This window comes from Streptomyces corchorusii (assembly GCF_001514055.1).
Taxonomy (GTDB): Bacteria; Actinomycetota; Actinomycetes; order Streptomycetales; family Streptomycetaceae; genus Streptomyces; species Streptomyces olivaceoviridis.
In genome coordinates this window covers 365798-421470 of sequence record NZ_KQ948359.1, presented here as the reverse complement: position 1 = coordinate 421470, position 55673 = coordinate 365798, and the positions used below count along the sequence as shown (strand labels likewise).

At 73.4% G+C, this 55673-nt stretch carries 53 protein-coding genes and 1 pseudogene (2 of these 54 running past the window's edge); 28 read left to right on the top strand and 26 right to left on the bottom strand.

All coding sequences use genetic code 11. The features are described from left to right. On the top strand, positions 1 to 795 hold the 3' portion of the coding sequence (locus tag AQJ11_RS25340; RefSeq protein WP_014671136.1) for a geranylgeranyl reductase family protein. 447 nt of this gene lie to the left of the window's left edge; 795 of the gene's 1242 nt are visible here — the last part of the coding sequence; its start codon lies off the left edge, out of view; it ends in the stop codon at positions 793 to 795. On the opposite strand, the gene AQJ11_RS25335 is transcribed toward AQJ11_RS25340, so the two are convergent. Continuing rightward, positions 785 to 1234, bottom strand: a complete 450-nt coding sequence (locus AQJ11_RS25335; RefSeq protein WP_059264485.1) for a nitroreductase family deazaflavin-dependent oxidoreductase — start codon at positions 1232 to 1234, stop codon at positions 785 to 787. The two genes, AQJ11_RS25340 and AQJ11_RS25335, sit on opposite strands and share 11 nt — an antisense overlap. 145 nt (positions 1235 to 1379) lie before the next feature. Between AQJ11_RS25335 and AQJ11_RS25330 the strand changes: the two genes are divergently transcribed. The 4 genes from AQJ11_RS25330 to AQJ11_RS25315 all read left to right on the top strand — a co-directional run bounded on the left by AQJ11_RS25330 (position 1380) and on the right by AQJ11_RS25315 (position 5145). Then, on the top strand, positions 1380 to 2072 hold the full coding sequence (locus AQJ11_RS25330; protein ID WP_014671134.1) for a TetR/AcrR family transcriptional regulator: 693 nt from the start codon (positions 1380 to 1382) through the stop codon (positions 2070 to 2072). A gap of 115 nt (positions 2073 to 2187) precedes the next feature. Next, positions 2188 to 2601 (top strand): hypothetical protein, encoded by a 414-nt coding sequence (locus tag AQJ11_RS25325; protein ID WP_059264484.1) that lies wholly within the window; start codon positions 2188 to 2190, stop codon positions 2599 to 2601. A 661-nt stretch (positions 2602 to 3262) separates the two neighbouring features. After that, positions 3263 to 4483 (top strand): sensor histidine kinase, encoded by a 1221-nt coding sequence (locus AQJ11_RS25320; protein WP_059264483.1) that lies wholly within the window; start codon positions 3263 to 3265, stop codon positions 4481 to 4483. Beyond that, positions 4480 to 5145, top strand: coding sequence for a response regulator transcription factor (locus AQJ11_RS25315; protein ID WP_059264482.1), 666 nt, complete (start codon positions 4480 to 4482; stop codon positions 5143 to 5145). Before AQJ11_RS25320 ends, AQJ11_RS25315 begins: the two co-directional genes overlap by 4 nt. Here AQJ11_RS25315 and AQJ11_RS25310 read toward each other — a convergent pair. Next, a complete protein-coding gene (locus AQJ11_RS25310; RefSeq protein WP_059264481.1) occupies positions 5106 to 5390 on the bottom strand; it encodes a DUF6332 family protein in 285 nt (94 codons plus the stop codon). The genes AQJ11_RS25315 and AQJ11_RS25310 overlap by 40 nt on opposite strands. Positions 5391 to 5479: 89 nt before the next feature. Continuing rightward, on the bottom strand, positions 5480 to 6970 hold the full coding sequence (locus tag AQJ11_RS25305) for an MFS transporter (protein WP_059264480.1): 1491 nt from the start codon (positions 6968 to 6970) through the stop codon (positions 5480 to 5482). A gap of 86 nt (positions 6971 to 7056) precedes the next feature. Between AQJ11_RS25305 and AQJ11_RS25300 the strand changes: the two genes are divergently transcribed. Then, positions 7057 to 7458 (top strand): MarR family winged helix-turn-helix transcriptional regulator, encoded by a 402-nt coding sequence (locus tag AQJ11_RS25300; protein ID WP_059264479.1) that lies wholly within the window; start codon positions 7057 to 7059, stop codon positions 7456 to 7458. A gap of 55 nt (positions 7459 to 7513) precedes the next feature. On the opposite strand, the gene AQJ11_RS25295 is transcribed toward AQJ11_RS25300, so the two are convergent. Next, positions 7514 to 8254 carry a maleylpyruvate isomerase family mycothiol-dependent enzyme gene (locus AQJ11_RS25295; protein WP_014671127.1) on the bottom strand — a complete coding sequence of 247 codons (741 nt, stop codon included), beginning with the start codon at positions 8252 to 8254 and terminating at the stop codon, positions 7514 to 7516. Between the two features lie 436 nt (positions 8255 to 8690). Beyond that, entirely contained in the window at positions 8691 to 10019 is a 1329-nt protein-coding gene (locus tag AQJ11_RS25290; RefSeq protein ID WP_059264525.1) for a C1 family peptidase, read from the bottom strand. A 263-nt stretch (positions 10020 to 10282) separates the two neighbouring features. Between AQJ11_RS25290 and AQJ11_RS25285 the strand changes: the two genes are divergently transcribed. Further along, on the top strand, positions 10283 to 10678 hold the full coding sequence (locus tag AQJ11_RS25285) for a luciferase domain-containing protein (RefSeq protein ID WP_158506433.1): 396 nt from the start codon (positions 10283 to 10285) through the stop codon (positions 10676 to 10678). 42 nt (positions 10679 to 10720) lie between these two features. Here AQJ11_RS25285 and AQJ11_RS25280 read toward each other — a convergent pair whose 3' ends face one another. Beyond that, on the bottom strand, positions 10721 to 11500 hold the full coding sequence (locus tag AQJ11_RS25280) for a DeoR/GlpR family DNA-binding transcription regulator (RefSeq protein WP_059264478.1): 780 nt from the start codon (positions 11498 to 11500) through the stop codon (positions 10721 to 10723). A gap of 125 nt (positions 11501 to 11625) precedes the next feature. Here AQJ11_RS25280 and AQJ11_RS25275 point away from each other — a divergent pair, with 125 nt between their 5' ends. Together AQJ11_RS25275 and AQJ11_RS25270 are read left to right on the top strand one after the other, a co-directional pair. Beyond that, positions 11626 to 12507 (top strand): SIS domain-containing protein, encoded by an 882-nt coding sequence (locus AQJ11_RS25275; protein WP_059264477.1) that lies wholly within the window; start codon positions 11626 to 11628, stop codon positions 12505 to 12507. 31 nt (positions 12508 to 12538) lie between these two features. Then, a complete protein-coding gene (locus AQJ11_RS25270) occupies positions 12539 to 13399 on the top strand; it encodes a class II fructose-bisphosphate aldolase (RefSeq protein ID WP_059264476.1) in 861 nt (286 codons plus the stop codon). 24 nt (positions 13400 to 13423) lie between these two features. Here AQJ11_RS25270 and AQJ11_RS25265 read toward each other — a convergent pair whose 3' ends face one another. After that, on the bottom strand, positions 13424 to 14557 hold the full coding sequence (locus tag AQJ11_RS25265; RefSeq protein WP_059264475.1) for a methyltransferase: 1134 nt from the start codon (positions 14555 to 14557) through the stop codon (positions 13424 to 13426). A 67-nt stretch (positions 14558 to 14624) separates the two neighbouring features. Between AQJ11_RS25265 and AQJ11_RS25260 the strand changes: the two genes are divergently transcribed. Together AQJ11_RS25260 and AQJ11_RS25255 are read left to right on the top strand one after the other, a co-directional pair. Then, positions 14625 to 15275 (top strand): alpha-ketoglutarate-dependent dioxygenase AlkB family protein, encoded by a 651-nt coding sequence (locus AQJ11_RS25260; protein ID WP_014671120.1) that lies wholly within the window; start codon positions 14625 to 14627, stop codon positions 15273 to 15275. Between the two features lie 48 nt (positions 15276 to 15323). Further along, positions 15324 to 16577: an ROK family protein gene (locus AQJ11_RS25255; RefSeq protein ID WP_014671119.1), complete on the top strand. Its 1254-nt coding sequence runs from the start codon at positions 15324 to 15326 to the stop codon at positions 16575 to 16577. A 52-nt stretch (positions 16578 to 16629) separates the two neighbouring features. Here the strand turns inward: AQJ11_RS25255 and AQJ11_RS25250 are convergent, their stop codons facing one another. The 4 genes from AQJ11_RS25250 to AQJ11_RS25235 all read right to left on the bottom strand — a co-directional run bounded on the left by AQJ11_RS25250 (position 16630) and on the right by AQJ11_RS25235 (position 20022). Continuing rightward, positions 16630 to 17676: a S66 family peptidase gene (locus AQJ11_RS25250; protein ID WP_059264474.1), complete on the bottom strand. Its 1047-nt coding sequence runs from the start codon at positions 17674 to 17676 to the stop codon at positions 16630 to 16632. A gap of 60 nt (positions 17677 to 17736) precedes the next feature. Continuing rightward, on the bottom strand, positions 17737 to 18648 hold the full coding sequence (locus tag AQJ11_RS25245; protein ID WP_059264473.1) for a phosphotriesterase family protein: 912 nt from the start codon (positions 18646 to 18648) through the stop codon (positions 17737 to 17739). Then, the gene (locus AQJ11_RS25240; RefSeq protein WP_059264472.1) at positions 18645 to 19229 is read right to left on the bottom strand and encodes a DUF4865 family protein; all 585 of its coding nucleotides are present in this window, start codon (positions 19227 to 19229) and stop codon (positions 18645 to 18647) included. Before AQJ11_RS25240 ends, AQJ11_RS25245 begins: the two co-directional genes overlap by 4 nt. A 202-nt stretch (positions 19230 to 19431) precedes the next feature. Further along, on the bottom strand, positions 19432 to 20022 hold the full coding sequence (locus tag AQJ11_RS25235) for a TetR/AcrR family transcriptional regulator (RefSeq protein ID WP_059264471.1): 591 nt from the start codon (positions 20020 to 20022) through the stop codon (positions 19432 to 19434). 167 nt (positions 20023 to 20189) lie between these two features. On the opposite strand from AQJ11_RS25235, the gene AQJ11_RS25230 reads away from it, so the two are divergent. Further along, a complete protein-coding gene (locus tag AQJ11_RS25230; protein ID WP_058079524.1) occupies positions 20190 to 20480 on the top strand; it encodes an SHOCT domain-containing protein in 291 nt (96 codons plus the stop codon). A 543-nt stretch (positions 20481 to 21023) separates the two neighbouring features. On the opposite strand, the pseudogene AQJ11_RS51195 reads toward AQJ11_RS25230, so the two are convergent. Beyond that, a pseudogene (locus AQJ11_RS51195) lies at positions 21024 to 21566 on the bottom strand (ATP-binding protein); the annotation flags it as partial. A gap of 339 nt (positions 21567 to 21905) precedes the next feature. After that, positions 21906 to 22229 carry a hypothetical protein gene (locus tag AQJ11_RS25220; protein WP_014671112.1) on the bottom strand — a complete coding sequence of 108 codons (324 nt, stop codon included), beginning with the start codon at positions 22227 to 22229 and terminating at the stop codon, positions 21906 to 21908. A 305-nt stretch (positions 22230 to 22534) separates the two neighbouring features. Between AQJ11_RS25220 and cds1 the strand changes: the two genes are divergently transcribed. From cds1 to AQJ11_RS25180, 8 genes are all read left to right on the top strand, one after another. Further along, complete coding sequence (cds1, locus tag AQJ11_RS25215) at positions 22535 to 23659, top strand: L-cysteine desulfhydrase Cds1 (RefSeq protein ID WP_014671111.1); 1125 nt, start codon at positions 22535 to 22537, stop codon at positions 23657 to 23659. 231 nt (positions 23660 to 23890) lie between these two features. Further along, positions 23891 to 25096, top strand: coding sequence for an ATP-binding protein (locus AQJ11_RS25210; protein WP_175252078.1), 1206 nt, complete (start codon positions 23891 to 23893; stop codon positions 25094 to 25096). Next, a complete protein-coding gene (locus AQJ11_RS25205) occupies positions 25093 to 25494 on the top strand; it encodes a roadblock/LC7 domain-containing protein (RefSeq protein ID WP_014671109.1) in 402 nt (133 codons plus the stop codon). The genes AQJ11_RS25210 and AQJ11_RS25205 overlap by 4 nt, the downstream gene beginning before the upstream one ends. Then, positions 25491 to 25865, top strand: a complete 375-nt coding sequence (locus AQJ11_RS25200; RefSeq protein WP_014671108.1) for a DUF742 domain-containing protein — start codon at positions 25491 to 25493, stop codon at positions 25863 to 25865. The genes AQJ11_RS25205 and AQJ11_RS25200 overlap by 4 nt, the downstream gene beginning before the upstream one ends. Beyond that, positions 25840 to 26442 (top strand): GTP-binding protein, encoded by a 603-nt coding sequence (locus tag AQJ11_RS25195; RefSeq protein ID WP_014671107.1) that lies wholly within the window; start codon positions 25840 to 25842, stop codon positions 26440 to 26442. Before AQJ11_RS25200 ends, AQJ11_RS25195 begins: the two co-directional genes overlap by 26 nt. Positions 26443 to 26689: 247 nt before the next feature. Further along, positions 26690 to 28003, top strand: coding sequence for a cytochrome P450 family protein (locus AQJ11_RS25190; protein WP_059264470.1), 1314 nt, complete (start codon positions 26690 to 26692; stop codon positions 28001 to 28003). A gap of 103 nt (positions 28004 to 28106) precedes the next feature. Beyond that, the gene (locus AQJ11_RS25185; protein ID WP_208616602.1) at positions 28107 to 29369 is read left to right on the top strand and encodes a cytochrome P450; all 1263 of its coding nucleotides are present in this window, start codon (positions 28107 to 28109) and stop codon (positions 29367 to 29369) included. 78 nt (positions 29370 to 29447) lie between these two features. Then, positions 29448 to 30236, top strand: a complete 789-nt coding sequence (locus AQJ11_RS25180; protein WP_014671104.1) for an enoyl-CoA hydratase/isomerase family protein — start codon at positions 29448 to 29450, stop codon at positions 30234 to 30236. On the opposite strand, the gene AQJ11_RS25175 is transcribed toward AQJ11_RS25180, so the two are convergent. Continuing rightward, on the bottom strand, positions 30237 to 30710 hold the full coding sequence (locus AQJ11_RS25175) for an SRPBCC family protein (protein WP_014671103.1): 474 nt from the start codon (positions 30708 to 30710) through the stop codon (positions 30237 to 30239). Between the two features lie 83 nt (positions 30711 to 30793). Then, on the bottom strand, positions 30794 to 31627 hold the full coding sequence (locus AQJ11_RS25170; protein ID WP_059264469.1) for a DeoR/GlpR family DNA-binding transcription regulator: 834 nt from the start codon (positions 31625 to 31627) through the stop codon (positions 30794 to 30796). 260 nt (positions 31628 to 31887) lie between these two features. Here AQJ11_RS25170 and AQJ11_RS25165 point away from each other — a divergent pair, with 260 nt between their 5' ends. Further along, a complete protein-coding gene (locus tag AQJ11_RS25165; protein WP_059264468.1) occupies positions 31888 to 34365 on the top strand; it encodes a hypothetical protein in 2478 nt (825 codons plus the stop codon). A gap of 4 nt (positions 34366 to 34369) precedes the next feature. Here AQJ11_RS25165 and AQJ11_RS25160 read toward each other — a convergent pair whose 3' ends face one another. From AQJ11_RS25160 to AQJ11_RS25145, 4 genes are all read right to left on the bottom strand, one after another. Further along, the gene (locus AQJ11_RS25160) at positions 34370 to 36808 is read right to left on the bottom strand and encodes a right-handed parallel beta-helix repeat-containing protein (protein ID WP_059264467.1); all 2439 of its coding nucleotides are present in this window, start codon (positions 36806 to 36808) and stop codon (positions 34370 to 34372) included. 231 nt (positions 36809 to 37039) lie between these two features. Then, positions 37040 to 37645 (bottom strand): Rv1733c family protein, encoded by a 606-nt coding sequence (locus AQJ11_RS25155; protein WP_014671099.1) that lies wholly within the window; start codon positions 37643 to 37645, stop codon positions 37040 to 37042. A 203-nt stretch (positions 37646 to 37848) separates the two neighbouring features. Beyond that, entirely contained in the window at positions 37849 to 38673 is an 825-nt protein-coding gene (locus AQJ11_RS25150) for an MOSC domain-containing protein (protein WP_059264466.1), read from the bottom strand. Between the two features lie 45 nt (positions 38674 to 38718). Then, positions 38719 to 39162: a DUF6643 family protein gene (locus AQJ11_RS25145; protein WP_014671097.1), complete on the bottom strand. Its 444-nt coding sequence runs from the start codon at positions 39160 to 39162 to the stop codon at positions 38719 to 38721. A 294-nt stretch (positions 39163 to 39456) separates the two neighbouring features. Here AQJ11_RS25145 and AQJ11_RS25140 point away from each other — a divergent pair, with 294 nt between their 5' ends. Next, positions 39457 to 40662: a TerD family protein gene (locus AQJ11_RS25140; RefSeq protein WP_208616607.1), complete on the top strand. Its 1206-nt coding sequence runs from the start codon at positions 39457 to 39459 to the stop codon at positions 40660 to 40662. A gap of 6 nt (positions 40663 to 40668) precedes the next feature. Here AQJ11_RS25140 and AQJ11_RS25135 read toward each other — a convergent pair whose 3' ends face one another. Further along, positions 40669 to 41862 (bottom strand): glycosyltransferase, encoded by a 1194-nt coding sequence (locus tag AQJ11_RS25135; RefSeq protein WP_208616601.1) that lies wholly within the window; start codon positions 41860 to 41862, stop codon positions 40669 to 40671. Positions 41863 to 41901: 39 nt separating this feature from the next. On the opposite strand from AQJ11_RS25135, the gene AQJ11_RS25130 reads away from it, so the two are divergent. Next, positions 41902 to 42687, top strand: coding sequence for a glutamate racemase (locus AQJ11_RS25130; protein ID WP_058079514.1), 786 nt, complete (start codon positions 41902 to 41904; stop codon positions 42685 to 42687). 107 nt (positions 42688 to 42794) lie between these two features. After that, positions 42795 to 43340 (top strand): hypothetical protein, encoded by a 546-nt coding sequence (locus tag AQJ11_RS25125; protein WP_014671093.1) that lies wholly within the window; start codon positions 42795 to 42797, stop codon positions 43338 to 43340. Positions 43341 to 43400: 60 nt separating this feature from the next. Here the strand turns inward: AQJ11_RS25125 and AQJ11_RS25120 are convergent, their stop codons facing one another. Beyond that, positions 43401 to 44372, bottom strand: a complete 972-nt coding sequence (locus tag AQJ11_RS25120) for an O-antigen ligase family protein (protein ID WP_059264463.1) — start codon at positions 44370 to 44372, stop codon at positions 43401 to 43403. 348 nt (positions 44373 to 44720) lie between these two features. Between AQJ11_RS25120 and lnt the strand changes: the two genes are divergently transcribed. The 4 genes from lnt to AQJ11_RS25100 all read left to right on the top strand — a co-directional run bounded on the left by lnt (position 44721) and on the right by AQJ11_RS25100 (position 49784). After that, complete coding sequence (gene lnt, locus AQJ11_RS25115; protein WP_058079511.1) at positions 44721 to 46331, top strand: apolipoprotein N-acyltransferase; 1611 nt, start codon at positions 44721 to 44723, stop codon at positions 46329 to 46331. Between the two features lie 101 nt (positions 46332 to 46432). Further along, positions 46433 to 46912: an NUDIX hydrolase gene (locus AQJ11_RS25110; protein ID WP_014671090.1), complete on the top strand. Its 480-nt coding sequence runs from the start codon at positions 46433 to 46435 to the stop codon at positions 46910 to 46912. A 54-nt stretch (positions 46913 to 46966) separates the two neighbouring features. Beyond that, positions 46967 to 47788 (top strand): 3-hydroxybutyrate dehydrogenase, encoded by an 822-nt coding sequence (locus AQJ11_RS25105; RefSeq protein WP_059264462.1) that lies wholly within the window; start codon positions 46967 to 46969, stop codon positions 47786 to 47788. 76 nt (positions 47789 to 47864) lie between these two features. Next, positions 47865 to 49784, top strand: coding sequence for a helix-turn-helix domain-containing protein (locus AQJ11_RS25100; RefSeq protein ID WP_014671088.1), 1920 nt, complete (start codon positions 47865 to 47867; stop codon positions 49782 to 49784). An 86-nt stretch (positions 49785 to 49870) separates the two neighbouring features. On the opposite strand, the gene AQJ11_RS25095 is transcribed toward AQJ11_RS25100, so the two are convergent. The 5 genes from AQJ11_RS25095 to AQJ11_RS25075 form a co-directional block, all read right to left on the bottom strand. Then, positions 49871 to 51247: an MFS transporter gene (locus AQJ11_RS25095; protein WP_014671087.1), complete on the bottom strand. Its 1377-nt coding sequence runs from the start codon at positions 51245 to 51247 to the stop codon at positions 49871 to 49873. Between the two features lie 336 nt (positions 51248 to 51583). Further along, entirely contained in the window at positions 51584 to 52111 is a 528-nt protein-coding gene (locus AQJ11_RS25090; RefSeq protein ID WP_079082400.1) for a gluconokinase, read from the bottom strand. Next, positions 52098 to 53531, bottom strand: coding sequence for a glucose-6-phosphate dehydrogenase (locus tag AQJ11_RS25085; RefSeq protein ID WP_059264461.1), 1434 nt, complete (start codon positions 53529 to 53531; stop codon positions 52098 to 52100). The genes AQJ11_RS25090 and AQJ11_RS25085 overlap by 14 nt, the downstream gene beginning before the upstream one ends. Further along, positions 53528 to 55375: a glycoside hydrolase family 15 protein gene (locus AQJ11_RS25080; protein ID WP_059264460.1), complete on the bottom strand. Its 1848-nt coding sequence runs from the start codon at positions 55373 to 55375 to the stop codon at positions 53528 to 53530. Before AQJ11_RS25080 ends, AQJ11_RS25085 begins: the two co-directional genes overlap by 4 nt. A 68-nt stretch (positions 55376 to 55443) precedes the next feature. Continuing rightward, positions 55444 to 55673, bottom strand: partial view of an NAD(P)-dependent alcohol dehydrogenase gene (locus AQJ11_RS25075; protein ID WP_059264459.1) — the final stretch only. The gene runs 820 nt beyond the window's last position; 230 of the gene's 1050 nt are visible here — the last part of the coding sequence; its start codon lies off the right edge, out of view; its stop codon occupies positions 55444 to 55446.

Below are 55673 nucleotides of genomic sequence, written 5' to 3'. Positions count from 1 at the left end.
CAGGGCGGGGAGACGGTGCTGGCCCGCGCGGTCGTCGGCGCGGACGGCAGCGCCAGCCGGATAGGAGCCCACGTCGGCGTGAAGCTCGACCAGGTCGACCTCGGCCTGGAGGCGGAGATCCCGGTGCCGGAGACGGTCGCCGAGGACTGGAAGGGCCGGGTCCTCATCGACTGGGGCCCGATGCCGGGCAGTTACGGCTGGGTCTTCCCGAAGGGCGACACGCTGACGGTCGGCGTGATCTCCGCGCGCGGTGAGGGCGCCGCCACCAAGCGGTACCTGGAGGACTTCATCGCCCGGCTGGGTCTCGCCGGCTTCGAGCCCGCCATCTCCTCCGGGCACCTGACCCGCTGCCGCGCCGACGACTCGCCGCTGTCCCGGGGCCGGGTGCTGGTCTGCGGGGACGCGGCCGGCCTGCTGGAGCCGTGGACCCGCGAGGGCATCTCCTTCGCGCTGCGCTCGGGCCGGCTGGCGGGGGAGTGGGCGGTCCGGATCGCCGAGGCGCACGACGCCGTCGACACCCGCCGCCAAGCCCTGAACTACGCGTTCGCGATCAAGGCGGGGCTCGGCGTCGAGATGAGCGTCGGCAAGCGGATGCTGGCGGTGTTCGAGAAGCGCCCCGGCCTCTTCCACGCGGCCCTCACCGGGTTCCGCCCGGCCTGGCGGGCGTTCCGGGACATCACCCAGGGCTCCACCTCGCTGGGCGAGCTCGTCCGCTCCCATCCGATCGCCCAGCGCGCCCTGACCGCGTTCGACCGGGGCCAGGCCGCCTCGGCGGAGGAGTCCGTCAGTTCGTGACGGTGATGCGGAAGACGGGGTGGTCGGGGGCGATCCGGCGCAGCTCCGCGTCCGGGGAGTCGGGGCCGACGCCGTTGAAGAAGACCCCGACCTCCGCCTTCCAGCGCTTGAGGTAGGCCCGCAGCAGCGGGACCTTGTCGTCGTCGGCGACCTCGGTCGCGGTGAAGACGTCCACGTTCTTGCCGAGCCGCAGTTCGCCGCCGCCGGCCGCGCGCATGTTCCGGGTCCACTGGACGTGGCCGCGCGGGGCCAGCAGGTACTGCTGCCCGTCCACGGTCAGCAGGTTGACCGGCGTGATGCGCCACTGCCCGCTCTTGCGCCCCCGCACCGCGAGGACGCGGGAGCCCCAGACGCTGATGCCGCGCCGGGTGAGCCAGGAGACGGCCCGGTTGAAGACGTTGACGGTGAACCAGCCCGGCTGGACGACGTGTGTCGACATGGTGACCCCCACGGTGTGAGAGAGCGGTGCTCTCGTTCGTCTCCAGTGTGAGGGAGAGAGGTGCTCCGAAGCAAGAGCACTGCTCTCTTATTTGTCTGCCGCTCTCGTCTGTGTGCACCGCTCTCCCGCATGGCACACTGCTGGCATGACCACCGCACAGGGTGCCCGCGCCCGGGCCAGGCAGGAAGTCACCGCGGCCATCAAGGAGGCGGCACGCAGACAGCTCGCGGCGGAGGGCGCGGCCAAGCTCTCCCTGCGGGCCGTGGCCCGCGAGCTGGGCATGGTCTCGTCGGCCCTGTACCGCTACTTCCCCAGCCGGGACGACCTGCTGACCGCCCTGATCATCGACGCCTACGACTCCGTCGGCGAGGCGGCCGAGCGGGCCCGGGACGCCGCGGCCGACGCCCCGCCGCCGGCCCGCTGGATCGCCGTGTGCGAGGCGGTACGCGACTGGGCGCTCGGCCATCCGCACGAGTACGCGCTGATCTACGGCTCGCCCGTGCCCGGCTACTCCGCCCCCGAGACCACCGTCCCGGCCGCGGCCCGCGTCGGCATGGTCTTCATCGGCATCGTGCGGGACGCCCACGAGGGTCCGGGCCTGTCCGAGCTCTCCCTCCCGGCCGACCTGCGCCCCGAGGGCGCGCGCATGGCCGCCGACTTCGCCGCCGACGTACCGCCGGAGGCCGCGGTGGCGCTGGTGGCGGCCTGGGCCCAGCTGTTCGGACTGATCGGCTTCGAACTGTTCGGCCAGTTCAACCGGGTGGTGGAGGACCGGGAGACGTTCTTCCGGCACGCGGCCGGCCGGCTGGCGGAGGGGGTGGGACTGGGGCGGGGATGAGTGGGGCGTTGCCCCCTTCAGGGTGGTTTGGCGGCGGATCTCCTACCGGGCCGGTCACGTCCGTGGCTTGACTGGGTGTCAGGGTGCTCTCTGAGCCGGTCACACAGGAGGTTCCATGCGTTCTCTGCTCGTCGCGGCAGCGGCATTCGCCCTGATCACGGCAAGCGCCGGTGCCGGCGCCGCCGGGACGGCCCACGAAAGCGCGGCCTGGGAGTGCGCGCGGGACGTGTGCCTCCGGGTGAGCAAGACCCCTGGGCACAGGGACGCGCACGGATGCAATCACAAGGTCTGCGTCAACGTGGTCGGCAACGCGTCCGGCTACACGACGAGCGGCTACTACAGCGGCTCGAACCGGTTCTACGGCCACATCAACGTGTGGGGCCCCGGCATGAGGGCGGAAGGCAAGGACAGCGCCTACCCCGGCGTCGCGGGGAAGGGCCGGGGAACCGGCCAGACCTGTGCCGAGGGCTGGGAGCTGGACAACGGCAGGTACACCTCCGTGGGGCTGCCCTGCAAGGACGTCACCTGACCGCCCCGGCGCTTTCCCCTGCCAGGGCGGAGTCGGGTCGCGCGCTGCCGCTGGCGGCCACGGGCCCGCGGCGGGGCGCCCGGTGCCGGACCACGCCCACCGCGGACCGTCCCGGCGCCGCCCGCCCGCCCGGCTCGCCCCGCCACTGCTTCCGCCGGTGGGTGGGATGCGGGGTCTCGCTTGGCGCTCGGGGCGGGGAGTGCGCCTTGCGTTCGGGGTGCGGAGTCCCGTCCGGTGTCCGGGGCGGGGGGCGCTGTCCGGCGTTCGGGGTGCGGGGTCTCGCCTTGCGTCCGGGGCGGGGAGTGCGCCTGGCGCGCGGGGTGCGGGGTCTCGCTTGGCGCTCGGGGCGGGGAGTGCCGTCCGGCGTCTGGGGCGCGGGGCCTCGCCTTGCGTCCGGGACGGGGGGTCTCGCTTGGCATCCGGGACGGGGAGTGCTGTCCGGCGTGCGGGATGTGGGTCTCGCTTGGCGCTCGGGGCGCGGGGTGTCGCCTTGCGTCCGGGGCGGGGAGTCCGCATGGCGGCCGGGGCGGGGAGTCCCGACCGGCGGCGCCCCGTGAGCCGCCTCACCCCGGTGTCCTGAGGCGCGTACTCCCCCGGGAGTACCCGTGATCACCTCGTCCGGCTGACGTCGGCCCGGTGCGGCGGCGTCTAGCGTGCCCGTATGGACGAGCAGCACGGCGGCGGCCCCTCGCACTGGTGGCGGTACGGGCCGCCGGGGTGGAACCGCCCGGACCACGCGGCGACGCACCGCGCCCGGACGCCGTGGCGTTCCACCGTGCTGCTCACCGCGTTCGTGCTGGTCGGCAGCGACTTCGCCGCGCACGGCCAGCCGGACCGGGTGCCGCTCGACGGCTACGCGCGCGTGCTGCTGCTTCTCGCCTCGGCGCTGTTGCTGTGGCGGCACCGCCACCCGGTGGCCGTGGCGTTCGGCACGGCCACCGCGACCCTCGCCTATCTGGCCCTCGGCCACCCGTACGGACCCGTCTTCCTCACCGTGGCGGTCGGCTGCTTCGGCGCGGTCGTCGCCGGGTGCCGGCGGGCGGCCTGGGCCGCCGTGACCCTGCTGTGGGCGGGACACGCCCTGGTCGCGCTCTGGCTGTACCGATGGCTCCCGCCCGCCGGGGACCGCGGCGCGGGCATCGGCCAGGAGATCGTCGTCGCCACCTGGGTGCTGGCGGTCGTCGCCCTCGCCGAGCTGGGCCGGGCGCGGAGCGAACAGTGGGCACGGGAGCGCGCGGACCGCGCGGAGGCGGCGCGACGGCGCGCGGACGAGGAGCGGCTGCGCATCGCCCGCGAACTGCACGACGTCCTCGCCCACAGCATCTCCGTCATCAACGTCCAGGCCGGCATGGGACTCGCGCTGCTGGACAGCGACCCCGAGCAGGCGCGGGCCGCGCTCACCACGATCAAGGCCGCCAGCAAGGAGGCCCTCGGCGAGGTGCGCCAGGTCCTCGGCACCCTGCGCGCGCCGGGCGCCGCGCCGCGCGCTCCCGCGCCCGGTCTGGACCGGCTGCCGGAACTGGTGGAGCAGGCCGCGGCGGCCGGCCTGACCGTCGGGACCGAGGGCGAGCCGCCCCGGCTGCCACCGGGCGCCGACCTGGCCGCCTTCCGCATCGTGCAGGAGGCCCTCACCAACGTCGTACGCCACTCCGGTTCACGGCACGCGCGCGTGCGCTTCGCGTACGCCGACGGCGTTCTGCGGCTGCGGATCGACGACGACGGACCGGCGACCGGCGCGGACGCCGGGGGCGGCGGCAACGGGCTGGCCGGCATGCGGGAGCGGGCCGCCGCGCTGGGTGGCACCATCGAGGCGGGCCCGCGCCCCGACGGCGGCTTCCGGGTGCTCGCCGTCCTGCCGTCGCACCTCGGGGAGGACCAGTGATCCGGGTACTGCTGGCCGACGACCAGTCGCTGGTGCGCGCCGGTTTCCGGGCGCTGCTCGACGCCCAGCCGGACATCGAGGTGGCCGGCGAGGCGGCCGACGGCGAGGAGGCGCTGCGCCGGGTGCGCGAACTGCGGCCGGACGTCGTGCTCATGGACATCCGCATGCCGCTGCTGGACGGTCTGGCCGCGACCCGGCGCATCACCTCCGACCCGGCCCTGGCGGACGTGAAGGTGGTCGTGCTCACCACCTTCGAAGTGGACGAGTACGTCTTCGAGGCCATCCGCGCGGGTGCCTCCGGCTTCCTGGTGAAGGACACGGAGCCGGACGAACTCCTGCGCGCCGTACGGGCGGTGGTCGAGGGGGACGCACTGCTGTCGCCGGGCGTCACGCGCCGGCTGATCGCCGAGTTCGCGGCGCGGTCCAAGCAACCCGCGGCTGCGGACGCGCTCGCCCGGCTCACCGAGCGGGAGCGGGAGGTGATGGCGCTGGTGGGCATCGGCCTGTCCAACGAGGAGATCGCCCGCCGGCTGGTGGTCAGCCCGCTCACGGCCAAGACGCACGTGAGCCGGACCATGGTGAAGCTGGGCGCTCGGGACCGCGCCCAACTCGTCGTCCTCGCCTACGAGTCGGGGTTGGTACGGCCCGGCTGGCTGGGCTGAGCCGTCCGCCGGAAGCGCACCAGCACGCTGACCACCCGGGCCACGAACACGACCGACGCGACCGCCATGCCGAGCCGCAGCAGGACCTTCGAGGGGAGGTCGGGCAGGTCGAAGAGGAGCGCGGGCCCGGCCACGGCCCCGAACAGCACCGCCGCCGCGAACGCGGCGCTGACGAGCGCGTAGCCGGCCTCGACCGTCGCCGCGTCCTGCTCCGCCTTGGTCCGGCGGCCCCCGTTTGCATACATTTCGTCAGTTTCGCAGGCGTGCGCCCGGCGGGACAAGCGATTCCCGCCGGGCGCACGCGCGCAGGCGCCCTCCTCTTTCCTGTTCTTCGCTAGTCACGGACCGGTACGCGGTCCGCGTCCGCCTCCTGCACGGTGGACCTGGCGACCACGACCGACCGTCCCCGGCGGGACCGGCGCAGCCCGGTGAGCGACAGCAGCAGCCCCACGACGGCCATGGCCGCGACCACGACCAGACCGGGCCGGTAGCTGTCCAGGACGGCCTGCGGGGTGGCCCGCGCGGGAGTGTGCGCGGTCACCACCGCCGTGACGACGGCCAGGAAGAGCGCGCCGCCCACCTGCACCGAGGTGTTGAGCAGACCGGAGACCATGCCCTGCTCGTGCTCGTCCACACCGTTGGTGGCCTGGACGTTGAGGGACGGGAAGGTCAGCGCGAAGCCCGAGCCGACCAGCAGCATGGTCGGCAGGATCACCGCCGCGTAGACCGGGTGCAGGTCGACGCGCAGGAACAGCGCGTACCCGACCGCCAGCAGGACGAAGCCGAGCACGATCAGCCGTGCGGTGCCGAACCGGTCGATGACGGCCCCGACCTTGGTCGCGGAGAGCGCCACCAGCGCGCCCGCCGGCAGGAACGCCAGCGCCGTGTGCAGGGCCGACCAGCCCAGCACCTGCTGCATGTAGAGCGTGACCAGGAACTGGAACCCCGTGTAGCTGCCGACGAACGTCAACGCGCCGAGCTGGGCCCGGACCTGCGGCCCGGAGCGCAGCACCCCGAGCCGGATCAGCGGGCTGGGGCTGCGCAGTTCGACGAGCACGAAGGCGACCAGCATGACGGCCACGGCGACGAAGGACAGGAGCGTCCGGGCCGAGGCCCAGCCGGTCCCGGGCGCCTCGACGACGGTGAACACCAGCAGCAGCATCGAGGCGGTGCCGAGGACGGCACCCGGGATGTCGTAGCCGCCGTGGTCGCGTTCGCGCTCGCTGCGCGGCAGCAGCCTCGTGCCCACGAGCAGCGCGAGCAGTGCGACCGGGGCGGGCAGCAGCATGGTGAACCGCCAGCTGGCCTCGGTGAGCAGCCCGGAGAAGACGAGGCCCATGGAGTAGCCGGCGGCGGCGCAGGTGGTGTAGATCGACAGGGCCCGGTTGCGCAGCGGGCCCTCCGGGAACGTGGTGGTGATGATCGACAGGCCCGCCGGTGCCGTGAAGGCCGCGCTCAGGCCCTTGATGAAGCGGCTGGCGATCAGCAGCGGGCCGGAGTCCACCAGTCCGCCGAGCAGCGAGGCGAGCGCGAAGACACCGAGCGCCACCAGGAACACCTGGCGCCGGCCGAGCAGGTCCGCGGTCCGGCCGCCGAGGAGGAGCAGGCCGCCGTAGCCCAGGATGTAGCCGCTGACGACCCATTGCAGGGTCGACGTGGACAGGCCGAGGTCGGAACCGATGGAGGGCAGCGCGACGCCGACCATCGACACGTCCAGCGCGTCCAGGAACATCGCGGCGCACAGCACCAGCAGGGTGCCCCACAGTCTGGGTGTCCAGCGGACCGCCGGGGACGGGGCCGCGGAGGTGGTGAGCGGAGAGGTCATGCCGGGCACACTTACATGCACATGCATGAGATGCAAGCGCATTTAATGACGGTGCAATAAATGCGTTTGTCTGCTACGGTGCGCTCATGGCGGCGAAGAAGCAGCCCGAACAGGCGCTCGTGGAGCAGTGGCGCGACATCCTGGCCCTGCATGCCCGCACCCAGTGCGAGGTGGACCGGGCACTGCACGGGCACGGACTGTGCGCGAGCGACTTCGAGGTTCTCGACCTGCTGGCCGAGGGCGCGGCCGCGGACGGCGGCTCCGCCTACCGGGTGCAGGAGATCTCCGACCGGGTCCACCTCAGCCAGAGCGCGCTGTCCCGGCTCATCGGCCGCCTGGAGAAGGACGGCCTGGTCGAGCGGGCCATGTGTCCGGAGGACCGGCGCGGGGTGCGGGTGGTCCTCACGGCGAAGGGACGCGCGCTGCACGGCGAGGTACGGCCGGTGCAGCGCGCGGTGCTGGCCAGGATGCTGACCGAGACGGACTGACGGGTCCCGGTGCCGGACTGACGGGTCTCGGCGCCGGTGAGGGCTGTCGCGGTCGTCAGATCCGGGACCGCTCCCGCCACAGGGCCGCGAGTGACGGGTCGCCGGTCACGTGCGGCACCGCCGTCCGGTTCCACAGCGCCAGGTACAACTGATCGGCCGGCCCCGAGAGTTCGGCCTCGGCCGGGCCCTGCTCCGCCCGTACGGTCACCGGCGGCCCGTCACCGAGCCGCACCGTCCACACCGCGTCCGGCCCCGCGTCCACCGCGCGCACCCGGAGCGTACGCGGCTCCTCGGTGCGCACCCGGCTGCGGGGGCGGGCGTGGAAGCCGCGCAGCAGTTCGTCGATGCCGTCCACCGCGAACTCCGGCGCGATCGGGGACGGCGTGCCGCCGCGCGCCGCCTCGGCGTCGTAGCGGTGCACGGTCGTCTCGTGCGCCTGCCGCCGGGTCCAGAACGCCAGCGACGAGGGGCTCGGCGCGGGATGGAAGGTCCAGCACTCCAGGTCGGCCGGCGCGGCGGCCAGCGTCTCCACCAGCAGACGGTGACCGTCCCGGTACCAGGCCACCAGCTCGGCCCCGTCCAGCGCCGGCGGCTCGCCCACGGGCCGGGGGGCGGTGTGCCCCTCGGCGACCAGGGCGGCGGCCCACCGGTGCACCGTGCCGGTGTGCCGTACCAGGTCCCGCACCTGCCACTCCGGGCACGTCGGCACCTTGGCTTCGGTCCCCGCAGCGGCGGCGGCTGCCGCGAGCAATCCACCCTCGCGGTCCAGGATCTGAAGGAACTCGGCAGTCTCCATGGGCTGAGTGTGCCGGATGGAGCGGGCTCCAGGGGGCATGCGTGCACGGCGCGAGCGGCCGGGGAGACGGGCCGGGGCGCCGCACGGCGACCGTCTGCCCCCGTCCGCGGATGCACGGGCAGACGTTCGCCGGCATACCCGGGAGCAGCGGCGAGTTGGCTGCCGCACAGGCCGGAACCCGCGCGCGGCCCGGGCCTGCGCGACGCCGGTGACGACCGTTCCGCCTGCCTCGGGTACCTCCTGGCGCCTCGGCCCGGACACGCCCGCGCCGCCCGGCGCCTCGGCTCGGTCCCCGCAGGGCGCGGCGGCGAGCCGCACTTCGCCGACCGCGACGACGACGGCGGTACGGCGGTCAGGCGATCCGCGAGTCGTTCGGGCCGGCCACCAGCACTGACGGGATCGACAGGCGGTCAGGCGGCGGCCCTCGCCGGCGCGCTCAGCCCGCGAGGGCGCCCATGGGGTCCCAGACGGGGAGGACGATCGGCGGCTGGTCGAGGGCGGCGGCCAGCTCCGGCGGCAGCGCAGAGCGGCGCACGGCGATCTCGAAGACATGCTCGCCGAACCACGAGTCGTTCATGGTCCAGAAGCCCTTGTCGGCCTTCTTCTCGCCCCAGCTGTTCTCCACCCGCCAGCGGCGCGGGCTCCCGTCCACCACGTCGACTCCGGTGAACAGCATCGCATGGGTCATCTGCGTGTCGTGGTGCAGCAGCCGGTCGGCCTTGTCCAGGGTGAACGGGGCGTCGTAGACGGCCGCGTAGTCGAAGAGCGCGGCGTCCCAGACGCCGGCGTCCGCGTGCATCATCTTGGCCACGTCGCAGCCGAACCACACCGGCTCGCCGCCGACGATCGCCTCCATGGCCAGCCGCTTCAGCAGCTCCATCGGCGCGTTGAGGTAGACGACCGGCGGGGCGTCCACGACATTGCCCAGGTACTCGACGGTGAACGTGCGGCCGACCGGGCTCGACTCCCGCGGATCGTGCACCAGGCAGACGTACTCGTCCAGCGGGAGCTCGACATAGGAGGTGGCGAACTCGGCCGGGGTGAGCCAGCCGTCGCGGTGGAACTCCTTGTCCTTGTCCTCCCACTGCCACAGGAACCGCTGCGGAGGCGTGCCGAGATGGATGCCGAGCACCCGGTGGACGGCGGCCAGCACCTCCCGCTTGTGCTCCCGCTGTGCTGCGACCCCCTCGGCCGCCAGCGCGCGCAGATCCCGGGCGCCCTGGCGGAGCAGGGTGCTCAGGGCCCGGTTCATCGCCCGGGTCGAGGAGGAGCTGTTGGTCTCCGGCATGGCTGACTTGGGGACCAGGCCGTGCTTGGAGACGAGGGCGACGAACATGTTCCACTGGCCGCCGTCACCGATCGGGTCCGCCAGCAGGTGGGCCACCGTGCGGTCGTCCACGTCCCGGTCCGAGGTCTCGACGACGGCCTCAAGGAAGTGGTTCGCCCGCTCGAACTTGTCCCACCAGAGCAGGTAGTTCTGGGAGAACTCGAAGTCCTTCACGCCCAGCTTCCGTGCGGCGCCGACCCGGAGCAGGTTGAGCCCGGCGAACATCCAGCAACGCCCGCTCTGCTTCTGGTCGGTGGCCTTCCAGTCGTCCAGGTGGTGGGAGACCGAGTGATCGATACCGGTGAGTATCCGCCGGTCGAGGGCGACATCGTCGACGGGCGTCCGGGTGACCGCGTTCTGCATCAGCCGGTTCACCGGACGCGCGGTGAACTCCTTCTCGAACAGCTCCAGCTGGTCCGGCGTCAGACTGCGCTCCATGGGCCGGCGGGAGTCATCGTTTCCGAAGGTCACAGCGTCTGCCTCCAGTTCCCAGGGCTTCGTGAGGGGAGCGCGCCCTCACCGTCGCACGGCGGTTCGGCCGGAGTCAACGGAGTGTCGAGGCGCAGCTGCCCGCCCTGTGGGGCGCCGGTCTGTTCGAGGGGTGGATTCCTGTGCGGATTCGTGAACGCAGCACGGATACAGGTCGGTTAATGCTTGCTCACGAGCTGGTTGCGGACGGGTGAGCGGGCCATGATGGGCCCATGACGTTGGCCTCGCGCGCGCTCGCGCAACTGGCGACCTGGCCGGACCTGAGACAGGCCGTCCCGAGCTGCGGTCTGGGACGGGCCGTGCGGTCGGCCCAGGGGGAGATCGCGCACTTCCACTCCGAGCGTGACGTCGACCTGCGGCTCACCGACCGGGCCGTCCGCCGGTTCGCCAAGGACCTCAGGGGCTCGGACGCCATCAGGGTCGTGCCCGGCTCGCAGTGGGTCACCCTGCGCCTGGACGCCACGAGCGACGTCGACCTGCTGTTGACGCTGGTCAGCGTGGCGCTCCAGGCCCAGCAGACGTGGCCCGATCCGGCGGACCGGGCGGTCGCGGGCTGCAACGACCAGCGCGGCGCGGGGTTCGTGAAGGCCGACCTCGGCGGGCTCTGAGGCGGCGCCGGGAGCCGGGAGGCCGGCCGGGCCGGGGCCGTCTCACACCGTCAGCACCCGGACGCCCGCCTCCTCGAACCGCCGTACCGTCTCCCGCTCCGCCGCCGTGTCCGTCACCAGCGTGTCCACCAGCTCCGTCCCGCAGATCCGGGCGAACGCCCGGCGGCCCAGCTTGCTGGAGTCGGCCGCGACCACCACCCGCTCGGCGCGCTCGCACAGCAGCCGGTTGATCGCGGCCTCCGCCTCGTCGTGCGCCGCCGCCCCGTGCGCCACGTCGAAGCCGACGACACCGAGCACCGCCACGTCGAGCGTGATCTGGCCCAACACCCCGTCCGCGAGCGGGCCGACGAGCTCGTACGACTGCGCACGCGCCACCCCGCCCGTCACCACGATCTTGAACTGGGGGCGTACGGCGAGCTCGTTGGCGATGTTGAGCGCGTTGGTGACCACGGTGAGCGCCGGTGAGCCGGTGGCGAGGTCACCGCGCACGGCCAGCGCCCGGGCCACCTCCGTGGTGGTCGTACCCCCGGTCAGACCCACCGCCTCGCCCGGAGCGAGGAGTTCGGCCACCGCCTTGGCGACGCGCTGCTTCTCCGAGGCGCGCCGGGCCGTCTTGTAGCGCAGCGGGAGCTCGTAGGACACCCCGTGCACCACGGCCCCGCCCCGGGTGCGGACCAGCATCTGCTGTTCCGCGAGCTGGTCGAAGTCCCGGCGGATCGTCGCCGCCGACACCGCCAGCTCGGCCGCCGCCTCCTCGACCTCCAGCCGGCCGCGCTCGACGAGCAGTTCCAGCAGCGCCTGCCAGCGGGCGTCCCGGGACATCCGCCGCCTCCCTTCCGTTCGATCTCCGGCGACCCTAGCGCACCCGACCTGGCGTCCGAATGCTTGATTGTGCTCGAAAGCTCGCTATACCTTGCAAGAACAATCAGCCAGGGGAGGGTCTGGGCATGACACATGTCGAGGACGAGCTGAACAGCCAGCCCGAGTGCTGGATACGGGCGGCCGAGCAGGCGGAGCACCACCGCGGCGCACTGCCGCAGCCCGGCGAGCGGGTCGCCGTCGTCGGGTGCGGGACCTCGTACTTCATGGCCCAGGCCGTGGCCGCCCTGCGCGAGGGCGCCGGACAGGGCGAGACCGACGCCTTCCCCGCCTCCGAGTTCCCGCACGGGCGGTCGTACGACCGGGTCCTCGCCCTCACCCGGTCCGGCACCACCACCGAAGTGCTGGAACTGCTCGCGGGGCCGGCGAGGCGGACCCGCACCACCGCCGTGACCGCCGACCCGGACACCCCGGTCGTGTCGGCCGCCGACGACCTCGTCGTGCTGGACTTCGCCGACGAACGCTCCGTCGTCCAGACCCGGTTCGCGACCACCGCGCTCACCCTCCTCCGCGCCCACCTCGGCCTGCACACCGACGCCGTCGTCGCCGACGCGCGCACCGCCCTCGCCGCTCCCTTGCCCCAAGGGCTCGTGGAGTGCGCGCAGTTCGCCTTCCTCGGGCGCGGCTGGACCGTCGGACTCGCCCACGAGGCCGGGCTGAAGATGCGCGAGGCCTCCCTCTCCTGGACCGAGTCCTACCCGGCGATGGAGTACCGGCACGGCCCGATCAGCGTCACCACCGAGGGGACGGCCACCTGGATGCTCGGCGAGGCGCCCGACGGACTCGCCGAACAGGTCCGCGCCACCGGCGGCCTGTGGATCGAGGGCGGGCTCGACCCGCTCGCCGAACTCGTCCGGGTTCAGCGCCTCGCCGTCGCCGTCGCCGCCGCCCGGGGCCTCGACCCCGACCGGCCGCGGCACCTGACCCGCTCGGTGATCCTCGCCCCCTGAACCCGCCGGCCCTCCCGGAAGGACACCCCACGTGCCCCTCGCGTCCACCGGCGAGCTGATCACCCGGGCCGCCGCCGCCCGCTCCGCCGTCGCCGCGTTCAACGTCATCACCCTGGAACACATCGAGGCCGTCGTCGCCGGCGCCGAGTCGGCCGGCGCACCCGTGGTCCTCCAGGTCAGCGAGAACGCCGTCAGGTTCCGCTACGGACGGCTGCTGCCGCTGGCCCGCGCCGCCGTCGCCGCCGCCGAACGGGCCGCCGTCCCCGTCGCTCTGCACCTGGACCACGTGCAGAGCGACGACCTGCTGCGCCAGGCGCCCGGCGCCGGGTTCAGCTCGGTCATGTACGACGCGGCCCGCCTGCCGTACACCGGCAACCTGGCCGCGACCCGGGCCGCCGTCGACTGGGCACACGCCCAAGGTCTCTGGATCGAAGCCGAGTTGGGGCAGATCGGGGGCAAGGACGGCCGGCCCCCGCTGGACGCGCACGCGCCCGGCGCCCGTACCGATCCCGGCCGGGCGCGGGACTTCGTCGCCGGCACCGGCGTCGACGCCCTGGCCGTCGCCATCGGCAGCACGCACGCCATGACCACCCGCACCGCCGTCCTCGACCTCGGCCTGCTGGGGCGGCTGTCCGCCGCGCTGACCGTGCCGCTCGTCCTGCACGGCTCCTCCGGGGTGCCGGACGACGGCCTGGTCGCGGCGGTCGGCCGCGGCATCGCCAAGGTCAACGTCGGGACCGCGCTCAACGCGGCCATGACCGGGGCGATCAGGGAGTTCCTCGCCGCTCGCCCCGAGGCTGTCGACGCGCGCACCTACCTCAGCGTGGGGCGGGAGGCGATGGCCCGCGAGGTACGGCGGATCATCGGGGTCCTCTCCGGGGCCGGGGGCTGACCGGCTCGGCTCCCGGCGGAGCGCCTAACCCCTCCTGACCGCCCTCAGCACCACGAACTTCGGGTCCGACGCCACCAGTTCACTGTTGCCGAACAACCGCCTCAGCTTCACGTGGTACCCCAGGTGCCGGTTTCCGATCACCCACAGCTCGCCCCCCGGCCGCAGCGACCGCAGCGCCCCGGTGAACATCCGCCACGCCACCGCGTCCGTCGTCGCCTGGTGGGAGTGGAACGGCGGGTTGTTCAGGACCAGGTCCACACTGCCGGGCGCCACCCCGGCCAGCCCGTCCCCGACCCGGAACTCGGCGTGCCCCGGCACCCCGTTCGCCTTGTACGTCGCCTCCGCCGAGGCCACCGCCTGGTACGACTCGTCCACGAACAGCACCTCGGCCGCCGGATCGGCCAGCGCCACCGCCGTACCGACCACACCGTTGCCGCAGCCGAGGTCCACCACGCGCCCGGCGCCGGGGCCGGGCAGGTGCCGCAGGAAGAAGCGGGTGCCGACGTCCAGCCGCTCGGCGCAGAACACGCCCGCGTGGTTGACCACCGTGCGCCCCGACACCGCGCCGACGCCGTCCGGCAGGGCGTAGCTGTACGGCCACGGGTTCGCGGGCCGCTCCAGCGCCGGGTCCGGGGTGCAGAAGATCAGCCGGGCCTTCTGCCGGGCCAGGGAGGTCCGGGTCGGGCCGAGGATCCGCTCGAACAACCGGAGCGTCGAGGTGTGGATCTCCTTCACCATGCCGGTGCCGACCACGACCGTGTCCGCGTGCACCGCGGGCGCCAGCCGCAGCAACTGGTCCTCCAGCAGCGCCAGGCTCTTCGGCACCCGCACCAGCAGCACGTCCACCCGCTCCGGCGGCGGGTCCTGCGTGGTGAGCAGCCGTACGGCACCGGGCTCCACACCCGCCCGCGCCAGGTTAGCCCGGGTCGCCTCCTGGCCGAGGAAGGAGTCGGTGATCTGCGTCGGCCGGTGCTCCGCCAGCGCGGTCACCAGCGCGCCCCAGCGGTCCCCGACCACCACGACCGTGCCCGTGAGCGGTACCTTCTCCTCCGCGAGATGGCGCAGCAGGTACGCGTCGGACGCGTCCCAGGCGCGCAGCCGGTCGCGGGAGTCCTCGGGGAAGCGGGTCAGCTCGACCTCGCCCCACGGTGTCGTCATACGGTCGCTCATCGTGCGTCCAGGCTAGCGGAGCCGCAGATCAGAGGGCGTGGGGCAGGATGGGGGCATGGAGGACGAGCTGTTCGGCCGGGAGCGTGCGGAGGTCGCGCCGGGCGCCGTGCACGTCGTGGACTGGCTGGACGCCGAGCGGCAGCGCGCCCTGCTCGCCGCCTGCCGCGACTGGGCCCGGCCTCCCGCCGGGCTGCGCACGGTCCGCACGCCGGGCGGCGGCACGATGACCGCGCGCCAGGTCTGCCTGGGCTGGCACTGGTACCCCTACGCCTACGCCCGCACCGTCGTCGACGGCGACGGCAGCCCCGTGAAGCCGTTCCCGGACTGGCTCGGCGCGCTGGGCCGCCGCGCGGTGGCCGACGCGCTCGGCCCGGACGCCGTACCGGCCGTGCCGTACGACATCGCACTGATCAACTTCTACGACGGTGACGCCCGCATGGGCATGCACCGCGACGGCGACGAGAAGACCGACGCGCCGGTGGTCTCGCTGAGCCTCGGGGACACCTGCGTGTTCCGCTTCGGCAACACCGGCACGCGCGCGAAGCCCTACACCGACGTGGAACTGCGCAGCGGAGACCTGTTCGTCTTCGGCGGCCCGTCCCGGTTCGCCTACCACGGAGTGCCGCGCGTCCGCCCGGGCACGGCCCCGGCCTGGCTGGGTCTCGCCGGACGGCTGAACATCACCCTGCGGGTGAGCGGCCTGTAGCCGCCGGCGCAGGCCACCCGGACAGCGGATCATGGGAGACTCGCCCTCATGAGCGGCAACGCGGATCCCCGGGCGACGGGGGAGAGGACCACGTCGAGGGCGCGGCTGGACCGCGGGCGCGGGGCGCTCGGGCCGGCGCTGGGGCTGGTGCACACCGGACGGGCGCCGACCCGCGCCGTGCTCACCGCCGAACTCGGTGTCACCCGGGCGACGGCCGGCGCGGTCGCCGCCGAGCTGGAGGCGCTGGGCCTGATCCGCGTGGACGCCCGGCCCGGCTCGGCGGCCGGCTCCCAGGGGCGCCCCTCGCACCGGCTGGAGGTCGCCGAGGACGGTCCCGTCGCGCTCGCGGCCCAGGTCCACGCCGACGGCTTCCGGGCCGCGCTGGTCGGCCTCGGCGGACGGATCGTGGCGACCGCCCCCGGCTGCGAGACCGTCGACGCCGACCCGGCGAAGGTGCTCGGCTCCGTGGTCGAGGCGGGCGCGGAGCTGCTGCGCCGCACCGGCCGGCGCTGTGTCGGCGCCGGACTCGCCGTGCCGTCCGCCGTCGCCGAACCCGCCGGCCTGGCCCTCAACCCGCTGCACCTGGCCTGGCCCGTGGGCGCCCCCGTCCGGGAGATCTTCGCGGAGCGCGTGCGTGCCGCCGGCATCGACGGACCCGCGTTCGCGGGCAACGACGTCAACCTCGCCGCGCTCGCCGAACACCGGCACGGCGCCGGCCGGGGCGCGCGGGACCTGCTGTGCGTGGCCACCGGGCACCGGGGCGTCGGCGGCGCGCTCGTCCTGGACGGCCGTCTGCACACGGGCAGCTCGGGGCTCGCGCTGGAGGTCGGCCACCTCACGGTCAACCCCGAGGGCCGCCCCTGCCACTGCGGCAGCCGGGGCTGCCTGGACGTCGAGACGGACCCGCTGGCCCTGCTCGTGGAGGCGGGCCGGGAGCCCGGCCCCGAGGTGTCCCTGGTCCAGCAGGCAGTCGACCTGCTGCGCACCCAGTACGACGACCCGGCCGTCCGCAGGGCCGCCGAGGTCCTCATCGACCGCCTCGGCCTCGGCCTGGCCGGCCTGGTCAACATCCTCAACCCGGACCGCATCATCCTCGGCGGTCTGCACCGCACCCTGCTCGACGCGGACCCCGGCCGGCTGCGCGCGGTGGTCGCCGACCGCAGTCTGTGGGGCCAGAGCGGGAGCGTCCCCATCCTGCCGTGCACCCTGGACCACAACAGCCTGGTCGGCGCGGCGGAACTGGCCTGGCAGCCGGTGCTGGACGATCCACTGGAGGCGCTGGCCGGGAGCGACCAGGCGTGAGGACCGCAGGACACCGGGCCGTCGGCAGCCACCGTGCTCCGGCGCCGGGTCGTCAGTACGTCACCGTGATCCGGCGCGCCGGGCCGTCCACGCGGACCTCTCCGCCGTAGGGGATCACCACCTGCGGATCGGTGTGGCCGAAGTCCACGTCGAAGACGGCCATGGTGTGCGGGGCATATACCTTCAGCGCACGGAGCACCGCCTCACGCTGCTCGGTGGCGTAACGGCGCTTGGCGTCCGCGTCGTTCGGCCGCTGGAAGGACCAGGCCTTGGCGCGGGCCATCAGCAGGGCCGGGAAGCGCTCCAGCAGGCCGCGTTCCCCCATGTTCCGCAGGATCCGGAAGACCTCGGTGGCGCTCGGCAACTCCTCCGAGGTCTCCAGGAACAGCACGCCTCCGTCGTAGGCCGCCGGATCGCGTTCGATCTCGCGGTCGGCCATCAGCAGCCACGAGAGGATCTCCAGGTTGCCGCCCCACGCGCGCCCCGCGACGACCCGGTCGGGCCGGTGCCAGATCCAGCCGCCGCCCGGCTGGGAGTCGGGTTCGGCGTCGAACGTGGCGGGATCGGCCCAGTCGCGGTCGGTGTCGCGGTAACGCTCGGCCGGGCGCAGTTCGTACGGGCCCCAGGTGAACAGGGCCGCGCGCACCGAGTCGGCGGTCATCGGGTGCAGCGCGTACGGGCGCCCCAGCTCGGTCATCAGGCAGGCGCCGTGGTAGCCGACGATGCCCAGATTGTGCAGGAACAGCAGCAGATTGGTGTTGTCGCTGGAGCCGAAGAACGGCTTCGGGTGGGCGCGGATCAGCTCCCGGTCCAGGTGAGGCAGCACGGTGATCTGGTCGTCGCCGCCGATGCTGGCCATCACGGCCTTGATCGTCGGATCGGCGAACGCCGCGTGGATGTCGGCGGCGCGCTCCCGGGGGGTGGAGCCCATGGTGCGGGTGGTGGGGTATTCCACCGGTTCCAGGCCGAAGTCCTCCCGCAGCCGCCTGAGCCCCAGCTCGTGGGGGAGCGGCAGGATCCCCGGCAGACCGGATCCGGGGGAGAGGATCGCCATTCGGTCGCCGGGCACGGGCTTCGGCGGATACGCGGGTGCGGTCATACCGGTCAGGTTAGGGAACCGACCGGCTCCTGATCACCCGCATTTCCCGCCGCGAGGCGCTCACTTCCAGGCGGCCCCGAACGCCCGCCCCGGGTGCTCCGTGAGGACGCGGTCCACCAGGTCCGCGCCCACCGCCTGGACCAGCCGCTGCCGTACCCGGCGCAGCAGGTACGGCATCCCCGGCCCGCCGTCGACCGAGCGGGCCCCGGCGGTCACCGTGTCGCCGCCGAGCAGCAGCCGGTCCCCGAACCCGGCCTCCGCCAGGGCCCGTACGGCCTCCGGCATCCGCCAGTCGGTGGCGTGGTGGGCGCGGGACGGGCCGTCGAAGGCCAGCCAGCAGCCCGACGCGGCGGCCTGCCGGTGCGTCACCGGGTCGGGGGAGCGGTTCAGGTGCCCCAGGATCACCCGCTCACCCGGCACGCCCAACTCACCGCACAGCAGGTCCAGTACGTCCAGGGCGCCGGTGCCCAGCTCCAGGTGTACGGCGATCGGGGCGCCGGTGGCGTGGTGTGCATCGGCCGCCGCCGCCATGGTCCGGCGGGCGTGTGCGTCGAGCCCGTGGAAACCGCCCGCCACCTTGATGAAACCGGCCCGCACACCGGTCGTGCCGATGCCCTCGGTGAGTTCGGAGACGAACAGGTCGGCGAGCCGGCCGCCGCGCAGCCGGGCGAGCGACTCGGGGTCGTAGTGCGCCGCTTGGTGCAGTCCGGTGGCGCAGACGATCCGTACCCCGGTCGCGCGGGACAGCCCCGGCAGGTCCGCCGCGCGCCGTCCCATGCCGTATGGCGTCCACTGCGCGACGGCCGCTCCGCCCGCCGCGCGGAAGGCCGCCAGCTCGGACCGCGCGGCGCGCAGGTCGTCCAGCTCCTGACCCGGCAGCCGCGGGCTGCGCAGGAAGAGGTGGTCGTGCGCGTCGCACACGCCCAGCTCCCCGGCCGGGACGTCGCCGAGGACCGTACGGACGCGGGTCACCACTGCCGTCCGCGCGGGAGCCGGTCCCGGCCGGGTGCGGACAGGTGCAGCACCTCGAAGAGGTCCCCGTCGGCCTTCGGCGCCTCGTGCTCCCAGAGGGAGAAGTGCACCAGCTCCCAGGCGTGGGTGTCCACGGCCGCCGCGGCGAGCACCGCGCCGTCCTGCGCCGCCAGCTCCTCGGTGTCGGCCGCCGCGTCCGCCATGAAGGACGCCAACCGCACGCCGTCCGGCACCGGTCGGCGCCGGCGCACGGCGAACGCGGGGGCGGATTCGGCGGCGGTGCCCTCCTCGAAGGCCAGGCCGGTCCACTGCCGGACCGCGGGCCGTCCGAAGTCGTCGACGGGTCCCTGGAAGGCTCCGCCCCACAGGAAGCCGTTCATGCCCTCCAGGGTGTTCCAGAGGTAGAACGGGCCGTACTGGTTCACCGGCGAGCGGTTCACACCGCGTTCGCGCATCAGGTACGTCTTGATGCCGAGGCCGTCCCAGTCGTCCAGCAGGTGGCCGACGCGGGCGACACGGGAGCGGACGACCCCCATGTCGTAGTCGGCGGGCAGGGTGAACTCGTACTGCATGGCGTGCACTTCGCAATTCCCTTCTCGGGCGGGGGAGTCGGCCACTGCTCAGGCGGGACAGTCGGTCACGTGCGCGTGCCACTCGGTCGTCGTGCCGTCCGCGGCGGCCTCCACCGCCGCTAGGCGGGTGGCCCGGCGCCGTGCGCGCCGGTGACGTTCTCCTCGGGACCCCGCCGGGTGTCGGGACGCCGTCCGGTGATGTGCACGTGGCTCAGTTCCCCTGCCGGGGAGCCGGCGGTGCCAGCAGGGAGAGCAGACCGCGTACGCCCGCGTCGAAGGCGGCCGGCGATCCGGACGCGCGGGCGAGGACATAGCCGCCCTGCACGGTCGCGAGGACGGCCGCGGCGATCTCCTCGCCGTCCAGGCCGGGTGCGAACTGCCCCTGCCGCTTGCCCTCTTCGACGATCCCGGCGATCCGCTCGCGGATGGCGGCGATCGTCTCGTCGACCGGCGCGCGCAGTTCCTCGCTCGCGATCACGTCCGGGTCCATGGTCAGCCGGCCGACCGGACAGCCCCGCAGCACATCACGCTCGCGCAGCAGATACGCCTCGATGCGCTCGTACGGCGTGCCCGGTCCGCCGAGCACGGCCTCGGCGGTGGCCCGCAGTTCGTCTGCGGTGCGCCGGATGGCCGCCAGGGCGAGGTCCGGCTTGCCCTTGAAGTGGTGGTACATGCTGCCCTGGCCGGCCCCGGCGCGCTCCAGGATCGCCTTGGGGCTGGTGCCCACGTACCCGCGCTCCCACAGCAGCTCGCGGGTGGACTCGATGAGTCGTTCCGAGGTGCTCATGCACTCACTGTACATACTAGTAGTTACAGTCCGCCACCCGCTCCCGGAGCAGCCCGGCGTCAGGGCCGTACTCCCCGTGGGGTACGCGCACTGCCGCCGCCCGCACGACGACCCGGACCCCCTGGCGGAGGGAGCCTCGGGACATCACCCGAAGACCCGAACCGACGAGGGGGAGACCCGAGATGCAGACCCTGGCGCACTGGGACGGCGGCGGACCCGGCCCGTGGATCCTGTTCGTCCCGCTGATCTGGGCGGCCGTCGTGACCGGCGCCGTCACCGTGCTGCGCCGCACCGCCCGGCGCGGGCGCGGCCCCTGGCGGCCGGTGGACGCGGGACGCCCGGCGGGTGACTCGCCGCTCGCGGTCCTCGGCCGCCGCTTCGCCTCCGGCGAGATCGACGAGGACGAGTACTGGCGTCGTCTGTCCGTCCTGGAGGAGCTGTTCGGCCGCACCGGAAAGGGCGGCGCGGCCTGACAGCGACGACGCCGCCTTCCCCGCCGGACGCTTCACGGCGACCCTGGCCCGGTCTGGCTCGGGCAGGTTCGCCGGGGCTTGGCGGGGGCGGCCACCTGACGCGGGGCCGGTCACCTGGAGGGGCTGCGTTCCTCGGCGGGGCTTGGTTCCCCAGTGGGATGAACGGGGGCACCGAGGCGGGCGCCCCCTGGGGGTCGGCCCGCGCTGCTGCGGTGTTCCGGAGCGGAGGCTCGGCGGACTCGTGACGGGTCCGCTGCTCCCGGCAGGCCACAGTGTGGCCGGCCGGGAGGCTTCGCGGGGTCAGGAGGGGACGGCTGACCGGGCGGGTGCGGCTGCCCCGGTCGGGGCGGGGGCGGAACCCGCGGCGGGGGCGGGCGCCCCGACCGGCGCCGTAGCCGTGGTGGCGGGCGCCGCGCTCGCGGCGGGTGCGGCGGTACGTCGGAGGGGTGGGGGTGCGGGACGTGTGAGGGGCGCGGCACTCGCCGGTACCGGGGCTGCCGGGGTCACGCACGGCCCCGAACCGGTCGGCCCCGCCGGGAGAACCGCCCCGGCCGGGACGGCCGCCTCCGCCGGAGCAGCCGCCCTCGTGGGGACGGCCGCCCTCGTCGCAGCCGGTGCCGGCGTGCTGCGTACCGCCCCCCGCAGCGAGCCCGACGGCTGGCTGCGGGCGGTTGCCGGGGCCGGGAGGGTGAACCAGACGACCTTGCCGTTCTCGCCGTCCGGGCGCGCGCCCCAGCTCTCGCTGACCGCGGCCACCATGGCCAGGCCCCGCCCACAGGTGGCCAGCGGAGTGGCGGCCGTCGTCTCCTTGGCGTCGGCCGGCACCGGAAGGCGCGGATCGTGGTCGCGCACCGAGACCGTGAGCCGGTCCGGCAGCAGTTCCAGCTCGACGGTGCATGACTTGTCGGGCCGGGCGTGCCGGTGGACGTTGCTCAGCAACTCCGTCACACCGAGCGCCGCCCGGTCTATCAACGGGTCCATATGCCAGTAGCGCAACTGCGCAGATACGATTCTGCGGACCTGGCCGATCCGCGACGGCAGGGCTTGGAGCTCCACCGTGCAGTGCCTGCTTGGGTGACTGATCACGGCTGCGACTCCCCGATGTGAGGTCCGGAGGAACCGGAAGAACACGGAGAACAACGGATCCAGCAGGGTGCTTGCGTCCAAACGTCCGCCTGCTGTCGTGGCCGGCGGGCTGGTTCGCAGCGTTATCGCCGGTAAACCCAGAGTGACGTGAGACCAGCGTGGCGCAGCGGCTGCGCTCCCGCAACTCGCCGCGACCGACCGCTGCCCGGCGTGTACGACCGACCGCTGCCCAGCGTGTGACTGCCCGGCCTGTGCGACCGACCGCCCTCCCGTGTGGGCGACCGATCGGCGCTCGGCGCGTGCGGCCGACCGCCCTGGCCGTGTGGGGCCGCGCGCTCCTCAGCCGCCGCGCCCCGCCGCCCGGCGGACCGCCTCGACGAACCGCCGTGCCGCGGGCGGCCCCGGCCGGCCCGGCGCGGGATCGTGCGCGCCCATCGTCAGCAGATACCGCGTGCCGTTGACGTCGGCGAGCGCTCGATCGTCCGGTACGAACCACGGCTTGGACGCGCGCACCGCCTGCACCGGCGCGCTGTCTATCTCGCTGCCGTAGCTGGTGAGCAGTTGCAGCCTGCCGTCGCTGATCCGGACCTGTCCGGCCCGGGTGAGCGAACGCAGGCGTTTGCCGATGCGCACGCCTGTGGCCGTGAACTCCGGTTCCGCCATGTCTGGCCGCCCCCTCGCGGTGTTCCCGTGGTTCCCTGGTGCGCCCCCGTTCGGGACGGTCGTCCCGTCGCGTGCAGTCTGCCCCGGCTCGGCCTGGAGCACCAGTACGCGCGGGGCGCGCGAGACAGCCGCCCGGAGCACTCGCGCCCGTGCGCCCCCCATTGGCTCGTACATCCGTGCCCCAGTGCGTCTTTGGGTGGCTCAAAGATGCGTTTATGCAGGTGGGAAGCGGTGTGAAAGGTGCCTATGCTCAATTTGCCGGCCCGCGTGAGGCGCCGTCGGCGAGCAGCGTAAGGAGCCCCGCCGTGAGCACCACCCCCCAGATCAGCGCCGGCGCCACCCTCGACGTCGACCGCAGTGACCCCGCCTACCGTGACTGGCTGAAAGAGGCCGTCCGCAAGGTTCAGGCCGACGCGAACCGATCGGCGGACACGCACCTGCTGCGCTTCCCGCTGCCCGAGCGGTGGGGTATCGACCTCTACCTCAAGGACGAATCCACCCATCCCACCGGCAGCCTCAAGCACCGGCTCGCCCGTTCCCTGTTCCTCTACGGCCTCTGCAACGGCTGGATCCGCCCGGACCGTCCGGTGATCGAGGCGTCCAGCGGCTCGACGGCGGTCTCCGAGGCCTACTTCGCGAAGCTGATCGGCGTGCCCTTCATCGCGGTCATGCCGCGCACGACGAGCGCGGAGAAGATCCGCCTGATCGAGTTCCACGGCGGACGGTGCCACTTCGTGGACGACTCCCGGAAGATGTACGAGGAGTCCGCCCGCCTCGCGGTGGAGACCCGTGGCCACTACATGGACCAGTTCACCTACGCCGAACGCGCGACGGACTGGCGCGGCAACAACAACATCGCCGAGTCGATCTTCCGGCAGTTGCGACTGGAGCGCTTCCCGGAGCCGGCCTGGATCGTCGCCACGGCGGGCACCGGCGGCACCTCGGCCACCCTCGCGCGCTACGTCCACTACATGCAGTACGACACCCGTATCTGCGTCGCCGACCCGGACAACTCCTGCTTCTTCGAGGGCTGGACGGCCGCCGACCCGGACGTCACCTGCGACTGCGGTTCCCGGATCGAGGGCATCGGACGGCCGCGCATGGAGCCGAGCTTCGTGCCCGGCGCGATCGACCGGATGATGAAGGTCCCGGACGCGGCCAGCGTCGCCGCCGTACGGGCCCTGGAGGCGGCCATCGGCCGGAAGGCGGGCGGCTCCACGGGCACCGGCCTGTGGAGCGCGCTGAAGATCGTCGCCGAGATGGTGGCCGAGGGGCGTACGGGCAGCGTCGTCACGCTGCTGTGCGACCCTGGTGACCGGTACCTGGACAAGTACTACTCGGACGCGTGGCTCGCGGAACAGGGTCTGGACATCGCGCCGTACGCCGCCGCGGTCGCCGCGTTCCTGGCCACGGGCGTGTGGCCGGACTGAGTCGCCCCTCTCCTCGGGCAGGTCGCGCGCGGCAGGCGGGTTGCGGAGTTGTGTGGGTTTGGTGACGTCTCAATTGAGGCCCTCGGCAAGCCGGTTGCGCCTAAGCGGCTGATAAGATCATCCCACTTTTCAGCGGACTGACGGCGTGTCATCAACGCGTCTGGGGGACAGTCTCGAAGGCACCGTCGCGCTGTTCACGTTCCCGGCGCGATGCGACTTGAAGAGAGTCTCATGACGTCATTGACTCAGGATCCACTGCTGTGGATCTTGCTGGTGGTGCTCATCGCTGCGGTCGTCGCAGTGATGCGGGCCCGGAGAACCAATATGGCGCTCCGAAGAACGAAGAAGGATCTGGAGGCAGGACTCGGTGAGGCCCGCGGCGATGTCGGAGAGCTCCACGCGCACATCGCCACGTTGACCGCCCAGCACCAGCGCGACCTCGCGGACGTCCGGGCGGACGCGGAGGCGGGGACCAAGGCGGTGCTCAAGTCCGCGATGGGAACGCTCCAGTCGCTCGCCGAGGAGCAGCAGGTGCTCCTCGACAGCCTGTTGAAGAAGTACGGCGACACCACCGAGATCCTGGCCGACCTGATGACGGTCGACCACACCGGCAGCCAGTTCGGCCGCCGTGCCAAGGGCATCTCCGTGCTGTGCGGCGGCTGGCTGGGCCGGCGGGAGAGCGTCGCCACGGTCTACGACGTCGCGCGCAGCGCCCAGGGCCGGATCAGGGACTTCAGCCGGGTCAGCGTCCACTCCCAGGTGAACGTCTCCCTCGTCGGCAAGGCGGTCGAGCCGGTGGCCGTGGTGCTGGCCGAGCTGCTGGACAACGCGACGAACTACAGCGCGCCCGGAACCCCGGTCGAGGTCAACATCCAGGCCGTGCCGACCGGTGTGTGCTTCATCGTCGACGACGCCGGACTCGGCATGGACCAGGAGACCAAGGACCGGGCGGCGGCCCTGCTGTCGGTCGACGGCCCGGTCGACATCACCGGTCTCGGCGATCCGCCGCGGTTCGGCTTCGCCGTGTGCGGCATGCTCGCCGCCCGCTACGGCTTCGCCGTCTCCGTCGGTTCCGTGTCCCCCTACGGCGGAGTGCGTGCAGTGATCCGTGTGCCCGAAAATCTCCTCGCGGCCGACGTGCCCGCCCCCGCGGTCGACACCCAGGACACCGCGGCCCCGGAGGCGGCCCCCCAGCGGCTGGCGCCGGTCCCGGTGGTGGGCCCCACCCACGTGGTGGGGACGACCTCGGGAGGTCTGCCCAAACGCCGGCGGCGCAGCGGCCCCGTCACGGTGGTCCCGGCGCTCGACGAAACCGCCGGTCAGGAGGGCACACCCGAGCCCGCCAGCGAGGTGACGGCGTCACGGCTCGGGGCGTTCGCGCGCGGTACACAGCTTGGGCGCACCACGAACACCACGGAAGGACCTGACACCAAGTGAACATCGACCTGTCCTGGGTGCTCAACGACGTGCTTGAGGTACGCGGAGCCCGGCACGCGATCCTCGTCTCGGGCGACGGTCTGCTGTTGCAGCGCTCGGACGACATCGGGCGGGACGACGCCGAGACGAACGCCGCCGCGATGAGCTCCATGCAGTCGCTGAGCCGGGCCGTCGCGGGGTTCGTGGGAGCGGGACACGGGATCTGGAAGCAGACGCTGCTGGAGTACGACGGCGGCTGGATCTTCCTGATCGCCGCCGGCCAGGGCTCCTACCTCGCCGTCTCCGCCGCGCTGGACGTCGACATGGAGGCCATGTCCTTCCGCATGCAGAAGACGGTCACGGGCCTGAGCAAGGCGATGAGTGTGGCCCCCCGCTCCGACAACGGTGCCGGCGCATGACGAATCCCGGCGAGGAAGCCCCCGTCACCAGCGACTTCGTCCGTTCCTACGTCATCACCGGCGGCCGGACGCTGCCGGACTCGGACGACCTGGCGCTGCACACCCTGGTCATCCTGGCTCCCGACCGGACACCCCCGCTGGGAGCCGGCCCCGAGGTGATGGCGATCTGGAAGCTGTGCGCGGGCGGTTACCTGTCGGTCGCCGAGGTGGCCGGACACCTGGGACTGCCGGTGGGAGTGGCCCGGTTGCTGCTGACCGATTTATTCGAGCAGGGACACCTCCTGCGTCGAGCCGAGCCGCCCCGGGCTCAGAACGTTGACAGAGCGACCCTGGAAAAGGTTCTGAATGGACTCCAATCTCTCATCGGCTGAGACGGCCCCCGGCTCCATCTATGTCTCCAGCGCGGTGACCAACGCTGCCAAGATCCTGGTCGTCGGGCATTTCGCCGTGGGCAAGACGACCTTCATCGGCTCCCTGTCGGAGATCACCCCGCTGCGCACCGAGGAGAAGATGACGCAGGCGTCGCTCCACGTGGACGACCTCAGGGGCGTGACCGACAAGACCACCACCACCGTGGCACTGGACTTCGGCCGGCTCACGCTCAGCGACGACCTCGTGCTGTACCTGTTCGGCACCCCCGGACAGCAGCGCTTCATGCAGCTGTGGGAGGACATGGCCCGCGGCGCGCTGGGGGCGCTGCTCCTGGTCGACCCCGCCCGGCTGGAGGAGACGTTCCCCGTCATCGACCTCGTCGAGCGGTACGGCCTGGAATACGCCATCGCGGTCAACAACTTCAAGGCGGGCACGGTGTACGAGGAGGCGGAGGTGCGCGAGGCACTCGACCTGCTCCCGGACACGCCCGTCGTCTACTGCGACGCCCGCGACCGGCAGTCCTCGGCGCACGCGCTGATCGCGCTCGTGCGTCACCTGCTCGCCCGAGCCGCCTGACCCGCCCGTCCGCAGTCGTCTGATCCGCCCATCCCCCCGACCCCCGGCCCGGACCTCCGCCCGGGCCCCGGGCCCGGACCCTCTGCCGGGACCCCGGCCCGGCACCATCCCCCGGCGCCCGGCCCGGGTCGCCCCCCGGCCCCGGCCCCGGCCCGGAACCATCCGCCCGGAGCCTCGGCCCGGAGCCAGCAGAAGGAACTTCATGGACCGCCAGTCAGCCCCCGCCCCCACCGGCGCAAGATGCCCCATGCACGACGCCGCGTTCGCCGCCGACCCGCACCAGGTCTACGACCGGCTGCGCGCCCACGGTCCGGCCGGACCGGTCGAACTCGCCCCCGGCGTCGACGCGACCCTGGTCGTCGGCCACGAGATGGCGCTGCGCGTGTTGCAGAACTCCACGCTCTTCGCCCGGGACGCCCGCCGGTGGAAGGCCCTCAACGAAGGGGCCATCGGGCTGGACAGCCCGGTGCTGCCGATGATGGCGTACCGGCCCAACTGCCTGTTCACCGACGGCGCCGTGCACCTGCGGCTGCGCAAGGCCGTCACGGACAGCCTGGCCCGGCTCAACGTCACCCGCATCCGCCGTGACGTCGAGCCCATCGCCGACTACCTCATCGACCAGTTCAGCGAGCGAGGCCGGGCCGACCTCCTCAACGACTACGCCAAGCTGCTGCCGCTGCTGCTGTTCAACAAGCTATTCGGCTGCCCGGCGGACATCGGTGACACCCTCACCAGCGCCATGTCGGCGATCTTCGACGGCAAGGACGCCCTGCGTGCCAACGAGGAACTCACCGCCTGCCTCATGGAGCTGATCGCCCTCAAGCGCCGCCGGCCCGGCGACGACGTCACCTCCTGGCTCATCCAGCACCCCGCCGGGCTCACCGACGAGGAACTCAAGGACCAGCTCGTCATGCTGATGGGCGCCGGTGTGGAACCCGAGCGCAACCTCATCGGCAACGCGCTCCTCCTGCTGCTGTCGCCCGACACCAGCGGGCGCGACTCCGGGCTGCTGGTCGAGGAGGCGATCGACGACGTCCTGTGGAACGAGACGCCCATCGCCAACTACGCCACCCACTTCCCGGTGCAGGACGTGGACCTCGGGGGAGTGGTGGCCGAGGCCAACACCCCGGTCGTCATCAGCTTCGCCGCGGCCAACAGCGATCCTGCGCTGGCCGAGGCCCGCCGGAAGCACAGCAAGGGCGCCCACCTGGCCTGGGGAGCCGGTCCGCACGCGTGCCCGGCCAAGGACCCGGCGCAGGTCATCGCCGTCACCGCGATCGAGAAGATCCTCAACGCCCTGCCCGACCTCACGCTGGCCGTTCCCGAGAAGGAGCTGGCATGGCGCCCGGGGCCGTTCCACCGGGCCCTGGTCGCGCTGCCCGTGGTCTTCAGCCCGACCCCGGCCACCCGCATGGTCTCCGCCCTCCAGAACCGCACCGGCTCGGCCGCGGCGGAGCAGCCGCTGCCCTCGGTTCCGGCCTCCGCCGCCTCCGCCGGCCGGCAGGAGCCGGCCAGGAAGAAGGGATTCTGGAGCAGTTTCCTGGACATATTCCGCGTGTGATGTACGGCATGTGACAGGAGCAACACTGTCAGGCGCATGACGAAGGAGAGGGGAAGGGTAGGTTCCGGCGGTAACGGTAGCGCCCAGCACAGAGGAGCTTTGCGTGACCGCCGTTGGCGTCATACGCGGTACCACCCCCGACCGCCGAGTCGTCATCCCCCTCCTTCGCCGCCTGAGGTCCGGCGAGGGATTGGCCGACCCCCTCCCCGTCTGGGAGGAACTGCGCGCCCTGGGCGACGTGGTGCCCGCGCCCTGGGGCGGGTACTTCGTCACCGGATTCGAGGCGTGCAGCCAGGTCCTGCGCGGCAGGAACTGGCTCGTCCCCGACTTCGACTGGCAGGAGCGCCGGCCCGACCCTTCGCGCTGGCGGGAGCCGGCGACGCGGGAGATGACACGGACCCTCTCCCGCCTCAACCCGCCCGTGCACACCTTCCAGCGGCGCGCTCTGGGCAACCTCTTCGACCGCGGCACCCTGGAGGCCATGCGGCCCCGGATCGCCGGCCACGTCACCCGGCTCCTGGACCGCCTCGCCGCACAGCTGCGCACCCACGGCGAGGCCGACTTCGTCGACACGGTCGGCGACCGGCTCCCGATCCACACGGTCGGCCAGTGGCTCGCCATCCCGGCCGAGGACTACCCGCGGATCCTGGACTTCACCCACCGCCAGGTCCACGCCCAGGAACTCCTGCCCACCAAGAGCGAACTGGCCGTCTCCGCCCAGGCCACCCTGGAGATGAGGGACTTCTTCACCCGCCTGATCGCCCACCGGCGCCGCCACCTTGGCAACGATGTCCTCTCCGGCTGGATCCGCTACTGGGACGCCCAGTACCCCGAGGACCGCGCGGCGGCGGACCAGACGCTCTACGACCTGACGATGTTCATCACCATCGCGTCCCTGGAGACCACCGCCACGCTGCTGACCAACGCCGTGTGGTTCCTCACCCGGGATCCGGCCCGGGCCGACTGGCTGCGCCGGCACCCCGAACACATCGACGACGCGATCGACGAGGTGCTGCGCTACGACCCGCCCATCCACCTCAACACCCGGTACGCCGCCGACGACACCGTCCTCGTCGGCGTCCCCGTCGCCAAGGACACCGCCGTCCACGTCCTCTACGGCGCCGCCAACCACGACCCGCGCCGCAACGAGAACCCGCACGTGTTCGACATCCGCCGCAAGGGCGCCCACCTCACCTTCGGCGGCGGGGCCCACTACTGCCTCGGCATGGCCCTGGCCCGGCTGGAGGCCCGCGTCCTGCTCGGCGAGCTGCTGGAACGATTCCCCACCCTGCGGCCGACCGCGGACCCGGCATACGCGAGCCGGATGGTCTTCCGGCGCGTCACCTCCCTGACGGTGACGGCGTGACCTCCTGGAGGCAGCCCTTGGGCACCTGACGAGACGACCTGCCGACATCGACGACACGACTCCCCCGAAAGCGACGACATGACCGCCCTCTCCCTCACGGCCCTCCCGCCCGGCTCCGTACGGCAGACCCTGCGGACCCACCGGGAGGGCCCGGTCCTCACCATCGAGCTGAACACCCCCGAGCACGGCAACACCGTCACCGACGCCCTGCTGGACGACCTCCTGGCCGTTCTCCAGGACCAGGACCCGGCGGTCCGCGTGCTCGTCCTCACCGGGAGCGGCGGCGACTTCAGCCTCGGCGGGGACCGCGGCGAGTTCGCCCGGCACCTCGCCGCCGACCCCACCGGCAGCGGCATCCGCGTGTCGGGGACCAAGGCGCGCCGCGTCTGCGACGCCCTCACCGGGAACCCGGCCGTCACCATCGCCCGCGTCCACGGCAAGGCCATCGGGGCGGGCATGGCCCTGGCGCTCGCCTGCGACCTGCGCGTCGGCTCCGAGGACGCGACCTTCCGGCTGCCCGAACTCGCCCTCGGACTCCCCACCGCCTGGGGCGGCCTGCTGCCCCGCCTCGTCAACGAGGTCGGCGCCGCCCGCGTCCGCGAACTCGTGCTCACGGGCCGGGCGTTCACCGCGGCGGAGGCCCACTCCCTGTCCATCCTGCAAAAGGTCGTGCCGGCGCACGAACTGGACGCGGCCGTCGACGCCTGGGCCAGGCCCATCGTCCGCCGCCCCCCGGCGGCACTGCGCGTCACCAAGACCCTGCTCAACTCGCTGTCCGCCGCCTCCCGCCTGGCCGACGTCTCCGCGCTGGACGCGGAACTGATGGCAGCGGTCGTGTCCGAGGCGCACCACGTCCACGGCGACTGATCACCGCCGGGACACGTACCCGTCCAGGGAGGTCACCGCGTCGCGGAAGGCGCGCCCCAGGCCCGCCCGGGCCAGCGTGAGGAAGAACCGGAACGGTGCCGTCCCGTCGGCGGCCAGGGTCCACCGCACACGCGTGCCGGTGCCCCGAGGTGTCAGGCGCCACTCCTCGGCCAGAGCACGGGCCCCGGGCGCGTTGGTGCTGTCGATGCGGTAGGCGTACACCTCGGGCGCCTTCGCGACGAGCACCGTCTCCACGAACCGCGTCCCGCCCCGGAGCCGGATCTCCCGCCCGGAGCCGCCGCCGGTGGCCCGGGCGAGCGTCACCGCCGCGAACCACTCGGTCCAGCCGGGCACGTCCTCGGCGAGCGCGCGGAAGACCTGCTCGGGCGAGGCGGAGATGTTCCGTGCGAAGACCAGGCGCACGGGGGCGGCCACGATGAAGCCGGGATCAACCGCGCGCAGACGACGAGCCATGGACGAGACCCCCTCGTGAACACTCCCGCGGGCGGTTGAGCAGACATCGTCAACCGGGCATCGCCACCTTAGCTGACGGCCTCTCAGATGTCTGTGCCGTCCTCGTCCCCGGGCTCGCCCGCCACCAGCACCCGCAGGTGCTCGGAGATCTCCGCACGCGCCTCGGCGGGCAGGCCGGCGTCGGTCACCAGCGTGTCCACCTGCTCCAGCGCGGCGAACGAACTCAGGCCGACCACACCCCACTTGGTGTGGTCGGCGACCACCACGACCCGGCGCGCGGAATGCACCAGCCGCCGGTTGGTCTCGGCCTCCGCGAGGTTCGGCGTGGACAGGCCGGCCTCCAGCGATATGCCGTGCACCCCGAGGAAGAGCAGATCGAAGTGGAGCGCGGCGATCGCCTGGTCGGCCACCGGCCCCACCAGCGAGTCCGACGGAGTGCGCACCCCGCCGGTCAGCACCACCGTCGCCGCCCCCTGCCGCTGCCCCGAGGTGCGCTGCGCCGAGTGGAAGACGTCCGCGACCCGCACCGAGTTCGTCACCACGGTCAGGTCGGGCACCTCCAGCAGCTGCTGCGCGAGCGCATACGTCGTCGTGCCGCCGGACAGCGCGATCGCCGCCCCTGGGCTGACCAGCCGGGCCGCGGCGCGCGCAATGTCCTCCTTGGCGGTCAGCTCCAGCCCCGACTTCGCCTCGAACCCCGGCTCGTGCGTGCTCGCCTCGACCACCGGCACCGCGCCGCCGTGCACCTTCTCCAGCACACCCTGGCGGGCGAGCGCGTCCAGATCGCGGCGCACGGTCATGTCCGAGACACCGAGCTTGCGGGTCAGTTCGTTGACCCGTACCCCGCCCCGGCGCCGGACCTCGTCCACGATCAAGGCGCGGCGTTGCTCCGCGAGGAGGTTCTGATTCTCGCTCACGTACGCTCCGGTCCTTTCGCCGCCAACCGTCCGAAACGCCCGGCGCACCGGCTCCGACCAGGAAGTTCCCTCTGTCCGGCAGTGCGCGGGCGTCCCATCCTTTCACGGGTCGGCACCGGTTGCGCCACCGCGTCGTGACCCGTCCGCCGCCACACGGTTCGGGGAGATTCCGTGACGAGAGGTGTACGCGACCGCCGGACCGGAGATCCTGGAGCGCGCACGACACAGGCGTCAGGCGGCACGGGGGAAGTGCGAGAACAGTGGAACGCGCGCGGGAACGCTCGGCGGGGCAGCGGGAGCAGCGTCCCGCCGGGTCGTACGCAGACCTCTCCGGGGAGTCACCGGAGACCGAGCTGGAACTGCTGGTGCACGGGGTCGGCGGGACCACGCCGGAGAAGATGCTCGGCGATCCGCGCACGGTACGGGTCACCGGCGACGACACGGCCGCCGTCTTCCGGCGCGCCGAGGACGCCGAGGGCGCCCCGGACGGGAGCGGGACCGGGGGAGAGGCGGGGGCGGAGCGCGGGCGGGAGCGCCGGAGCGGACCGGTCCGGGAGGCGTACGTCTGGTGCAACCTGACCTCCGGCGACGGCAGCCGGGCCCTGTGGCTGTTGCTGCTGCCGTTCATGGTGGTGAACCTCGCGCACTGGATGCGTCCCGCCGCACCCGGCCGACCGCGCGTGGTGCGGCTCTACGGCCTCCTGGTGCGTCTGTGCGCCCTCACCCTGACCGTGCTGCTGGTGGCCGCCGCCTGCGAGGTGGCGCTCGACCTGGTCGCCTGGCAGTGCGCGGGCGTCCAGGCCTGCGTCCGCCGCCACTCCTGGCTGGACTTCCTGTCACCCGCGGCCGGCGGCTGGTGGAGCGCCCCCGGCCGCCGACTGGCCCTCGCGGCGACACTGCCGGTCACGCTGACCGGCCTGCTGTGGTACCTCTCCCACCGCACCTGGCGCGCCTACGAGTCCCACCGCCCCCTGTCCTCCACCCCGGTGGCGACGGATGACGAGCGGGGGTCGGCCGACGAGGAGCGGGGGCCGGCCGGCGGTGGAGCGGTGCCGAGGAGCGGTGGGCCGGAGCCGGGCGGTGATGACGCCGGGCCCGTCGGCCACGGCAGTGCGCTGGCCCGGCCCGGGTTCTGGTACGGGCGCCGCCTGGTCGCCCGGCTGCGCGCGGCGCACACCGCGGTCGGCCTGCTCACGGTGGCCGCCGCCGTCACCACCCCGGCGGCCCGCTTCGACCACCGGCCCGGCGGCCCCGCGGTCCTGGACGTCCTCGGCCTGGGGCTGGCGGCGGCCCTGCTCCTCTGCGGGGCGGCGGTGGTCGTGGTGGTCTGCCGCCGGGGCCGCAGCGAGTGGCGGCTCGACCAGCGGCTCGACCGGCACCTCGTACGCCGCCTGCCGCTCGCCGCGCTCGCCCTGCTGCTGCTCGGGCTGGTGTACGCCGGCTGGTCCCGGCCCGGCTGGCAGTCCACCGGCCGGCTGCCCGGCGACCCCTCCTTCGGCGCCCTCATGCTGGCTCAGGGCCTGCTCGTCGTCGCCCTCGCCACCGTGGCCGGGTACCTGCACCGGCGTCGCCCCGACCCACGTGCCGGGATGCGCGGCCTCGGCGGTCCCGCCGTCGCCCTGCTCGCCTGCGCGCTGGGCGGCGTGATCTCCGGCGGGGTCGCCCAGCGCGTCGCCGACTGGCTGGACGGCACCCGTGCCCTGCTCACCGGCCCGCCCGTGCTGCTGACCTGGCAGGCGTCCGTCATCCCGCCGCTCCTCGCGGTCCTGCTGCTCCTGGTCGCCGGGCTCGCCCTGCACACCGCCCGGCTCGCCCGCACCGAACGCGACCGGGTCCGCCACGAGCACCCCGGCGAGCCCGAGGACCCGGCCCGTACCCGTGCCATCGCCCATGCGCGGGCCATGGCCACCCTCACCGACCGGGCACCGCTCGTCGTCGCCGTACTCACCGCCACCACCCTGGTCCTGGGCTCCGTGGCGCTGGCCGGGGCGCTGGCCACGAGGAAGACGCCCGACGGGGCGGCCCACCGCACCCACCACCTCGTGCAGGCCGTGGCCGAGACCTCGCAGGCGCTGGGCTCCTGGCTGGTCGGCGTCGGCTTCCTGCTGTTCGTGACCTGGGGCAGGCGGGCCTACAAGGACGCCTCGGCCCGGCGCACCATCGGCATCCTCTGGGACGTCGGCACCTTCTGGCCGCGCGCCGCCCACCCCTTCGCACCGCCCTGCTACGCCGAGCGCGCGGTGCCGGACCTGACCTGGCGGATGGCCACCTGGACCCGGCGCACCGGAGGCCGGCTGGTGCTGTCCGGCCACTCCCAGGGCAGCGTCCTCGCCGCCGCGGCGGCCTGGCAGTTACCGCCGTCCGTACGCGGGCGGGTCGCCCTGCTCACCTACGGCTCCCCGCTGGAGCGCCTGTACGGTCGCTGGTTCCCGGCCCATTTCGGCCCGCCGGCCCTGGCCGCCCTGCACCACGACATCGACTGCTGGCGCAACCTCTACCGGCGCACCGACCCCATCGGCGGCCCCGTCCGCGTCCCCGACGACACCTCCCCCGAGGTGGACCACGAGCCCCTGCGGGACCCCCTCGCCTACGGCCGCACCCCGGACCACCCGCTGCCGGCCCCGATCCTCGGCCACTCCGACTACCAGACGGACCCCGCCTTCACCCGCGAACGGGCCCGCCTGCTGACCCGCCTGCACCCGGAGCTGCCGGGACAGCGCCCGGAGCTGCCCGAGTGACGGCTCAGGGCAGGTCCGGCAGGTCCTCCGCGAAGAGCAGGGTCAGGTCGTCGGTGGTCGGGTCGGGCACCTGGGCGACGCGGCTCGCGTGGCGCTCCACCATCGCCTCGAAGGTCTGCCGGGCGGTGCGGCCGTTGCCGAACGCCGGGCCCTTCGGGAGCGCCGTGAAGTACTTCAGCAACGCCTCGGACGCGCCCGGCGCCAGCCGGTACTCGTGCTCGTCGGCCTGCTGCTCCACGATCCGCAGCAGCTCCTCGGGACCGTAGTCGCCGAAGGTGATGGTGCGGGAGAAGCGGGAGGCCACGCCCGGGTTGACGGACAGGAAGCGCTCCATCTCCGCGGTGTACCCGGCGACGATCACCACCACCGCGTCCCGGTGGTCCTCCATCAGCTTGACCAGCGTGTCGATGGCCTCCTTGCCGAAGTCCCGCCCGGCGTCCTCCGGGGACAGCGCGTACGCCTCGTCGATGAACAGCACCCCACCGCGCGCCCGCTCGAAGGCCTCCTGGGTGCGGATCGCCGTGGAACCGATGTGCTCGCCGACCAGGTCGACCCGGGACACCTCCACCAGATGGCCCTTCTCCAGCACGTCCAGCGAGGCGAGGATCTCGCCGTAGAGCCGGGCGACCGTGGTCTTGCCGGTGCCGGGGGAGCCGGTGAAGACCAGGTGCCGCTTGACGGAGGCCGCCTTCAGCCCCGCCCGCTGCCGGCGCCGGCCCACCTCGATCATGTCGATCAGCGCCCGCACCTCGCGCTTGACGCTCTCCAGGCCGACCAGCGCGTCGAGTTCCCCGAGCACGTCCTTGGAAGTGCGCTGCGGCTTCACCGGCTCCGTCGCGAAGACGGGCGGAGCCTGCTCCGCCGCCCGCTGCCCGGGGAGCGCGCCGAGCAGGCCGGCGGGCTGCGTCGCCGTCTCCACGGCCGTCTCCCGGACCTCGGGCGCCCGGACACTCCCGCTCTCGTCGCTGGTGCAGTCCTCCACGACCGGTCCGGTCCCGGGCCCGGCGTCCGGGCCGCCGTCGGCGAACTCGTACCCGCCGCGCGCGCACCGCTCCGTACGGCACCTGCGCAGCGTCGTACGGCAGCCGTCGATCACATGGAAGCCGTAGCCGCCGCTGCCGGTGACCCGGCAGTTCAGGAAGCTGCCCCGGCCGCCCGCGGAGACGTAGAAGCCGGCCTCCGAGGGGGAGTCGACCGTGCACCGCTCGATGGTCGGGTCGGCGCCCTTGGTGACGATCACACCGGTCTGGGTGCCGTCCACGCTGCAGTTGTTGAGGGTGCCGCCGCTGCCGTGGTCGCGGAACCAGGCACCGGTGGCCGCCTCCCTGATCCGGCAGTCGTCCAGCTGCGCGGTCGCCCCGTCGCTCACCGACACGGCCGTGTTGCGCACCTGCGACAGATCGCTGTCGACGACGTCCGCGCGGGAGCCGCGGTCCAGTACGAACAGCGCGTCCGGCACGTCGTGCACCCGGCAGGATTCCAGTACGGCGGTGGCCCCGTCGCTCACCCACACCGCCGGGTAGTCGCCGGTGCTGTCGAAGATCTCGCACTGGTTGGCGTCCACCCGGGTCCCCGGGTCCCACACCGACAGGCCGTTGCGCCCGAACCGGCGGACCGTCGTCCGGGTCAGCGTGAGCACCGAGCGGGAGCGCAGGTCGACCGCGTTCTCCGGGATGTCGTGGAGGTGGCAGTCGGCGAGCGTGAGCACCGCGTCGGTGTCCAGGGTGATGCCGTCGGCGGTGGTGCGGTGCACCTCGCAGTCCGTCAGGTGCGCGGTGGCCCGCTGGGTGACCTGCACCCCGGAGCCGCGCACCTCGTAGATCTCGCATCCCACCGCCTCCAGCGAGGAGTTCTCGCCGGTCGCGGTCAGCCCGGTACCGGAGGCGTGGTGCACCCGGCAGCGCTCCAGCCGGGGATGGGCCCCGCCGCGCACCGCCACGCCCGCCTGCCCGGCCGCGACGACCTCGCACTCCTCGAACACCCCGCCCCCGCCGTCGAGTACGGCGATGCCGATGCCGGCCGGGTTGTCGACGGTGCACCGGCGCACGGTCGGGCGGGCGCCGCCGCGCACCTCGATGCCGGCGGCGGACCGCGTGACGATCCGCACGTCCATCAGCTCGGGCGTGCCCTCCTCGACCAGCAGCGCGGGCGCCGCCGCGTCCTGCCCCTCGACGTGCAGGTCCTGCACGACGGCCGAGGCCCGCACGGTGAGCGGAACGCCGTCCACCGGCGCGATCCGCACCGAGCCGGACGAGCCCTCGGGCCCACGGAGTGTCACCGCCCGCTCGACGACGAGGTTCTCCCGGTAGGTGCCGGGGGCGATGGTGAGGACGTCGCCGTCGGCGGCGGCCTCCAGGGCGGCGGCGAGCGAAGCGTACTCACCCGTGCGGCGCCGCCACCGCGAAGTACCGGTGTGCGTCACCTGGACCGTGCCCTGTGCCATGGCGTTGCTGTGCCCCCACCTCGTCGTACTGATGGCTCGCTGCCCGCCGGGGCGCTGCCGCCGGTGCCCGGACCGCGACCGTGCTCGGCTCCCGGGGCGTCAGCGCGTCCGCGCCCCTGGAGACCTGTGCGCCCCGGGGGTTCACGCACCCGCGGGTTGTCGCCGAATGCGCTTCGGCCGGTCCACCGTAGCGCGTGCGCGCATGCCGGGTTGACCAGAGCCGGAAGGCCGTCAGCTCCCGGTGCCCGCCTTGCCCCAGTCCGGGCCCGCCCGGTCCCATGCCTGGTCCCAGCGCGCGTACCGCCGGCGGACCAGGCGCCAGACGGTCAGGCGTCGGCCGCCCTCGACCAGGGCCGCGGCCAGCAGGGCCGCGCCGGATCCCGCGAGCACGGCGTGCGTCGTCGCCGTGGCGGAGTCCAGCGGGCGGGTCGTTATTCGGCCGTGCGGATCGGTCCACAGCCGGAAGTGGTCCCCCTGGTGCGGGGACTTGAGGTCCGCCAGGACCGGGCCGTGCCGCGGGGTGCCGTCCGGCGCGGTCCAGTCCGCGAGAACACGGCTGCCGGTCTCGCGCGCGGAAGTGGCGTCGGGGTCGGTCTCCGGCAGGACCCCGCCCATGCGCCGCACCACGGTGGCCTCGACCAGATGGCGCGTGTGCTGCTGCTGTCGTACGGACCGCTGGAGCGAGTCCTGGGCGGCGGCACCGACCAGGCAGCCGGTCACGGGTGCGGCCACGGCGATGAGCAGCAGCGCCACCAGGGCCACCCACGCCTCGGCCAGATCGGTCGCGCGGCACAGCGGATTGCGCCGCCAGCGCCACAGCCCACTGAGTGCTCGCATGTCCCCACCCCCTCCCGGTCCGCCATGGTCCCCGGCATCCGCGCTCGCCCCCGGACCGGACCGGGTGAGAGCGCCTCACGTCCGCCGCGGTACCTGACGCAGGCGGACCTTCACGAATTTCTCACGCCTGCTCAACGACCGGCACCCGCCCGCTGGTTCCCGGTCCGGCCGATCTTCACCGACCGCTGCGCGCGGGCCGGTCCCTACTCCAGCACCCGCACCGGGTCGCCGACCCGGATCGTGCCGGGGGAGAGGGGCACCAGGTTCTGACCGAACAGCAGCTTGCCGTCGATCCTGCGGTGGCGCGCCAGGGTGCGCAGCGGTTCCCGGCCGCGTGCGGCCGTGGCCTGGTCGGTGGTGGTCACCACACACCGTCCGCATGGCTTCGTGGCCCGGAAGACGACCTCGCCGACGGCGATCCGCGACCAGTGGTCCTCCGCCCACGGCTCGGTGCCCGCGACGACGACGTTCGGCCGGAAGCGGTTCATGGGCAGCGGGCCCTCGTGGGCGTTCGGCCCCTGCGCGATCAGGGAGTTCAGGGCGTCCAGCGAGGCCACCGTGGTGACCAGCAGGGGGTAACCGTCGGCGAAGCTCACCATCTCGCCGGGCAGGGCGTACTCGGGGTCGACCGGGCGGCGGGTGGCCGGGTCGTCCATGTGGACCAGGCGGACCTCGAACCCCAGATAGGCGCTGCACCAGGCGTGCGCCGCCGGGTCGGCCGGGACCCCCTCCACCTTCGTGCCGAACACGTTCATCGGCACGGTCGCCGCCGGCTCCGGCACCTCGACCGTCAGCGGCGGCCGACCGGGCGCGGACAGCCGAAGGCCGCCGCCGGCCAGAGGCTCGGCGGCGGCCAGGGCGAGACGCGGCTGCTCGCGCTGCGTGACGACCTTTCCCCCGTGGTCGATCAGCGCCCAGCGCCGGTCACCGGCCAGGCCCCAGGGCTCCACGACGGCCTCCCAGGGCGAGAGGCTCCGGAACGCCTTGACCGGGTGGACGTGGATCGACTCCACTGCGGCGTGTCCCATGCCGTCCATCCTGCCAGGCGGCACGGACAGCCGGGGCGTGAGCGGTCAGTAACCGCGGTACTGCTGGTTGTTGTACGGGTCCTGGTAGGGAGCCGGCGCGGGCCGCGGCGCGGCCGGGCGCATGGCCTCGTACCCGTTGCCCGGCGCCATCGGCCGCTGCGGCTGCTGCGGGGCCTGCGGACCGGGGTAGCCGCGCGGGGCGCTCGCCTGCTGCGGGATGTACGCCGTGGGCGCCTGCTGGAGCGGTGCGGGCTGCTGCGGCTGCGGGTAGCCGTAGGCGGGGGGCTGCTGCTGGGCCGGTGCCGCCGGGAGGGCGGGGAGGGCCGACGGCAGGGCGGGCAGGCTGCTGCCCGTGTCGTAGGCGGCGGGGACCCGGATCGGAGCGATCTGCGGGGTACCCCGCTCGGCGACGAGAGAGTCGTAGATCGGGGTCTCCGGGAAGGAGGCGGAGTAGTAGCCGCCACCATAAGTGGAGCGGGGGGAGGTCATGGCACATAAGTTAAGCCCACGATGTGCTGGTTGGGGAGACCGATAAGACGGTTGTTTTCCGTGTCGGTAGGAGTCTGAGAGCCCCAATACGAGCGAACTTGGCAAAAAGGGACAGCGGTCCACGTTTGGATCACGTAAAGGCCGAGTTCGTCCCGGGTTACCGGCGGTTGACCGGCGATCTTCCTGTGCCGTTCGTGGGCGTGCGGGGCGCCCGGGAATAGGTTGTGCGGGTAGGGATGACACGGACGCGGGGCGAGACCCGGAAGCCGACACGTGATGGGGGCGGACATGTCAATGCCGAAAGGATCCAACACACCGGTGCCCGCCACGGGGCTGCGCGTCGACGTGGGCTGGCGCTCCGGCCCCGGGGTCCCGGACGCCGACGCGTCGGCGCTGCTGCTCGTCGCCGGAAAGGTGCGCTCCGACGGGGACTTCGTCTTCTACAACCAGCCCGCCCACGCCTCCGGCGCGGTACGCCACGAGGGCAAGCGGACGGCCGGCGGACGGGTCACCGACACGCTGTGGGCCGACCTCGCGCGCGTGGAGGGCGCCGTCGAACGGATCGTCCTCGCCGCCTCCGCCGACGGCGGGACCTTCGGGCAGGTCCCGGACCTCTACGTCGAGGTGACCGACGCCGCCTCGGGCCAGGTGGTCGCCCGCTTCGACAGTCCCGGCGCGACCGTCGAGACGGCCTTCGTGCTCGGCGAGTTCTACCGCCGCCAGGGCGGCTGGAAGTTCCGTGCAGTCGGCCAGGGCTACAGCAGCGGACTCGAAGGCCTGGCAACGGACTTCGGCATCACCGTGGACGAACCGCAGCACAGCGCGCCGCCCACCGCGCCGCCCGCGGCCCCCGCCCCGCCGCCCCCGGCCCAGCCCGTCCGCCTCTCCAAGGTCACCCTCACCAAGGCGGCCCCCTCCGTCTCGCTGGCCAAGCAGGGCGGCACCTCCGGGCAGATGCGGGTGAACCTCAACTGGCAGACGCGCACCCGGTCCACGGGCTGGGGCCGCCGGGGCGGCGGTGGCGACATCGACCTCGACCTGTGCGCGCTGTACGAACTCACCGACGGACGCAAGGGAGTCGTACAGGCCCTCGGGAACGCCTTCGGCTCGCTCCACCGGCCGCCGTACATCCACCTCGACGGCGACGACCGCACCGGAGCCGTGGCGGCCGGCGAGAACCTCACCATCAACCTCGACCACAAGCAGGACTTCCGGCGCGTCCTCGTCTTCGTCACCATCTACGAGGGCGCCCGTTCCTTCGCCGACCTGCACGCCACCGTCACCCTCCAGCCGCAGCACGGCGCACCCATCGACTTCTCGCTGGACGAGTGCACCGTCGACTCCCCGGTGTGCGCGCTCGCGCTGATCACCAACACCGGCGGCGACCTCCTCGTCCAGCGCGAGGCGCGGTACCTGGTGCCGGAACGCGGATCGAGCCCGCAGCGGACCATAGACCGCGCCTACGGCTGGGGCATGAACTGGACGCCCGGCCGCAAGTGACCGGGCTCAGCCCTCGTCGGCCACGGCGTCCGGGCGGGCGTAGGTGCGGCCCTTCCACGCGGCCCCGCGCCCGCGGTAGTGCTGCACGGCCGAGTCGACCGTCATCAGCAGGTAGAGGAACGCGGTGAACGGCAGCAGCGGGGCGAGCCACGGCGGCTGCCGGTAGTAGCGCAGCATCGGCACGTACGTCCCCGCCATCACCGCCCACGCCGCGGCCCCGACGAGCGCGACCGCCCCGGTGCCGCCGGCCGCGCCCACGGCCACGGCGGCCGGCGGGACCAGGTACACCAGCGCCAGCCCGGCGACCGTACCGAGGAGCAGCGCGGGGCTGTGCCGCAACTGCGCGTAGGCGCTGCGCGAGACCATCCGCCACAGGTCGCGCAGCCGGGGGTAGGGGCGCACGCTGTCCACCCGGTCGGCCAGCCCCAGCCAGACGCGACCGCCCGAGCGCTTCACCGCGCGCGCGAGCGCGACGTCGTCGATGACGGCGTGCCGGATGGCCTCCGGGATGCGCGCCTTCTCAGCCATGTCCGCGCGCAGCAGGACGCAGCCGCCCGCCGCCGCGGCGGTGCGCGAGCCCGGCCGGCCGATCCACCGGAAGGGATACAGCTGCGCGAAGAAGTACACGAACGCCGGGACCACGAGCCGCTCCCACAGGCTCGCCACCCGCAGCCGCGCCATCTGTGACACGACGTCGAAGCCGCCGGTGTCGGCCGCCGCCACCAGCTCACGCAGGCTGTCCGGCGCGTGCGCGATGTCGGCGTCCGTCAGCAGCAGGTACTCGGGGTCACGCGCGCGTGCCAGCCCGATGCCGTACCGCACCGCCCACAGCTTGCCCGTCCAGCCCGCCGGCGGCTCCCCCGGCGATCCCACCGTGAGCGGCAGCCCGCCGTGCCGCCGGGACAGCTCGCGGGCCAGGTCGCCGGTGCCGTCCGTACTGCCGTCGTCCACCAGGAAGACCTCCGCCCGCCCCGGATAGTCCTGCGTCAGCAGCGACGGCAGGCCGACGGGCAGCACGGCGGCCTCGTCACGGGCCGGTACGACCACACAGACCGACGGCCACGCGTCCAGGTCCCGGCGCCCCGGCAGCCGGACGTCCGTGCGCCAGAAGAAGCCCTGGCCCAGCAGCAGCCAGCACCAGGCGGCCAGTGATACGACGGTGATCCACAGGAAGGCGCTCACGGCCGCAGTCTGCCCCACCCGACCGGCTCACGAGGACGCATCGTCTATCGTGGCCGGGTGAAGATCGCGCTCATGGACTCCGGAATCGGCCTGCTGCCCGCCGCCGCCGCGGTACGTCGACTGCGACCCGACGCGGATCTCGTACTGTCGTGGGACCCGGACGGCATGCCCTGGGGGCCGCGCACCCCGGAGGACATCACCGAGCGGGCCGTCGCCGTCGCCTCGGCCGCCGCCGCACACGACCCCGACGTCCTGATCGTCGCCTGCAACACGGCGTCGGTGCACTCCCTGCCGGCGATGCGGGCCCGTTTCGAGCCGGACCTGCCGATCATCGGTACCGTACCGGCGATCAAGCCGGCCGCAGCGGGCGGCGGGCCCGTCGCGATCTGGGCGACCCCGGCCACCACGGGAAGCGCCTACCAGCGCGGCCTGATCGAGGAGTTCGCCGCCGGCGTGGCCGTGACCGAGGTGGCCTGCCCCGGCCTCGCGGACGCCGTGCACCACGCGGACGACGCGGCCATCGACGCCGCCATCGCCTCGGCCGCCGCCCGTACCCCGGACGACGTCACCACGCTCGTCCTCGGCTGCACCAACTACGAGCTGGTCGCCGAGCGCATCCGGGCGGCCGTCCAGCGGCCCGACCGCCCGCCGCTCATCCTGCACGGCACCGCCGGCGCGGTGGCCGCCCAGGCCCTGCGCCGGATCGGAGCGGAGTCGGTCCCGGCCGCCGTCGCCGACACCACGCTCACGGTGCTGCTCAGCGGACGCGAGGCGACCCTCCCGGACACGGCGCTGTCCTACGAGGAGGGCCGCTTCCTCCAGGCCGTCAGCCCCGTGCGCTGACCGGCGCGGAACATCCCCGGCCGTGCGGTCCGCCGTGCACCCCGGCCGGGCCAGTCACCCCGTGCCACGCCCTACCCGCGGTGCGAAACCTGAGTAACCTCGTAGACATGAGGGACCACCCCGACGCCGACGACACCCCGCGCCCGGACGTCTGGACGGGACGCGCCACCAACCGGGTCCAGTGGCTGCTCGCGCTGGTCGGTGCCGCCTGTATGGCGCTCGGCATCGAGCTGGCCGTCGACTCGGCCTGGAGTTCCGGCATCGCACCGCTGGTGATGTCCGTGGTGGGCTGCATCGCGGCCGGCCTGCTGGTCCTCTTCGGCACGCTCGCCTTCGTGCACGTCGACCTCAAGCTCGACAAGGAGTGCGTCGAAGTGCGCTGCGGGCACATGGGTCTGCCGCGCCGCCGCATCCCGCTCTCCCACGTGGCCGGCGCCGACTTCACCGCTCTTGTCACCCCCCGGCACTGGGGCGGCTGGGGCTACCGCTGGCGCCCCGAGAAGGGGACCGCGGTCGTCGTACGCCGTGGCGAGGGCATCGTGCTGCGCCTGTGGGACGGCCACACGTTCACGATCACCGTGGACAACGCGGAAACGGCGGTACGGGTCATCAGGGACCGCCTGCGGACGATCAAGCCGGGGACGGCGGCCTGACCCGTCGCGCCGTGACGCCCGCGCCGGCCGTCGGCACCCATGGGGCCCACCGGCCTTCGCTCAGAGTTCCGGCGTCGCCGTCCCGCCCGTCCACGGGCGGGCTGTGGCCCAGCCGGCCAGGAGGGCCGCGCCCGACGTCACCGCCGTGAAGCTGAGGGCGTTGCTCACCGAGGCGAGTGCGGCCAGCGCCGTCAGGGCCGCGCCCGCGGTGACGGCGACGGGGGTGGGGCACGGGCTGCGCCACAGCGCGTAGAGGACCCAGCAGAACACGGCGACCAGCAGCAACACCCCGACCAGGCCCTGCTCGACCGCCTGTTGCAGGAGAGCCGAGTGGGGTGTGCCGTCGGACGGCAGGGCCCGCGGTGCCCCAGGGCTCAGGTCACCGAACCGGCCGGGTCCGATCCCGAGACCGCTGTGGCGGCCCGCGAGCCCCAGGGCTTCCCGCCACAACCGGACCCGGTGCGCGCTGAACCGCCCTTCGAGCGTCCCGGCGAGGTGGCCGGGCAGCGCTTCCCCGGCGACCGCCCAGACCGTCGCCGCCACCAGGCCCGCCGCCACGGCCGTCCCCGCCAGCCACGCGCCCCGGCTGCGCGCCGAGCCGGCGGCGAGTGAGCACAGCAGGACCGCCGCGCCGGTCACCCAGCCCGCCGTCGACCCCAGCACCGCCCCGGCCGCCACGACGGCGCAGGCCAGCGCCCGCAGTACCAGCCGGAGGGCCGGTACGGCCGTCGCCCAGGCGGCACAGCACGCGGCGCCGGTGGCCAGCGTCAGCAGGGCGGCCGTGGCACCGGCGTGCCCGAGCGGGGCGGCGTACCAGGGAGCGGTGGAGAGCTCGGGCAGCGTCACGGTGAGGGCGAGTCCCGCCGCGGCACCGGCGCAGGGCGCCGCCACCGGCAGCAGCGCACCGGAGACCCGGCCCGCGGCATACCCGGCGGCCACGGCGAGCACCGCGAGCAGCATGCCCTCGGGCCGCCCGTCGTGGGCCGCCGCGGTGATCAGCGACCACCCGGCGCAGGCCCCCAACAGGATCATGCCCGTCCCGTCGGAAACGCTTCTTCGCGTGCTGTGGGCATCCGCACCGTACGCACCGGTCGCGGACCCCGTCCCCGTCGACCCCACCCGCCGCCCCCCGTACCCGGTCCCCCGACCTGTGGCAGGCCCCGGCCGCGCGCCGGGTCCGGCCGCGCCGCCGAAGCTGGGCACACCGTAACGGCTCATGACCGGTTCGGGGACGTGCGCGGAGCAACACCGCGGTCCCGCGGCCTCGCGAGAACCACCCCCACCGCGGGCGGGAACAGGCGCCGACCAGGGGCGAACCCCGGTCCGCGGGGCCCCGACCGCGCTGTCGGCGGTGACATCGCCCGCCGTACACTCACCCGGGTGACCGTCACCGCAACTTCCGTGGACCAGTCGGACCAGCTCCAGCCGCGCCGCACCTCCGGCGCGCGCGGCGGCCGGCTGCTGCGCCTGGTCCCGGCCGCCGCCTCCGCGCTCTGCGGAGTGCTGCTCTACGTCAGCTTCCCGCCACGTCCCCTGTGGTGGCTGGCCCTGCCCGCCTTCGCCGGATTCGGCTGGGTGCTGCGCGGCCGGAGCTGGAAGGCCGCCCTGGGCCTCGGCTACCTCTTCGGGCTGGGCTTCCTGCTGCCGCTGCTGGTGTGGACGAGCGTGGAGGTCGGCCCCCTGCCCTGGCTGGCGCTCGTCGCCATCGAGGCGATTTTCGTCGCGCTCGTCGGTGTGGGCGTCGCCGCCGTCTCCCGGCTGCCCGCCTGGCCGGTGTGGGCCGCGGCCGTGTGGACGGCGGGCGAGGCGGCACGCGCGCGCGTGCCCTTCCAGGGCTTCCCGTGGGGCAAGGTCGCGTTCGGTCAGGCGGACGGCGTCTTCCTGCCGCTCGCCGCGGTGGGCGGCACCCCCGTGCTCGGCTTCGCGGTCGTCCTGTGCGGCTTCGGCCTGTACGAGGCCGGCCGGCTGATCGCCGAGCGGCGCCGGAACCGGGTCGTGCGCCGCGCCGCCGCGACCGCCGCGCTGCTCAGCGTGGCGGTACCGGTGGTGGGCGCGGTCGCGGCCCGCGCGCTGGTGAGCGACTCCGCGGAGGACGGCACCGCGACCGTGGCGCTCATCCAGGGCAACGTGCCGCGTGCCGGGCTGGAGTTCAACGCGCAGCGGCGGGCCGTGCTCGACTACCACGCGCGCGAGACGCACAAGCTCGCCGCCGACGTCAGGGCGGGCAAGGTCGCCAAGCCGGACTACGTCCTGTGGCCGGAGAACTCCTCCGACATCGACCCCTTCGAGTACGCGGACGCCGCCGCCGTCATCGAGGAGGCGGCCAAGGACATCGGCGTGCCCATCTCCGTCGGCAGCGTGGTCGAGCGGGACGGGAAGCTGCTGAACGAACAGATCCTGTGGGACCCGGTCAAGGGAGCGACGCAGACCTACGACAAGCGGCAGATCCAGCCCTTCGGCGAGTACCTTCCGCTGCGCTCCCTGGTCGGCGCGATCAACAAGAGCTGGACCGAGATGGCCCGCCAGGACTTCAGCCGGGGCACCGAGCCGGGCGTGTTCGACATCGACGGCGCCAAGGTGGGCCTGGCCACCTGCTACGAGGCCGCCTTCGACTGGGCCGTGCGGGACACGGTGACGCACGGCGCGGAGATGATCTCCGTGCCGAGCAACAACGCCACCTTCGACCGCAGCGAGATGACCTACCAGCAGCTCGCCATGTCCCGCATCCGCGCCGTCGAGCACAGCCGCACCGTGACCGTGCCGGTGACCAGCGGGGTCAGCGCGGTCATCCTGCCGGACGGGCGGATCACCCAGAAGACCGGCATGTTCGTGCCCGCCTATCTCGTCCAGAAGGTGCCGCTGCGCACGTCCACGACGCCCGCCACCGAGCTGGGCATCCTCCCGGAGATCGCCCTGGTGCTGGTCGCCGCGGGCGGGATCGGCTGGGCGATCGGGTCCGGACTGCGCGCCCGGCGCGCCGGTGACGCGTAGCCGTACCTGTGTCGTACGCGTGCCGTACGACCGCCGTATGACCGTCATACGACCTCGGAACCGGCCCTGACGCGGCATACCGGCCCGCTAGGCTCGGGATCATGGCTATTCCCGATTTCATCCGTACGCTCAGGGCAACCGCCGGTCAACAGCTGCTGTGGCTCCCCGGGGTCACCGCGATCGTCTTCGACGACGAGGGCAGGGTGCTGCTCGGCCGGCGGTCCGACACACGCAAGTGGTCGGTGATCGGCGGCATCCCGGAGCCGGGCGAGCAGCCCGCGGCCTGCGCGGTGCGGGAGGTCTTCGAGGAGACGGCGGTGCACTGCGTCGCCGAGCGGGTCGTCCTGGTCCAGGCGCTGGAGCCGACGACCTATCCCAACGGCGACATGTGCCAGTACATGGACATCACCATCCGCTGCCGGGCCGTGGGCGGCGAGGCCCGGGTCAACGACGACGAGTCGCTGGAGGTCGGCTGGTTCACGGTCGACGCGCTGCCTGAACTGCATGAGTTCGGGCTCTTCCGGATCAAGCAAGCCATGTCGGATGCACCCACATGGTTTGACCCTATGGCTGCCAGCTGAAGTATGGGTGGTCACCACATGTGGTGACCGTGGGGCTCCGCTTAGGGTCGGCACATGACCTCGCCCACCCCCCTTCCGGGGCCCGGCCCCCGATCCCAGCCCCTCAGCCTCGACCTCGGCGGCCGCACCGCCCTCGTCACCGGTGCCGCCAGCGGCATCGGCCGCGCCTGCGCGCTGCGGCTCGCCGCTGCCGGGGCCGAGGTGCGCGCCGTCGACCGGGACGCGGCCGGCCTGGCCGAGCTGGCCCAGCAGGCGGAGCGGACCGACGACCTCGCGGGCACCGTCGTCCCCGTGGCCGTGGACCTCACCGACCTGGACGCCGCCGAACGCGCCGCCGCCGGCACCGATGTGCTGGTCAACAACGCCGGCCTGCAACTCGTGCGGCCCATCGAGGAGTTTCCGCCCGAGGTGTTCCACACGGTGCTCACCGTGATGCTGGAGGCACCCTTCCGCCTGATCCGCGGCGCCCTCCCGCACATGTACGCACAGGGCTGGGGCCGGATCGTCAATGTGTCCTCCGTCCATGGTCTGCGTGCCTCGGCCTTCAAGTCCGCCTATGTGGCCGCCAAACATGGCCTCGAAGGGCTGTCCAAGACGGCCGCCCTGGAAGGCGCCGCCCATGGAGTGACCTCGAACTGTGTGAACCCGGCCTATGTGCGCACCCCACTGGTCGAGAAGCAGATCGCTGACCAGGCGCAGGCGCACGGCATCCCCGAGGACCGCGTGCTCTCCGAGATCCTGCTGAAGGACAGCGCCGTGCGGCGGCTCATCGAACCCGAGGAGGTCGCCGAGGCCGTGGCCTACCTGTGCAGCCCGCAGGCGTCCTTCGTCACCGGCACCTCGCTCGTCCTGGACGGCGGGTGGACCGCCCACTGACCGGCCCGGCGGCACCGGCTCCGGGAGTTTTCCACAGGGCTGCCGGGCCGGGTGGCCCATACGGAATCCTGTGACCATGTCCCGCGATCACTTGCAGTCGGCACCCAGCGGCAGCGCCGAGGCCCCGTACCTCGGCCTGCTGGCCCGCGACGCCTCCGTCGAGGCCTACGAGCAGCCCGTGCTGCGCGCCCGAGCCGAGGGAGAGCCCGCCGACCGCATCGCCGCGCTGGAAGAGGCCAGACTGCTCGCCCTGCGCGTACGCGCGGAACTGGAGGGCCGCCGACGGCGCGAGGCGGAGCTGTCGGCGCTCTTCGAGACCGCCCACGACCTGGCCGGGCTCCGCGACCTGGACGCCGTCCTCCAGGCGATCGTGCAGCGCGCCCGTTCCCTGCTCGGCACGGACGTCGCCTACCTCAGCCTCAACGACCCGGCCCGCGGCGACACCTACATGCGGGTCACGGAGGGCTCCGTCTCCGCCCGCTTCCAGCAACTGCGCCTCGGCATGGGGGAGGGGCTCGGCGGCCTCGTCGCCCAGACCGCGCGGCCGTACGTCACCGACGACTACTTCCAGGACGGCCGCTTCCAGCACACCCTCACCATCGACGCCGGCGTCCGCGACGAGGGGCTGGTCGCCATCCTCGGCGTCCCCCTGATGCTCGGCCCGCACGTGATCGGCGTCCTCTTCGCGGCGGACCGGCGGGCGAGGGTCTTCGAACGCGGGCAGATCGCCCTGCTCGGTTCCTTCGCGGCGCTCGCCGCGGCGGCCATCGACACCGCCAACCTGCTCACCGAGACCCGCGCCGCCCTGGCCGGCCTGGAGCACGCCAACGAGATCATCCGCGACCGCAGCGCCGTCATCGAGCGCGCGTCCGACGTCCACGACCGGCTCGCCGAACTCGTCCTGCGCGGCGGGGGAGTCCACGACGTGGCCGCCGCCGTCTCCCAGGTCCTCGCCGGAACCGTCGAGTTCACCGAGGCCACGGCGGCACCGGCCGAGGCGCTGGAGGCCTCCCGCGCCGAGGGGCACGCGGTACGGCACGGCAGCGACTGGATCGCCGCGGTGGCCGCCGGCGGCGAACTCCTCGGCGCGCTGGTCCTGCGCGGCCACCCCGGCCTCGACCCCGTCGACCAGCGCACCTTTGAGCGCGCGGCGATGGTCACCTCCCTGCTGCTGCTCGCCCGCCGCTCCGCCGCCGAGGCCGAACAGCGCGTGCGCGGCGAACTGCTGGACGATCTGCTGGACGCCCGCGACCGGGACCCACGACTGCTGCGCGAGCGCGCCAGCCGGCTCCAGGCGGACCTGGACGCCACCCATGTCGTCCTCGCCGCCCGCCTCGACGGCCCGGCGGCCGACGCCGACGAGGAGGCCGCCGCCCGCCGCCGGCTCTGGTCCGCCGCCTCCCACCTCGCGGCCACCCGGCACGGCCTGGCCGCGGCCCGCGACGGCGGCACGGTCCTGCTGCTGCCGCTCGGCGCCGGCGACACCGCCACGGACGTGGCCCGCCGCACCGCCCGCCATCTGGGCACGGCCGTCCACCAACCGGTCACGGTCGGCGCCTCCGCACCCGTCACCGACCTCGCCGGGCACCCCGAGACCGTGACCGCCGCCTACGCCGAGGGCCGCCGCTGCCTGGACGCGCTGCACCTGCTGGGCCGGGCCGGGGACGGCGCGGCGGCCGAGGACTTCGGCTTCCTCGGCCTGCTCCTCGCGGGCGAACGGGACATCGCCGGGTTCGTCGAGCGGACCATCGGCCCGGTGGTGTCGTACGACGAGCGGCGCGGCACGGAACTGCTGCGGACCCTGGACGCCTACTTCGAGGGCGGGATGAGCCCGGCGCGCACCAAGGACGCGCTGCACGTCCATGTGAACACGGTGGCGCAGCGGCTGGAGCGCGTGGGCCGCCTGCTGGGCGAGGACTGGCAGACGCCCGCGCGGGCCCTGGAGATCCAACTGGCCCTGCGACTGCACCGGCTGGCGACCCCGGGACGGCACTGACCGGCCCCCCGCGGGGGCCGGTCAGAACGTCGGTACGGTGCCGGCGAAGGCCGGTCGGCACGGACCCGGGAAGGCGGCGGCGCCGCTCAGACGGTGCGCGCCTCGGCGGCCGGGCTCGCCTCGGAGGTCTCCCCGTCCGCACCGTCGACCTGGGCCAGATCGCGGTGGCGCGTCTCCCGCCCGAGCCCCACCGCGATCAGGGTCAGCACGGCGGCCGCGATCACGTACAGCGCGATCGGGGTGGAGTCGCCGTAGTCCTTCAGCAGCGCGGTGGCGATGAGCGGGGCGGGCGCGCCGGCCGCCACGGAGGCGAACTGCGCGCCGATGGACGCGCCCGAGTACCGCATCCGCGTCGCGAACATCTCGGCGAAGAAGGCGGCCTGGGGCGCGTACATGGCGCCGTGCAGCACGAGTCCCACGGTGACGGCGAGGATCAGGTACCCGAACGAGCCGGTGTCCACGAGCGAGAAGAAGGGGAACATCCACAGCCCGACACCGGCCGCGCCCAGCAGATACACGGGACGCCGGCCGACCCGGTCGGACAGCGCGCCCCAGGCCGGGATGACGGCGAAGTGCACGGCCGAGCCGATGAGCACGGCGTTGAGCGCGGTCTGCTTGGAGACGCCGGCCGAGGTGGTGGCGTAGACGAGGATGAAGGCGGTGATGACGTAGTAGCTGATGTTCTCCGCCATGCGGGCGCCCATCGCCACGAGTACGTCCCGCCAGTGGTGCCGCAGCACGGAGACGAGCGGCAGCTTCTCCCGCGTGCCGTCCCGCCGCGCCTCGGCCCGCTCCAGCGCCTCCTTGAAGACGGGCGATTCATCGACGGACAGACGAATCCACAAACCGACGATCACGAGCACCCCGGAGAGCAGGAACGGGACACGCCAGCCCCACGTGCCGAAGGCGTCGTCGGACAGTACGGCGGTGAGCAGCGAGAGCACACCGGTCGCGAGCAGCTGCCCGGCCGGCGCGCCGGTCTGCGGCCACGAGGCCCAGAAGCCGCGCCGCCGCGCGTCCCCGTGTTCCGACACCAGCAGGACGGCACCGCCCCACTCGCCGCCGAGCGCGAAGCCCTGCACCAGCCGCAGCACGGTGAGCAGCACGGGCGCGGCGGTGCCGACGGTGGCGTGCGTGGGCAGCAGGCCGATGGCGAACGTGGCCCCGCCCATCAGCAGCAGGCTGAGCACCAGCAGCTTCTTCCGCCCCAGCCGGTCACCGTAGTGCCCGAAGACGAGCGCTCCCAGCGGGCGGGCCGCGAAGCCCACGGCGTACGTGAGGAACGACAGCAGCGTGCCGACGAGCGGGTCGGAGTCCGGGAAGAACAGCTTGTTGAACACCAGCGCGGCGGCGGAGCCGTAGAGGAAGAAGTCGTACCACTCGATCGTGGTCCCGATGAGGCTGGCGGCGACGATCCTGGGGAGACTGGCGGGGGGTGGGGGAGCGGTGGTTCCGGAGGCCATGTGCGCCACTTCCTCGTGTGCGGTGGGGACGGGTACGTGTCGGCACACGGTAGAAACATGCAGGTGAGCCGCACATGTGGCGGGGCAACATAGTTATGGGGTCGGCTATGCGTGCAGCCACCATGACGGGTCAGGGAGGGCCGCTTCAGGGGCGCGGAGGAGGTCGTGCTGGCGTGGAGAGCGGTCGGCGTACCAATCCCGATCGTGCGGGTGCCGGGCCGGGCTTCGGCCGGTAGTCCGAGGACGGGTTCGATGACCAAGCTCGTTCCGCGGCCCGCCGCAGCGGTCAGCCGTCGCCCACGACACACCGGGCCAGACGCAGCCTCCTGGTCGGGGTCAGTGAAGCTGCCGCGCCAGTAGGTCTGCGGCCAGGTCGGCGAGGATGTCGGGTGCCGGCGTCGCGTCGAGCTCGGCTCCCGGCTCGTCCGGTTCGAGGGGTTCGAGCGTGGCGAGTTGCGAGTCGAGGAGCGAGCTCGGCATGAAGTGGCCGGTGCGTCCGCCGAGCCGGTCCGCCAGCACTGCGCGGCCGGCGGTCAGGTGCAGGAAGAAGGCGCCAGGGCAGGCCGCTCGCAGGATGTCGCGGTAGCGCCGCCTGAGTGCGGAGCAGGCGACCACCGCACCTGTGCCCGCCACGTCCCGCTGGTGCAGCCAGCGGCCGACGGACTCCAGCCAGGGGCGACGGTCGGTGTCGTCGAGCGGCGTGCCGGCCGACATCTTGGTGATGTCGGCCGGGGAGTGGAAGTCGTCGCCGTCCGCGAAGGGCACGCCCAGCCGCTGCGCCAGCAGGCGGGCCACCGTGGTCTTGCCGATCCCTGCGGCGCCCGTGACGACGACGCACGGGGACCGGCGCTCAGTGCGGTCCATCGTCCGGTAGCGCTTCGGGATGCAGCAGGTCGCTGCGCCGCCGTGGGGCGCCCTCGTGCGGCCGGGGAGGCGGACCGTCGGAGCCGGCCGGATACTCCTCCAGCGGGACCCGGTTGCTCTGCCATGCGCTCAGGACGGGGGCCAGGACCCGCCATGCCTCCTCGGCCTCGTCGCCCCGGATGGACAGGGCGGGATCACCCTTCATGACGTCCAGCAGGAGCCGGCCGTAGGCGGGCAGGTCGGGCGGTTCCATCCGCGCGGTCAACGAGAGCTGGGCGAGGGCCTGGGCGCGTGCGCCGATGCCCGTCATGTCGAGGGTCATCCCTTCCGGCTCCAGCCCGAAGCGCAGCACGTTGGGCTGGGCCTGTCCTTCGTGCCCGAAGGGCAGGTGGGGCACGGACCGGAAGCGCACCGCGACCTCCTTGCGGTCCTGTCCGAGCGCCTTGCCGCTGCGCAGCCGGAACGTCGTCCCCGACCAGCGCCAGCTGTCCAGTTCCAGTTCGACCTCGGCGAAGGTCTCCGTGCGCCGCCCGGGATCCACACCCGCCTCGTCGACGTACGCGGGGACGGCGTGGTCACCGATCCGGCCCGACAGATAGCGCGCGCGGCGCGTGCGGTGCACGACGTCGTAGTCGGTCAGGAGCCGCACGGACCGCAGCACGTCGACCTTCCGGTCGCGCAGGTCGCGCTCGCCGAGGGTGATCGGGGGCTCCATGGCCACCAGGCACAGCAGTTGCAGCAGGTGGTTCTGCACCATGTCCTTCAGCGCGCCGACGCCGTCGTAGTAGCCGGCCCGGCCTTCCAGGGCTAGGGTCTCGTCCCAGACGATCTCGATCTCCGCGATGTGGGTGCTGTTCCAGATGGGCTCCAGCATCCGGTTGGCGAGCCGGCTTCCGAGCACGTTCTGGACGGTCGTCATGGCGAGGAAGTGGTCGACCCGGAACACCGCCTGCTCGGGTACGAGACCGGCGAGCAGCCGGTTGAGCCGGCGCGCGCTCGCCAGGTCCTCGCCGAACGGCTTCTCCAGCACGATCCGGCTGCCCGGCGGCAGGCCCCCCTCGTGCAGGGCCGTGACCATGTGCGGGAACAGCGCCGGGGGAAGGGCGAGGTACACGGCGACCGGGTCGTCGCCGGCGACGACCGCGGCGACGTCAGCGGGGTCGGTGACGTCGGCCCGCCGGTAGCGGGCCGAGGCTGCGACGGCCTTCCTGGCATCGGCGGGGTGGGAGCCGCCATGGCGGTCGAGCTGGTCGGCGCACCATCCACGGAAGTGGTCGGTGTCCCAGTCCTCCCGGCTCGCGCCGGTCAGATGGAAGCCGTCGTCGATGTGTCCCGCGGCCCGCAGGGCGGCCAGGGCCGGCAGGAGGTAGCGGGCGGTGAGGTCGCCTGTCGCGCCGAAGACGGCGAGCCGGTTGATCATGTCCGTACGCCTGCCTTCGCCCGGGCGAGGTTCACGCCGCTGGCGATGATCCCGATGTGGCTGAACGCCTGGGGGAAGTTGCCCATGAACTCTCCAGTGGTGGGGTCGATCTGTTCCGGGAGCAGCCCGAGCGGGCTGGCACGGGCGCACAGCGAGGCGTACACCTTCTCGGCCTCTTCGATCCGGCCCTGGGCGGTCAGGTTGTCGGCCAGCCAGAAGCCGCAGAGCACGAAGGCGCCCTCGTCGCCGGGCAGGCCGTCGGGCGACTCCTCGTGGAGGTAGCGGTAGAGCAGGCCGTCGCCGGCCGACAGGCGTTCGGCGACGGCGGTGGTGGTCGCCGCCATCCGCGGGTGGTCGGCCGGCACCACGTGGCGCAGCGGGAGGGCGAGCAGGCTCGCGTCCAGCGCGCCGCCGCCGTCCAGGTGTGCGCTGAGCGTCTGGGCGTCCTCGTCCCAGGACTCCTCCAGGATGCGCCGACGCAGCCGGTCTGCCGAGGCACGCCAGGCCGAGGTCGGTCCGGGCAGGCCGAGTCGCTCGCCGATGGCCGCGGCCCGGTCCAGGGCCACCTGGCACATGCCGGCCGAGTACGTGAAAACCCGGCCGTCGCTGCGCACTTCCCAGATCCCCTGGTCCGGCTGGCGCCACGCCTGCTCCGCGGTGTCGGCCAGCCCCGCCAGGCCCGCCCACAGCGCGGGCTGCACCTCGCGGCCCGAGCGCAGCCACTGGTCGGTGCGCAGCCACTGGTCGGCGCAGTCCAGGATCTCGCCGTAGACGTCGTGCTGGCGCTGGTCGGCCGCGCCGTTGCCCCACCGCACCGGACCGGAGCGGCGATACCCCTCCAGCTCGGTGTCCTCGATCTCGTCGGGTACGGGGCCGCCGTCGAGGTTGTACATGATCCGGGGGCTCCGGCTCTGCTCCACGGCGTCGAGGACCCAGCCGAGGAAGGCGTCCGCCTCGCCGGTGAAGCCGATGCGCCGCAGGGCGAACACGGCGTAGGCGGCGTCCCGGATCCAGGCGTAACGGTAGTCCCAGTTGCGGACTCCGCCGATCGGCGCGGGCAGGGAGGAGGTGGGCGCCGCGACGAGGGCGCCGTTGGCCCAGTCGTCGCACAGCTTCAGGGTGATGGCGGCACGCCGGACCAGTGCCTCCTGGGGACCGGAGTAGCCGAAGTGCTTCATCCAGCGCCGCCAGGCGTCAGCGGTGTCCGCGAGCATCGTGTCGACCTGGAACCGGTGGTGGCGGTGGAAGCGGCCCCAGGACAGTACGAGGTCGAGGTGTTCCCCCTGTCTCAGGTCGTGGGTGCTGTGCAGGCCGGGCAGCGCGCGGTTGGAACGCAGGTGCAGGCGCAGGTCCGGTCTCCGCGAGGGCCTGAGTTCCAGGCCGCTGAACAGCGCCTGCGCCGTGCCGCCGCCGCGAGGCTCCAGGTCCACCCGCAGCCGGACGTCTCCGGAGAGGACCACGGCCGACCGGACCAGCTCGCACCGTCCGGCCGGGGCGTCGTCGGTGAGGTCGGCGCCGGTGCGCACGGTCAGCGCGTCGGTGACCCGTACCAGGCCGGTGGTACTGCGCATCTCGGTGGTGAGTACGCCGGTGTCGGGCTCGTAGCGCTGGCGGGCCTCGACCAGGTCCTGCGGAGCGAGGGTGAAGTGGCCGCCTCGTGTGTGGTCCAGCAGGCCGCAGAACAGGGGGTCGGAGTCGAACCGGGGCAGGCACATCCACGGGATCGAGCCGTCCAGGCCGACCAGCGCGGCCGTCGTACCGTCCCCGATGAGGCCGAGGTCCTCCAGTGGCAGGTAGCCCTCGCGCCTGCGGACCGGGCGGAACGGGGGGTCGGGGTCGAGCATGGCTCCTCGCTTCCGCGGCGCCGCAACGTACCGCCCGGCGCGCTGCGCAGGTCCGGGAAGGACAGCACCTAGAAGGTGATCAGCACCTTCACGACGTCTTCGAGCTTCTTGTCCGCGACCTCGAAGGCCCGCTCCATGTCGTCGAAGGCAAACGTGTGGGTGGTCAGGTGCGTGGGGTCGACGCGCTTCGCCTCCAGCACGCGCAGCAGCCGTTCCATGCGGAGCCTGCCTCCGGGGCAGAGCCCGGTCGCGATCGTCTGGTCCGCCATGCCGACGCCCCACTCGACGCGGGGGATGC

Bases quoted from the DNA above. Each gene is read 5' to 3' on its own strand.
- AQJ11_RS25150 (WP_059264466.1), bottom strand. From the start codon at position 38,673: ATGGGACACGCCGCAGTGGAGTCGATCCACGTCCACCCGGTCAAGGCG.
- AQJ11_RS25145 (WP_014671097.1), bottom strand. From the start codon at position 39,162: ATGACCTCCCCCCGCTCCACTTATGGTGGCGGCTACTACTCCGCCTCC.
- AQJ11_RS25255 (WP_014671119.1), top strand. From the start codon at position 15,324: ATGAGCGGCAACGCGGATCCCCGGGCGACGGGGGAGAGGACCACGTCG.
- AQJ11_RS25285 (WP_158506433.1), top strand. From the start codon at position 10,283: ATGACGTTGGCCTCGCGCGCGCTCGCGCAACTGGCGACCTGGCCGGAC.
- AQJ11_RS25295 (WP_014671127.1), bottom strand. From the start codon at position 8,254: ATGGAGACTGCCGAGTTCCTTCAGATCCTGGACCGCGAGGGTGGATTG.
- AQJ11_RS25190 (WP_059264470.1), top strand. From the start codon at position 26,690: ATGCACGACGCCGCGTTCGCCGCCGACCCGCACCAGGTCTACGACCGG.
- AQJ11_RS25095 (WP_014671087.1), bottom strand. From the start codon at position 51,247: ATGGCCTCCGGAACCACCGCTCCCCCACCCCCCGCCAGTCTCCCCAGG.
- AQJ11_RS25300 (WP_059264479.1), top strand. From the start codon at position 7,057: ATGGCGGCGAAGAAGCAGCCCGAACAGGCGCTCGTGGAGCAGTGGCGC.
- AQJ11_RS25320 (WP_059264483.1), top strand. From the start codon at position 3,263: ATGGACGAGCAGCACGGCGGCGGCCCCTCGCACTGGTGGCGGTACGGG.
- AQJ11_RS25250 (WP_059264474.1), bottom strand. From the start codon at position 17,676: ATGACCGCACCCGCGTATCCGCCGAAGCCCGTGCCCGGCGACCGAATG.
- AQJ11_RS25120 (WP_059264463.1), bottom strand. From the start codon at position 44,372: ATGATCCTGTTGGGGGCCTGCGCCGGGTGGTCGCTGATCACCGCGGCG.
- AQJ11_RS25155 (WP_014671099.1), bottom strand. From the start codon at position 37,645: ATGCGAGCACTCAGTGGGCTGTGGCGCTGGCGGCGCAATCCGCTGTGC.
- AQJ11_RS25265 (WP_059264475.1), bottom strand. From the start codon at position 14,557: ATGACGACACCGTGGGGCGAGGTCGAGCTGACCCGCTTCCCCGAGGAC.
- AQJ11_RS25105 (WP_059264462.1), top strand. From the start codon at position 46,967: ATGACCTCGCCCACCCCCCTTCCGGGGCCCGGCCCCCGATCCCAGCCC.
- AQJ11_RS25125 (WP_014671093.1), top strand. From the start codon at position 42,795: ATGAGGGACCACCCCGACGCCGACGACACCCCGCGCCCGGACGTCTGG.
- AQJ11_RS25260 (WP_014671120.1), top strand. From the start codon at position 14,625: ATGGAGGACGAGCTGTTCGGCCGGGAGCGTGCGGAGGTCGCGCCGGGC.
- AQJ11_RS25085 (WP_059264461.1), bottom strand. From the start codon at position 53,531: ATGATCAACCGGCTCGCCGTCTTCGGCGCGACAGGCGACCTCACCGCC.
- AQJ11_RS25175 (WP_014671103.1), bottom strand. From the start codon at position 30,710: ATGGCTCGTCGTCTGCGCGCGGTTGATCCCGGCTTCATCGTGGCCGCC.
- AQJ11_RS25230 (WP_058079524.1), top strand. From the start codon at position 20,190: ATGCAGACCCTGGCGCACTGGGACGGCGGCGGACCCGGCCCGTGGATC.
- AQJ11_RS25235 (WP_059264471.1), bottom strand. From the start codon at position 20,022: ATGTACAGTGAGTGCATGAGCACCTCGGAACGACTCATCGAGTCCACC.
- AQJ11_RS25140 (WP_208616607.1), top strand. From the start codon at position 39,457: ATGCCGAAAGGATCCAACACACCGGTGCCCGCCACGGGGCTGCGCGTC.
- AQJ11_RS25310 (WP_059264481.1), bottom strand. From the start codon at position 5,390: ATGTATGCAAACGGGGGCCGCCGGACCAAGGCGGAGCAGGACGCGGCG.
- AQJ11_RS25160 (WP_059264467.1), bottom strand. From the start codon at position 36,808: ATGGCACAGGGCACGGTCCAGGTGACGCACACCGGTACTTCGCGGTGG.
- AQJ11_RS25100 (WP_014671088.1), top strand. From the start codon at position 47,865: ATGTCCCGCGATCACTTGCAGTCGGCACCCAGCGGCAGCGCCGAGGCC.
- AQJ11_RS25280 (WP_059264478.1), bottom strand. From the start codon at position 11,500: ATGTCCCGGGACGCCCGCTGGCAGGCGCTGCTGGAACTGCTCGTCGAG.
- AQJ11_RS25090 (WP_079082400.1), bottom strand. From the start codon at position 52,111: ATGGACCGCACTGAGCGCCGGTCCCCGTGCGTCGTCGTCACGGGCGCC.
- AQJ11_RS25330 (WP_014671134.1), top strand. From the start codon at position 1,380: ATGACCACCGCACAGGGTGCCCGCGCCCGGGCCAGGCAGGAAGTCACC.
- AQJ11_RS25305 (WP_059264480.1), bottom strand. From the start codon at position 6,970: ATGACCTCTCCGCTCACCACCTCCGCGGCCCCGTCCCCGGCGGTCCGC.
- AQJ11_RS25335 (WP_059264485.1), bottom strand. From the start codon at position 1,234: ATGTCGACACACGTCGTCCAGCCGGGCTGGTTCACCGTCAACGTCTTC.
- AQJ11_RS25220 (WP_014671112.1), bottom strand. From the start codon at position 22,229: ATGGCGGAACCGGAGTTCACGGCCACAGGCGTGCGCATCGGCAAACGC.
- AQJ11_RS25195 (WP_014671107.1), top strand. From the start codon at position 25,840: ATGGACTCCAATCTCTCATCGGCTGAGACGGCCCCCGGCTCCATCTAT.
- AQJ11_RS25110 (WP_014671090.1), top strand. From the start codon at position 46,433: ATGGCTATTCCCGATTTCATCCGTACGCTCAGGGCAACCGCCGGTCAA.
- AQJ11_RS25275 (WP_059264477.1), top strand. From the start codon at position 11,626: ATGACACATGTCGAGGACGAGCTGAACAGCCAGCCCGAGTGCTGGATA.
- AQJ11_RS25200 (WP_014671108.1), top strand. From the start codon at position 25,491: ATGACGAATCCCGGCGAGGAAGCCCCCGTCACCAGCGACTTCGTCCGT.
- AQJ11_RS25180 (WP_014671104.1), top strand. From the start codon at position 29,448: ATGACCGCCCTCTCCCTCACGGCCCTCCCGCCCGGCTCCGTACGGCAG.
- AQJ11_RS25325 (WP_059264484.1), top strand. From the start codon at position 2,188: ATGCGTTCTCTGCTCGTCGCGGCAGCGGCATTCGCCCTGATCACGGCA.
- AQJ11_RS25210 (WP_175252078.1), top strand. From the start codon at position 23,891: ATGACGTCATTGACTCAGGATCCACTGCTGTGGATCTTGCTGGTGGTG.
- AQJ11_RS25080 (WP_059264460.1), bottom strand. From the start codon at position 55,375: ATGCTCGACCCCGACCCCCCGTTCCGCCCGGTCCGCAGGCGCGAGGGC.
- AQJ11_RS25290 (WP_059264525.1), bottom strand. From the start codon at position 10,019: ATGGAGCGCAGTCTGACGCCGGACCAGCTGGAGCTGTTCGAGAAGGAG.